This is a genomic window from Maribacter halichondriae, from assembly GCF_027474825.1.
GTDB classification, from domain to species: Bacteria; Bacteroidota; Bacteroidia; order Flavobacteriales; family Flavobacteriaceae; genus Meishania; species Meishania halichondriae.
On the sequence record NZ_CP107030.1, the window covers coordinates 3,231,140 to 3,288,810 of the forward strand.

Genomic DNA, 57,671 nt, shown 5'->3' on the forward strand with positions numbered 1-57,671 from the left:
GGAGAGGCAGGAGCCCACATCAATGTTGAAGATGCTTATTTTTCGAATGCCGAACTCAAGTATAGAAGATTTTGGGATGGTGTAAAATCGGGTGAGAACCGGGCCATTTTCGGAACGGGTTTCGAATTTCCGGTAAACGAGGAGACTTTTGGAATAAAATTTAAAGTGGATTATGTAAACGGGAATTTTAAGAATGCCAGTATCAACGATACCGAAAATTTGGAAGGAATAAAATATAGCCACCTGCAGGTTGGAATCAATCCCAGCTTGACTTTATTGCGGGATGACCTTTCCTTGAATTTGGGAGTAAATCTGGTCTATGGGCTGGATACCGAGTTGAGCGACAGTAATTTTTATATCTATCCAGCTGTGACGGCTTCGTATCGTTTGCTGGAGGAGTTTGCCATTGCCTATGGCGGAATCGAAGGTGAGTTGAGACAGAATTCCTATTATGGTTTTATAGAGGAAAATCCCTTTGTGTCTCCTACACTTTCGGTAGTTCCGACAGATCGGCAATATGATGCATATGTGGGTCTTAGGGGTCAACTTTTGCCCAATCTAAGCTATAATATCAAAGGATCCTACACAGCTGAAAACAGAAGACCGGTTTTCAAATTGAATCCGAATAATTCATTTAGAAATGATGAAAATGGATATTATTTCGGTAACTCTTTCGAGGTATTTTACGATGATATCAAGACGTTGGGAGTTTTTGGCGAGTTGAATATCGATGTGAACCGAAATTTCACCTTGGGTATCAATGCCGAATATTTCAATTATCATACGGAAACCGATAATCCCGCATGGAACCTTCCGGAACTCACCGGCTCATTGTTCATGGATTATCAGATCGGTGAAAAATGGTTTATGGGCGCCAATCTGTTTTATGTTGGCGAACGTGAGGATTTTTCATCCGAGGCGGTCCAAAATGTTCAACCTTCTGAGTTTCCTGCGACATTGATTCAACTTGACGCCTATTTTGACGCCAATGCGCATATCGGTCATCGGCTTAGTGACCAGTTGTCGATTTTTGTAAAGGCAGCTAACATCGCGAACAACAATTATGCACGTTGGGCCAACTATCCGGTTCAGGGCATTCAAATATTGGGCGGGGCTACCTATAAGTTTGATTTTTGATCAATAATTTATTTTTCGTTCCCGCGTAGGCGGGAATCTTTCCCTCGCATCGGACGGTGGTGGGAAATTGTACCAGAGCATATGCTTTACCGGTTAACCACCAGTAATGCTCTTTTAACGATTGAAGCTCCAATTCTGAAGCGTAAACCCTACAATTTCCTATTTTAGAGGCAGTTAACCATTTAGAATGGATTTCTATTCAAAATCTAAATTTTGCACTATAGTTTTGGTGATGGGTTGCCTTCTTGTGCTCCAAAGTCAAAACCTGGTCAAGAATCCAAGTTTCGAAACCTTTTTGAGTTGCCCAAAAGCCTTGGGCAACTTTGATGCCGACGTAATTTTTTGGTCGACGCCTACTGAAGGTTCTACCGATTATTTCAATGCCTGTAGCGAGGCCATGGGTACTCCCAAGAACTTTAACGGAACCCAACCAGCGGACTTTGGTAAAGGCTATGCCGGACTATATCTCTATGCCCCCGATGATTATCGCGAATACCTACAGGCCGAACTTTCTGAACCTTTGATTCCAGGAAAGAACTATGCCGTATCATTCTACGTGAGCTTAGCGGAGCGGTCCGATTTCGCGATTAAAGAATTCGGAGTGCTATTTTCCAGTAACGAATTGAGCCTAGCCACTAAAAAGGAGTTGTCTAAGAAGATGCGCTATGAAGCGAAAGAGAACGACTATCAGTATATGGAAATCGGGTACACCAATTTTTATTCAGACACTAAAGATTGGATTTTGGTACACACCCAATTCATCGCCAAAGGCACGGAACGTTATTTGATTCTAGGCAATTTCAAGACCAACGCCCGAACCCGAATGTTTAGAACCAAAAAAAACGCAAAACAGGGAGCTTACTATTATGTCGACATGGTCTCCGTGGTTTTGGACGATCCGCCGAGAGAAACAAGCGAACTGGTCGCTATTGCCGACGGCAAAGAAACCAAGAACATTGAACTTGATAAAAGCTATATCTTCAAAGATGTACTTTTTGAGTTCGACCGATCTTCGCTCTTGGAACCCTCAAAAGAAGAACTTCAAAATGTATATGACCATCTAAAGGCCAATGCGATGTTGCATATCTTGATCAATGGTCATACCGATGATAAAGGCTCCGAAGACTATAACCAATACCTTTCTAGCAATAGGGCGAAGACGGTCGCCGATTATCTTATACGGTTGGGCCTACCTGAACAAAGGATCAACTGGTCGGGCCATGGGAGTACAAAACCGATTGCAGATAATTCAAGCGAAAAAGGTCGCCAAAAGAATAGGCGGGTCGAGTTTGTGATTACGAAAAGGCTGTAGAATTTTTAAACAGCTTAACTATCAAACAAATACCAACAAATTCAGCGTTTTTAAAAATAAAACGCTTTAATTACCTCAAAATGGGTTAATTACGTTTATTGGCACTATCTTTGAACCTTTGATAGTAATTAATTTAAATTTTAAGTAATGAACAAAGGAACAGTAAAGTTCTTCAATAATGCCAAAGGTTTTGGTTTTATAACTGAAGAAGGCGTTGACAAAGATCATTTTGTACACGTATCAGGATTGGTCGACGAAATTCGCGAAGGCGATGAGGTCGAATTTGATCTACAAGAAGGTAATAAAGGATTAAATGCAGTAAACGTTAAAGTAATTTAATATATACGACTTAGTTTTTTAAGACAGGGCCCCGACAGAAGTTGGGGCTTTTTTTTGCTACTTAGTTTTTATTTTGTCGATCAAATTTTGAGCTTCTATATTTTCGTCATCCATTTTCAAGGCCTTTTCAAGATGTTCCATTGCCTTATCTTGATTCTTTTCATAAAAGTAACTTCTGCCCAGTAAGAAATTCAAATACGAGGATTCTATGTTTTTATCTATGAGCCCTTGTGCCAATTCAATAACTTCCAACTCACGGCCTAGATTACTTAGCATTCCCAATGCACTTTCCCAATCTTTTATATCAAATGAATCGGGTCGAATAATTGATTTCATTGCGGTATTTTCGCGTAAACAATAGAAAGCCGGAATATTGACCGACCAATTTGGATTTTCCGTAAGCCCTTTTTTAATCCGCTCGACTGCTACATCTTCATTTCCCATGGCGATGTTGGCCCTTGCAATTCTCGAATACATTCCTGTCCAACCTTCTAGCATAGATTCTGCCTCAATCAACTTTTGTTTCGCCCTTTGCGAATTACCTTCTCGATGTGCGTAAAGTGCTTGATTTAATCGTATTCTTCCATAATGATAGTTCATTAGCGTCTGTAGCTCTTCGATCGGATTTTTAGAATTGTCAACACGAAGGTCGATTTGGTTGTACCATTCGTTGTTGGCACCTTTTACCACGACAGCGGCGGATTGCTTTCCTGAAATCTGTCCGCCTGCATTTTGTCCTGCAACCAGACTTTTTAAAAGTCGTTCGGCCAATGTTCCTTCGGAGCTTTCAAAGGATTTTGACATTTCGGAAAGTACTTCGTCAGCAAGTTGATTACCCATCACCACATAATTTTCTCCTAGAATCTCCGATGCCTTTCCGTTCCAATATTTCAATGATTTGCCGGTAAAGGCAAAAACGTTTCCTTCCCCATCTATTCCCGATATCTGGCGATAATTTGCTTGATTATCATTGTCCCTTACTTCTATGATAGCGTGTTCAATGGATTTACCTTCTTTGAGTTTTTCAAAGCCCTCAATGGCATATCTTGGTTCGGTTTCCGCTATCACCGAGAATGCACCAAGTTCGGGTTGAATGTAAATCGTAGAATTTCCAACATAAATGTTATCTGTGACAACTGCAATTCCCCATTCCTTGGCATTTTCATCGTAAGCAAGGATAGAAAAAGTAGAATTGATGTTTTTTTCTGTCAAAAGACTTGGTAAGTTCTGTCCGTAACCTAGTAATGTTGATATTAGAAGTGCAACGAGTAAAACAATTTTTTTAGTTTTCATTGGGCTGATTGTTTTTGATTGATAAATATGATTTCCGCCAGCACAGAGCTCAGCAGTCAAGATATGCTACTCTTCTGCCCTGAATTCCAAAATATCCCCAGGCTGACATTCCAAAACTTCGCAGATGGCTTCCAGCGTTGAAAAACGAACGGCTTTTGCTTTTCCTTTTTTAAGATAGAAAGGTTCGAAATGGTAATACCCACTTTTTCAGAAAGCTCGGTCAAGGACATTTTCCTGCGGGCAAGCATTACGTCAAGATTTACAATAATGGCCATGTATCTCTTTTAAATGGTTAAATCGTTTTCTTCTTTTAATTGGGCGCCAAGTCTGAATGCTTCGGCAATGATAAGAAGAAAGAGATATAGGAAAATATGTTTCCAATTGTCAAAAGTATAAGAGGTAAAATCATAAAATTCAAGACCAGAAAGTTCTATTTTCTCTCGGAGATAGATGGAAGAGGCAATAATCGTTACTTTATCACGTAGAAGTGTAACAATAAGTAATAATGCAATATACCGCAATCGAATCGCATTTTTTTGAACCAAAAATGTACCATCCTGTGCATTCTTAAGCATTTTGATGATTAAATAAATAATTAGAAGAATACAGGCATAATACAACAAGATTCCAATTGATTGAATATAGAATATTTTTAAGGGGAGCCCGAAAGCTTGGAAGGTGCCAGTAGCCTCAGGAATATTGAACATATATTCGTAATCGGTATGGGGCAATCTGAGAATGCCGCTATTACTAGGCTTAAAAACTACAGGTAAAGCGACACCCTTTCTTTGACCAAAAAGGAGCGACGGTCCCAACTGGTATATCAAAAACAGTAGTAAATGAAACACATTCCATAAAAACAGACCAATAAGTGAGTAGCGCAGGAATATGATTAAAGCTTTGGCTGAAATTGAAGTTCGATTTTTCATGTAATTAAACTTAGAATATTATTGTAAATAAACAATAAATTATTGATAAACAATAAATAATATCTTAAAAACAATAAAATAAGTTTAAATAGTTTTTATTGGTTTTAGCACAAAAAGACAAAATCTCTGTAACTTGTTACACTTAAAAACACGGAAACGGCTATAGGAATGGCGAAGTGGTAGCTCCTTCTACAAATTTTTATATATGAAATCAAAGTACTTAGTGCTACTTTCGATAGTTCTCTTTTCCTGCGCAAACGAAAAGAGAAACCAACCTGTTGCCAAATCGATTCCTCAGAAGCAAGTCAAATCTTCTGAATTTCAATCGATACTGGACCAAGCCGATGTAGTAGGAACGTTGCTTATTTATGACCTGGAAAATAAAACCTTTTATTCCAACGATTTTAAATGGGCCGATACAGGAAAGCTGCCCGCTTCAACTTTTAAGATCATAAACTCCATCATCGCTTTGGAAACCGGTGTGGTCGAAAGTGATAGTACGATGTTCACGTGGGACGGACAACAAAGAGGGTTGAAAATTTGGGAGCAGGACTTGATTTTCAGGGATGCATTCCATTTCTCTTGTGTGCCCTGTTATCAAGATGTCGCACGTAGCATAGGTTCAGAAAGAATGAATTCATGGTTACGGAAATTGGACTATGGCACTATGAAAGTCGACGCTGACAATATCGATATGTTCTGGTTGGAAGGAGCATCAAGAATAAGTCCATTCCAACAAATCGATTTTTTAAATCGTTTTTATAAAAATGAACTTCCGATAGCTCCAAAAACACATGCTATCATGAAAAAAATGATGGTCATCGAAAAAAGTCAAGCATATACGTTGCGTGGCAAAACGGGTTGGTCGATTTACAAAGGCAACAATAACGGTTGGTTTATAGGTTATGTGGAAACTGAAAAAGGCACTTATTTCTTCGCCGCCAATGTGGAACCTAAAGGAAAGTTTCAACAAGCTACTTTTGTTTCCGCCAGAAAAGATGTGGTCTATAACGCCTTAAAACAGTTAAAAATAATTGACTAAAGATATTCCGCATCGGCTTCAAGCCATGCAATATTCTCGTAACTTGCAACCATCCAAAATTCAATAACCTAATAACCATTAACCCAATAACTTAATTCATGGATCTAAACATAGCAGTACTCATCGATGGCGATAATATTCCCTCGGCCTACGTCAAAGAAATGATGGAGGAAATCGCCAAATATGGCAACCCGACCATCAAACGTATTTATGGGGATTGGACGAACCCCAGGCTCGGAAAATGGAAACATGTTTTGCTAGAAAATGCAATTACCCCTATTCAGCAGTACGGCTATACCCAAGGAAAAAATGCCACTGACTCCGCTATGATTATCGATGCCATGGATATCTTGTATTCCGGAAAGGTGAACGGTTTTTGTATCGTCAGCAGTGACAGCGACTTTACGCGTTTGGCCACACGCCTTCGCGAGGCCGGAATGCAGGTTTTTGGAATCGGTGAGAAGAAGACCCCGAATCCGTTTATTGTGGCCTGTGACAAGTTCATCTATATCGAAATTTTAAAGGATCAATCCTTAGACGATAGTTCGGACACCTCAAAATCAGATTCAAAAGCGAAAAGCAGCATAGATAAGATTACCCAAAAAGAAATCCGGTGGATATCGCATACCATCGATGATGTCGCCGACGACGATGGATGGGCTTTTTTTGGGGGATGTGGGCAGTCTTTTGCAAAAGAAACAGCCCAATTTCGATTCCCGTAACTACGGATTTCAGAAGCTGACCCCGTTGATAAGCTCGATCACGAATTTCGAAGTGGAACGTCGGGAAGATTCCAAAGGCCGTAAAAAGCTGATCTATGTCAAGATCAAGGAGAAACAAAAATCCCGTTCGAGGGCCAATAAATAGGAACCAAAATAGGGTTTTAAAATGCGGTGTTCTTTGCTGCGGTTTAGAGTTCGCTTTAAGCTACATTTGCCGAAAAATAGCTATGTCCATAGAAAGAAAGGTGAGGTCGGTCGAACAGCTGTTTTTCGGTCTTGACCAAGAGATCTCAAAATTTCAAAATGAATCAAGTCTTCGATGTAAGGCGGGTTGCGGCAAATGCTGTACGCATCCTGATGTCGATGCCTCGCCCCTGGAGTTTTTACCATGGGCCTTCCATTTATTCCTGAACGGTGCTGCTGAAAAAACCTTGGCAGAACTAAAAATAAAGTCAACTACCATCTGTCATGTTTATAGACCCTTATCATTATTGGAAAACGCCAAAGGCAGTTGTGACGACTATATGTACCGTGGACTTATCTGTAGATTATTTGGGTTTGGTGCGAATAGAGACAAGTACGGGGCTTTACGGTTGGCGACCTGTAAGGTGATCAAAGAATCGCAGGCCACGGCTTACGGCAATGCTCAAGAGGCGATTCTTAAAGAAATGCAGGTTCCGATTTTTACCGATTATTATATGCGACTCTCACAAATCGACTATCACTTGGGTTCAATTATACTACCCATAAACAAGGCACTAAAAATGGCTATTGAAGAGGTATTGCAGTACTATGCCTATCGACCTTTTCCAAAAGGACATAAGAACATTGCATAAATACTTAGGTAGATTTTAATCTCTATTTTTGGAACAAAATCGCACGCTATGTTAAAAACTTGTATTCCGGCCCTAGTATTATTCTTTCTTTTTTCTCTTGCAAAGAAAGTCCATCCGAAGAAACACAATTACAACTTGACCCAATCGATAGTGTATTTGTAGATTTCTATGAGTTCAAAAAAAATATCAATCCTATTGAGGCTACAAAAGCGGGTTTTGAAAAGTACAATGATACCATCGCCAACTATATTTCCGACTCATATCAGGCCCATCTGACCGAGAAATATTCTGAATTCTTAAGCCTTCTCAAGAATTATGATGAAACCATGATGACCCAAGAAAAGTGGTTAAGTCTTAGGGTCATGATTTGGGATTGTTCTATAAAATTAGAAGGTCTTGAAAATGACTTGGTCACCCTTGATTCTCCGATTTATAACTTGCCCAGCTTTGAACTGATACCGCTCTTTCAGATTCAATCGTTGCATCTGTATGTGGCGCAATTGGCCGGAGGGTATAGTGTACAACCTTTTAAAACTGTGAAGGATTATGACAATTGGTTGAGTAGGCTAGAGGATTACATGCTATTCTTGGATACTTGCATCCTCAAAATGAACGAAGGTATTGCCCAGGGTATCGTTCCCCCAAAGGTCTTGATCGAAAAAATGATTCCCCAATTGCCGGAATTTATCGATGCCCCGCTCGAAAAGCACCTTTTTTATTCCCCGATTACGGCCTTCCCTGAAAATTTCACCGAAGATGACAAAAAAAGGTTGGCTAAGGAATATGGGGATTTTATTAGTAGCAAACTGGTCAAGAAGTACCGAGAACTAAGCGATTTTATAAGCACTACCTATCTACCAGTTGGAAGGGAAACTTCTGGGTTGGGCGCATTGCCGCATGGTAAGGAAACCTATGATTACTTGATAAAACTACATACGACTACCAATATGACCGCCGATGAAATCCATGAAATTGGCAAAAATGAGGTGGTACGTATTAAAGGCGAAATGGAAAAGGCAAAAAAAGAAATCGGATTCGATGGCGATATTACATCGTTTTTCGATTTCGTACGTGCTAACAAAAGTCAAATGCCTTTCAAAGACCCTGAAGAGGTCATCGCCAATTTCAATTCCATTCAAGAACGGGTGGAAGCACATTTGAACGAAGTATTCGACCTAAAACCCAAGGCCGGTTTTGAAGTCCGGCGCACCGAAGCATTTCGGGAAGCTTCAGCCAGTGCCGAATATGTGCCTGGTTCCAAAGATGCCAGCCGATCCGGAATATTTTACGTACCGATTCCCGATGTTACGACCTATAATAAATATGCCGATGAAGCCCTTTTTCTGCATGAAGCGATTCCCGGGCATCACTACCAATTGTCCCTTCAACAAGAAAATAAAGATTTACCCGAGTTTTTACATCCCGAAAGTATGGGAGTATTCGTTGAAGGATGGGCCTTGTACGCCGAATCTTTGGGTAAAGAATTGGGCCTTTATGAAGATCCGTACCAGTATTTTGGCATGTTAAGTATGGAAATGCATCGGGCCATCCGCTTGGTCGTCGATACGGGAATACATGCCAAAGGATGGACCCGTGAACAGGCCATTCAATATTCTTTGGAAAATGAGGCGGAATCGGAAGCTAGTATCATTGCTGAAGTAGAAAGGTATATGGCCACGCCCGGGCAAGCGTTGTCTTATAAAATAGGGCAACTAAAAATTAGGGAGCTAAGGAATAAAGCCGAAAATGAACTAGGAAAGAGCTTCGACGTCAAAGAATTTCACAATCAAGTATTGAATTCCGGTAGTTTACCGCTTATACTTTTGGAGGAAAAAATCGATGGTTGGATAACAAGCCAAAAAAGCCTTTAGGGCAAAACGAATAATTATGTATTTTTACGGCATACTTAATCAATAACAATTAAATTATGAAGCGACAAAATAAGCTTGCCATGCTTATGATGGTTTTGGCCATTATTACATGCTATTCTCCCAGTATGGCAAATACTGAAAATTCAACTGACAACATTTTTATCTCTGTAGACGATATTGAAGGTAGTTGGGCATACGATGTGCAAAATGTCGATCCCCAATATCAGAAAGGTCTTTTTCATATTACCAAAGAAAACGGTGAGTATGCCTTGAACATTCAAGGAGAAGGCGACAGTATGATTCCCACCGAAGAATTGGAGGTGAATGGTGATGAAGTGAAGTTTGTGGTATATGTTGAAGGCGATCGTGTAGCGATTACCTTGAATTTTGATGGGGATACCTTTACCGGAAGCGGGTCATCATCATCGGGGCCTTTTACGATGTCGGGCAAACGCATGCGAATACCTGAATAATATCCGGAAAACAGTGTTTTAATTTTGAAAAGCCCCGTCTCAATGACGGGGTTTTTTTGTTGGTAAGTTCGTTTACCGAATATTTACTTATTTTTAGACGATTTAATTCATAAGGGGCAATGAAGAAAATTCTTTTTTTACTGATCATACTATTGAGCGGTTGCGAACTGTTCAAAGAAAAGGTCGATTTGGTCATCATCAATGCGAACATATATACCGTGGATGAGGCATTCTCGAAGGCAGAAGCGTTTGCCATACATAAGGGTAAATTTATTGCCGTCGGAACCTCCGATGAAATTAGGAATACCTATACTTCAGATCAAATAATCGATGCCGACGGCCGTACTATAACTCCGGGTCTTATCGATGCGCATTGTCATTTTTTTGGCTGGGCATGAACCAACAGGTCGCAGATCTTACCGGAACCAAAAGTTTAGAAGAGGTACTTGATAGGGTAAAGACTTTTCAGCAACAAAATCCCAAAGACTTCATTTTAGGGAGTGGTTGGGATCAAAACGATTGGGAGGTCAAAGAGTTTCCGACAAAAAAGGAGTTGGACGAGCTTTATCCCGATACTCCCGTTGCATTGGAACGAATCGACGGACATGCGTTGTTGGTCAATCAAAAAGCACTGGACATGGCAGGTATCAAATGGGATACGAGGGTCGAAGGCGGTGAAATCGTAAAAAAATGGAGTGATGGGTATTCAGGAATTACCGGGGTGCTTATCGACAATCCGATGCAGCTGATAGAAAATATAATTCCGGCGCCAAGTTTGGTTACAAAGATTCGGGCTTTAAAAGATGCGGAACGTATTTGCTTGAACAATGGGTTGACCACGGTCAACGATGCCGGCCTTGATCGTTCCACCATTGAATTGATCGATAGCCTTCAACAAGCAGGTGAATTGTCGATCCGCGTCTACGCTATGTTAAGCAATACCCCTGAAAACCTCAAGCATTATATTTATCAAGGGCCCTATAAGACAGAAAGATTGAACGTACGCTCTGTAAAAGTATATGGCGATGGGGCCTTAGGATCAAGAGGCGCTGTTTTAAAAGAACCCTATGCCGATAAATGGGGTCACTATGGGGCCATGGTAACCCCGGTCGACGAAATTGAGGATTTGGCCAGACGCTTGGCTATTTCCGAGTATCAGATGAATACCCATGCCATCGGTGATTCTGCCAATATAGCTGTTTTACGGGCTTATAAGCAAGCTTTGAAAGGACAAAAAGATAGGCGTTGGAAAGTGGAACATGCTCAGGTAATTGCCCCAGAAGATTTCGATTATTTCAAGGATGGAATTATTCCATCCATTCAACCGACACATGCCACGAGCGATATGTATTGGGTAGAAGAACGATTGGGCGAAGAACGTACCGAAGGTGCCTACGCCTTCAAAACGCTTTTAGACAAGGCAGGCTTAGTAGCATTGGGAACCGATTTTCCAGTAGAACAAGTAAGTCCGTTCCTTACTTTTTATGCCGCTGTGGGGCGCAAAGATGTGGACGGTTATCCCGAAGGCGGTTTTCAAATGAAAGACGTGCTTTCTCGAGAGGAAGCCCTTCGTGGCATGACCATTTGGGCAGCCTACAGTAACTTTGAGGACAATGAAAAGGGCAGTATCGAGGTCGGTAAATTTGCCGATTTCACGATATATAGTGATGACCTTATGGAAGTGCCACTCAAGCAGATTCCGAGCATACGTGCACAGCAGACTTTTGTCGGGGGTGAAGTCCGATAATAAAAAAGCCGGGAACTTAGTCCCAGCTTTTCCATTCTTAACTTAATTTCAATTTACATGGTAATCGGCACGGCAACTCGCGTCTTGTCCCATCCCATGACCATGTGCGCTCCGTTATCGACTTCTTTGAAAGCAATCGAGAATTCTTCCAAAGATGTGGCGTCAGAGCCATTTGGTACGGATACCCTTGCGACATCTGCAGATTCGTCATAGGTATAAGAACCCCACTGGTTCAGGTTTTTGTTTAAAATGACCGTCCATTCCTTTTCTCCAGGAATTGTAAAAAGGGAGTAGGTGCCCGCTTTGATATCCTTTCCTCCAAAATTGACATCCTTATAGAATGTAATTTCAGGAGCTTCGTTTGCTCCCGTTCTCCAGACTTCGCCCGGTTTGGCCAATTCTGCCATAGAACGACCTTTCAATTGTGGGCGGCTATAGATAATACGAACGGCCTTGTCCGATACTTTGTAAGTTGAAGGAAAGGCAGCTGCATCCATCGGGCTTTTGTCCAATCCTGAAAATTCTTGGGCCATGCTTTGCGTAGTGAAAACCAAAGCCAAAACTAAAATTGTAATCGTAAGTAATTTTTTCATAATAGTGTTTGTTTTTTGTAGCGTTAAAACTAAGTAGTATTCGAGTAAATCTCTGCTAAAAAGTCGTTAAATTTCCCGCTGCTTACAGATTTATGAGAGAAATGCAATTTTACTACCTTTCGTATTACATATTTGAAATAAAACAGTATTAATTAGAAAAATTAAGAATCAATACACTATAATTTATTTTATATTAAAACCATTAATACCATCTTTGACTATAATTTGATATTAAATTAATTGATATGTGTGGAATTGTGTGTGCATTTGATATGAAGGAGTCTGCCGAGGTCTTACGGCCCCAATTGCTCGAAATGTCGAAAAAAGTAAGACATAGGGGACCGGATTGGAGCGGAATCTATGCAGATGACAAAGCTATTTTAGCGCACGAGCGCCTTGCCATTGTTGATCCAGCATCCGGCAAGCAGCCTTTGTTCAGTGAAGATAAAAAATTGATTCTTGCCGCGAATGGCGAAATATACAACCATCGTGAGCTTCGAAAGCGATTTGAGGGCAAGTACAACTTTCAGACCCAATCGGATTGTGAGGTGATTTTAGCCCTATATCAAGAAAAGGGTGCCGATTTTATAGATGAGATGAACGGTATCTTCGGTTTTGCCATCTACGATGTTGAAAAGGATGAATATTTCATCGCCAGAGACCATATGGGAATAATCCCCCTATATATTGGGTGGGACAAACATGGCACGTTCTACGTCGCTTCGGAATTAAAGGCGCTCGAGGGAACATGCACTAAAATTGAACTGTTCCCACCGGGGCATTACTTTCACAGTTCCGATGGGGAATTCAAAAAATGGTATTCACGTGATTGGATGGAATATGATGCCGTTAAAGAAAACGAGACGAGCATACAGGCCATCAAAAAAGCTTTGGAAGCTGCCGTACACAGACAGTTGATGTCCGATGTGCCTTATGGAGTTTTACTTTCGGGGGGCTTGGATTCTTCTGTCACTTCATCCATTGCCAAAAAGTATGCGCAAAAGCGAATTGAGTCCGATGATACTGCCGACGCTTGGTGGCCGCAGTTACATTCCTTCTCGGTCGGGTTGGATGGTTCTCCTGATTTGGCCGCTGCCCAAAAAGTGGCCGATCATATCGGAACCGTACATCATGAAATAAAATTTACTATACAAGAGGGTCTCGATGCAATTAAAGATGTCATCTATAACCTAGAGACTTACGATATTACGACCATTCGTGCTTCCACGCCCATGTATCTGATGGCAAGGGTCATCAAGTCGATGGGAATCAAAATGGTGCTTTCCGGTGAAGGAGCCGATGAGCTCTTCGGAGGGTATCTCTATTTCCATAAGGCGCCCAATGCGCAAGAATTTCATGAAGAAACGGTTCGCAAGTTGAGCAAATTGCACATGTACGACTGTTTACGTGCCAATAAATCATTGGCCGCTTGGGGCATTGAAGGCCGTGTTCCGTTTTTGGACAAAGAATTTATGGATGTCGCCATGCGAATCAATCCCCAAGACAAAATGATCAATGGCGAACGCATGGAAAAATGGGTAGTTCGCAAGGCATTTGAAGATATGCTTCCCGAAAGTGTGGCCTGGAGACAGAAAGAACAGTTTTCCGATGGAGTGGGGTACAGTTGGATTGATACCCTGAAGATCATGGTAAACGAAGAGGTTTCCGATGAGCAATTGGAAAATGCGAAGTTCAGATTCCCCTTGCAGACACCGACCACTAAAGAAGAGTTTTATTATCGCTCGATATTCGAAGCGCATTTTCCAAGTGATGCAGCGGCCCTTTGTGTTCCACAAGAACCTTCTGTCGCTTGTAGCACCAAAATTGCCCTGGAATGGGACGAGGCCTTTAAGAATATGAACGACCCATCGGGTAGGGCAGTAGCGAACGTACACGATGATGCGTACGTAAAATAAAATATGGATGAAAATTCTGTTTTCCTGTCGACTATGGCAGACTCAGTTTTTATTTTAATTAGTCAATTGGCCCTGCTATGAGTGGGGCCTTTTTAATATTTCAAACTAAGATTTCACAATAAAATTTTATATGAAATTACCTATCGTCCGACATCTGAATTTTCCACAAAAAATGTTAATAACTTCGAGGTTAAAAAAATCCCAAAACCCTATATTCCATAGGGTTTTGCGTATATTTGTAAGATTGCAAATTTTGAAGTAAAAACAACCAATATATCTTATGAGCGAAGAAGCGAATAAAGACGAAGAATCGAAGAAAAAAGACGAATCCAAAAAGCCAATAGAACACCTTACTGGCGAAAACAAAAAAGCATATTCCGCAGATAGTATCCAAGCCCTTGAGGGTATGGAGCACGTGCGTATGCGTCCCTCTATGTATATAGGGGATGTCGGTGTGCGTGGATTGCACCACCTCGTCTATGAGGTAGTCGACAATTCCATCGATGAGGCCATGGGTGGTCATTGTGACACCATCAGCGTTGTCATTAATGAGGACAATTCCATAACCACTCGGGATAATGGTAGGGGTATTCCTGTTGATATGCATAAAAAAGAGGGCATTTCGGCACTTGAAGTGGTAATGACCAAAATCGGGGCCGGTGGAAAGTTCGATAAGGATTCCTATAAAGTTTCCGGTGGACTACATGGCGTTGGGGTATCCGTAGTGAACGCACTTTCTGACAATTTGAAAGCCACCGTATATCGGGATGGGAAAATCTGGGAGCAAGAATACGAGCGAGGCAAGGCGATGTATCCTGTAAAAAGTGTCGGGGAAACTGACGATAGGGGCACTATGGTTACTTTTCATCCCGATGAACAAATTTTTACCCAAACTATCGAGTACAGTTATGAGACCCTGTCTAATAGAATGCGTGAACTTTCATTTTTAAACAAAGGAGTGACCATTTCATTGACCGATAGACGCCAGAAAGACGAAAACGGTGAGTTTGTTTCGGAAACGTTCTATTCCGATGAAGGATTAAAGGAATTCGTACGGTTTTTGGATGGCAACCGCGAGTCCTTGATTCAGAATGTTATCGCTATGGAAGGCGAGAAAAATGACATTCCGGTAGAGGTCGCGATGATTTACAACACGAGTTATACCGAGAACCTACATTCATATGTCAATAATATCAATACCCATGAGGGAGGTACCCATTTATCGGGTTTTAGAAGAGGATTGACAACCACCTTGAAGAAATATGCCGATGCGTCGGGAATGCTCGACAAATTAAAGTTCGAAGTGCAGGGTGACGATTTCCGTGAGGGATTGACAGCCATTGTTTCGGTGAAAGTGCAAGAACCGCAGTTCGAAGGGCAGACTAAGACGAAATTGGGGAACCGCGAGGTTTCTTCGGCGGTATCTCAGGCTGTTTCCGAAATGTTGACCAATTACCTTGAAGAACATCCAGATGATGCGAAGATTATTGTTCAAAAAGTAATTTTAGCAGCCCAAGCAAGGCATGCGGCTACCAAGGCCCGCGAGATGGTACAGCGCAAGACCGTAATGAGCATCGGCGGACTTCCCGGAAAACTATCCGATTGTTCTGACCAAGATCCTGTCAATTGCGAAGTATTTTTGGTTGAGGGAGATTCAGCTGGCGGAACGGCCAAACAAGGGCGTGACCGTAATTTTCAGGCCATCCTTCCATTGAGAGGTAAAATCTTGAATGTCGAAAAAGCCATGACACATAGAGTGTTCGAGAACGAGGAAATCAAGAATATTTATACTGCACTGGGCGTGACCATTGGTACCGAAGATGATAGTAAGGCCCTAAACCTTGAAAAATTGAGATATCACAAGGTCGTTATCATGTGTGATGCCGATGTTGATGGTAGCCATATCGAGACATTGATTCTGACATTCTTTTTCCGATATATGCGCGAATTGATAGAAGGCGGGCATGTCTATATTGCAACACCTCCTTTATATCTTGTTAAAAAGGGAAGCAAAAAACGATATGCATGGGATGATAAAGAACGCGATGAAATCGCCGATAGCTATAGCGGAGGAGTGAGTATTCAGCGTTACAAAGGTCTTGGTGAGATGAATGCGGAGCAGTTATGGGATACCACTATGAACCCGAATTTCAGGACTTTACGTCAGGTAACTATCGATAACGCTACCGAAGCGGACCGTGTTTTTTCTATGTTAATGGGTGATGAGGTGCCGCCAAGGAGGGCATTTATAGAGAAAAATGCCGTTTATGCGAACATTGATGCATAAGAAATGGCACTTACACAACAAAAACCTGCACAGCCCGTGCAGGTTTTTTAGTTTTGGGAAAAACTTACATCATGAAAAGAGTATTTTTCCTACTTGTTGTGTTATTTGGCATTCAAGCAAATGCGCAATCGAATATCAATGAAATACTGGCGGCCGGTCTTAACGATGCAGAGCGATTTACAAATGACTATTTGGCTCCTGTTTCAGAGGGTGCTATGCATAGCATCTCCAATGGTTGGTATAATCACGGTAAGGCGAAACCCTTAGGTGGTTTTGAAATCTCCATTATCGGTAATATGGCCAACTTTAAGAATAAAAACGATAAAAAAGCCTTTACCTTAAATACGGCCGATTATGAAAATTTGCAATTTGAAGATGGAAGCACTTCTAAAATGATTTCATCGGCATTAGGAGATATTGATGGCGTTATTGTATTCGTAGAAGGAGAAATTGCGCCTGGTGTACCCGCGAGAGAAGAGTTCGAATTGCCTACCGGATTGGCTTCCGAAAATATTAATTTTATTCCTTCCGCCTTTGTTCAGGCCAGTGTGGGACTTATAAAAGGCACAGAGCTCAAAGTGCGGTTTTTGCCAAAAATCAACGCTGAAGAATCTTCAATTGGACTATACGGTGTTGGGATACAGCACGAATTCACACAGCATCTTCCAGCAGAGAAAATTTTTCCTGTGGCCATTTCAGGGGTCATTGGATATTCCCATCTTGATGGAACGTACGATTTCACCAATACCAATATCATAGCAGGTAGTGATCAACGAATCGATATGAAATTGAATACATGGGTTTTTCAGGCCGTTGTTTCCACAAAACTTCCGATTATAAACTTTTATGGAGGATTGGGATATCTGAAAGGAAAGTCCACTACTGATATATTGGGAACGTATACGGTACAATCAGGCCCTTTTCAACAGACTTACGAGAATCCATTTTCGGTTAGCAAGGATGCCAGTGGGGTTCGCGCTAATATCGGTACCAAACTGAAACTAGGTTTTTTTAGGCTACATGCCGATTACACGGTGGCGGAATTCAATAGTCTATCTGTTGGTGTGAACTTTGGGTTTAGATAAACTTGACTGAACGAACTCTTTGAAGTCCCGAATCCTATCTCTTTGAGGATTCGGGATTTTTTGTTTCCTTCAACGCCATGTTCCGGTAATGTACAATTCGAGTTTGCTATTGGCTACGATTCAATATGCTAGTGAGATACATCAAATATTTTATCTTACAGGATGATACACTTTATCCCAAAAAATTGCATTTAATCGATATCTTTTTAAACAAAAAACGCATTTTGTCGATAAAAATTAACCATTCATCGAAAATTTCCAATATTAAGTAAGAATATTCCTTCTTAATACAAGAGCCCAATGAAATGATTTATAAGAAATAAGTTTAATACGCAAAACAGCGTAATCCCAAATCCAAACATTATGAAAAACGTACTATTGATTAGAGAAATTTATCTAGAGGCCTTCAAAGACTTGGGAACTAAATTCGTTAAATCTTATTTTAAGGCATTTACGTGGTTTTGCTTTGCGAGTTATCTTGTTTTGATTTACGCGTTCGTGTTTAGAGTTTCTACCGGTTTCGCTTTTGAGTAGGTGGCAAGGGCAGGAATCTTTTTTTAAGTGCCTCTCGGGGGATGAGGCACTTGATGAGGCACTTAAAAAAGATTTAAACGGCCCCATTCAACTATTATGAAAAATATATTTTTAGTCAAAGAAATTTATAGAGAAGCGTTCATGGATTAAAGCACGAAGTTCGCCGTATCATATTTAAAAGCTTTTTTTGGTTTTGTATTTTGAGTTAATTTTTGGTGCTATATGCTTTTACATTTAGCGTTTCTACTGGTTTCGTTTTTGAGTAGGTTACAAAACGGAACACCAAACAAAAAAGCGCCTATCGGGGGATGAGGCGCTTTTTTAATTGGTGCTCAATTAAAAAACGAATAATTACTACTGATTATATTTTTAAAGTTGCTATACTATTATTCTCTGCTCGCAAGCATGAAACCATCTACTCGTTCCAACAGCAATTTTTCATCGGAGTTTTTAAAGCTTACGATATCATCCGCTCTGTCAAGTCCGGGATATGAGATGGTATAGGTATCATCACTATTTAATGACCACTTGAAATCGGATTTGATTTTTATGGAACCATTTTCAATTCTGTGGAACCTTCCGAGATAGGCATCGTTAAAAATCCATTCGTGACGAACAGTTAGTTTAGCGGCATTGGTGGCCTCGACTTCGACACGAGACCATATACCGATTACGGGGTCGTTATTTTCCGGTATTCGCGAGCAATTGCTTGCGAAAATGATGGCGATAATCGCCAAAAATGAAAAGAGCTTTTTCATTATGTAGGTATTTTCTGATTCAAGATTTGGTACTTTAAGAACGTCCGATTTCGAGTTGGTATTGTCAAAATTCGATGTACGGTATCTTATTCCCGTTTTCTTCGTTAAAAACCCTCTTTTTTTAACAAGGGTGCATTTTAACGATCGTTGAAATACACCGTTCAGAACATAATTATAAGACGGGGCGGTCACTTTTATCTGTTAAAATCCCTATTTTTGAATTCAAGAATTCAAATATTTAAAAAAGACATATATGAAAGTAACCGTAGTTGGAGCAGGTGCCGTTGGGGCTAGTTGTGCAGAATATATTGCCATAAAGAATTTTGCATCTGAATTAGTTTTATTGGATATTAAGGAAGGTTTTGCCGAAGGAAAGGCAATGGATTTGATGCAATGTGCCTCGTTGAACGCATTTGACACAAAAATTACCGGGGTCACCAACGATTATTCAAAAACCGCTAATAGCGATATCGCCGTCATCACCTCCGGTATTCCCCGTAAACCTGGCATGACACGAGAAGAACTTATCGGTATCAATGCAGGCATTGTAAAAACGGTCTCTTCGAACCTAATCCAATATTCACCCAATGTAACGCTTATAGTTGTGAGTAACCCAATGGATACAATGACCTATTTGGTACACAAAACGACGAATCTGCCCAAAAATAAAATCATTGGTATGGGTGGTGCCTTGGATAGTGCCCGTTTCAAATACCGTTTGGCAGAGGCCATGGAGGCTCCAATTTCCGATATTGACGGAATGGTTATCGGTGGGCATAGTGATACAGGCATGGTGCCCCTTATCTCCCACGCTACTCGAAATAGCATCAAGGTTTCTGAATTTCTTTCCTCGGAACGCTTGTCACAAGTTGCCGAAGATACCAAGGTTGGCGGTGCCACATTGACCAAATTGTTGGGTACCAGTGCATGGTACGCCCCGGGAGCAGCAGTTTCGGGCCTAGTTCAGGCCATTGCCTGTGACCAGAAGAAAATGTTTCCGTGCTCTACCTTTTTAGAAGGTGAATACGGCTTAAATGACATCTGCATCGGTGTACCGGTAATCTTGGGTAAAAACGGTATCGAGAAGATTGTCGATGTGCCGTTGAGTGATGCCGAGAAGGCAAAAATGCAAGAAAGTGCGGCCGGTGTCACAAAAACCAACGGTCTGTTAGAACTCTAACAGCTTCTTGTGAAATTAATTTCGAACGTTCCTTCTCCATGGTTATGGTGAGGGGACGTTTTGATTTTCATGTTTACCTATAAATATATTGCCAATTCATAGGGTAAATCATATATTTGCACGCTGTTAATAAAAGCATCTCAAACATAAACGTAACCCATGCAGAATAAAGGACTTATAAAGCTTTTTGCACTCCTCTTCGGTCTAGTGAGTATCTATCAATTATCCTACACTTTTATAACCAGTAAGGTCGAAAACGAAGCGGAAGTCTTTGCCGCAAGTAGAATTTCAGATTCGGAAGAGGATTATGTTTCAAAGCGCGAAGCTTTAGAGGCCAGTTATTTAGATTCCATAGGAGGTAACCCGATATTAGGCTATACCGACTACAACGAGGCCAAGAAAAAAGAATTGAACAAAGGGCTTGACCTTAAAGGGGGAATCAATGTTACCCTTCAGATTTCTATAAAAGACATCTTGAAAGGTCTTGCCAACAATACTAAAAACCCGGTTTTCAACAAGGCCCTGGCTGATGCCGATGCAGCTTCAATGAGCAGTGATGATACCTATATCGATTTGTTTTTCCAAGCTTTCGATAACATAAAGGGAGATGCCAAATTGGCTTCCCCGGATATTTTTGCGAATAAGACATTAAGCGACGAAGTCAATTTTCAAATGGACGATGATGAAGTAAAACCTATCATCCGTAGAAAAATAGATGAATCCATTGTTTCTGCATTTGAAGTACTGCGTGAGCGTATCGATGGTTTCGGGGTAACACAACCGAACATTCAAAGAGAGGGTAACTCAGGACGTATTTTGGTGGAACTTCCAGGAGCTAGAGATATTGCCCGTGCCCAAGACCTACTTTCGAGTACGGCCCAATTGGAGTTTTGGGAAACCTATCCGCAAAGCAATCCGAGTTTTAGTCAGTTTATTGTTGCGGCCAATGACAAGTTGAAGACCATGGTCGATACGACACAGATCGAAGAGCCTATAAAGGAGGAATCTGAAATTGATTCATTACTTTCTGATGTCGCTTCCGATTCTTTGGATCTTGCCAGCCAAGTGAACCCATTGTTCGATTTATTGATTCCTGCAAATCCAGGTAGTAATGCTATGTTCAGGGCGGCTATAAAGGATACTGCCAAAGTAGGGGCATACCTGCGAATGCCCGAGATTCGACGCTTGCTTCCCGCAGATATCCAGTTTACCAAATTTGTGTGGGAACGTCCGCCAACGCCTGAAACCGAAGTTGTAGATCTTTTTGCCTTGAAATCGAACAGGGATGCTATCCCAAGAATAAGTGGCGATGTGGTCAGTGATGCGAGGGACGAATTCGTGAACGGTAAACCAGCCGTTACCATGGCCATGAACACGAAAGGTGCCAAGGAGTGGGAAAAATTGACGGGCGATGCCTATACCAATCAAACAGGTATTGCCATTGTGCTGGACAATAAAGTATATACCGCCCCTGGAGTTTCCTCAGGGCCGATTTCAGGAGGAAGGTCTGAAATCACGGGTGTATTTACAGTGAATGAGACTAAAGATATTGCGAATGTTCTACGAGCAGGTAAATTGCCGGCATCGGCGGAAATTATCCAATCTACCATTGTTGGACCTTCATTGGGTCAAGAGGCGATAGATAGTGGTTTTATGTCGTTTATGCTCGCCATGGCCATCGTTCTGGTCTGGATGATTTTCTATTATGGTAAGGCAGGTGTTTTTGCCGATATCGCTTTGTTGCTGAATATTCTATTGATCTTCGGGGTGTTGACAAGTTTGAACGCAGTATTGACATTACCAGGTATTGCGGGTATCGTTTTGACCATCGGTATGTCGGTCGATGCCAACGTACTGATTTTTGAAAGGATAAAAGAAGAACTTGCAAAAGGAAAAGGCAAGGCACAAGCCGTTGCCGATGGTTTCGACAATGCGCTATCCTCGATTTTGGATGCCAATATTACGACGGGGCTAACCGCCTTGATATTGTTCGTGTTTGGTTCGGGGCCTATCAAAGGTTTCGCCACGACCTTATTAATCGGTATCGTTACCTCGTTGTTTACAGCAATCTTTATTACCAGATTGTTAGTCGATTGGTATATCGGTGGCAAAGGAAGAACCTTGGATTTTTCGACGGCCTTGACCAAGAACCTCTTCAAAAACATCAATATCGATTTCTTGGGCAAACGTAAGATAGCTTACATTTTTTCTGCTATCCTGTTGGGTATCGGTATCTTTTCGTTGATGACCAATAGTCTGCAGCAAGGTGTAGATTTTGTAGGTGGCCGTTCATACCAGATTCGTTTTCAGAACGAGGTAAACCCTTCTGAAATTGCATCCGAGCTTAATACGGTCTTCGGTAGTGGTACAAACGTAAAAGAATTTGGTGACGCCAATCAGATAAAGCTCACGACCCCATACAAAGTCGATGTTGAAGGCGTCGAAGTGGATAATGAGATTCAAGATAAGTTATTTACCGCATTACAAAAATATTTGCCTGATGGAATAACCAAATCCGATTTCATTACAGGTAGTGGTGAAAAATCTATTGGTATCATGCAATCTGTGAAAGTAGGGCCGACCATTGCCGATGACATTAAGAAAAATGCATTTTTGGCGATTATAGGTTCGTTGGCCGTAGTGTTCTTATACATTCTCTTGCGATTTAGAAAATGGCAGTTTTCGTTAGGAGCGGTAGCAGCTGTTTTTCATGATGTTTTGATCGTGTTGGGCGTTTTCTCCCTCTTTGGAAAGATTATGCCATTCAATATGGAAATCGACCAAGCCTTTATCGCAGCTATTTTGACGGTCATAGGATATTCGTTGAACGATACCGTGGTCGTATTCGACCGTATTAGAGAGATTATCAATGAAAAAGGTTGGAAGGCAGGCCACAACACCAATTTGGCCTTGAACAGTACCTTAAGCCGAACTTTGAATACCTCGCTAACCACCTTGGTGGTGCTTTTGGCCATCTTTATTTTTGGAGGTGAGTCACTCCGAGGATTTATGTTCGCAATGATAGTTGGTATTGTAGTAGGTACCTATTCATCGCTTTTTATTGCAACCCCTGTAATGTTTGACTTCTTGAAGAAGAGTGTAAAATCGGGCGAAGCGAAGTAGGTTATAAAAATTGTTAAACAAAAGAACCGTTTTGCCCAGTGACTTCTCAACGGGGGAAACGGTTCTCTTTATTTCAACCTTCCTGTAGAACCATTTTCCTCCATAGTAAGCTCATAAATGTAATCTGGATTAAGACTTGGTTCCCTTCTATGGGAAACGAAGACAATGGTCGTATCACTTTCTTTAGCAAATTTGTTGACTAAGGCCACAAAGAGTAGTGCACTAGCATCATCGAGTCCGGCGGTAGGTTCATCCAAAATCAATAACAATGGATGCTTTACCATGGCCCTAGCGCACATGACCAATCGTTTTTGACCCATGGTAAGGTCATGGAAGAGGCTATCTTTTTTATTCCACATGCCTATAAGTGCTAGCCATTCTTTTGCCAATCGGGTTTGAGCCTCGGTAGGTCTGACATAAAGACCGATAGAATCGGTAAGGCCGGAAATCAACATATTTTGGACGGTATGGTAGCCCATAAATTTATCTGTCATTGCCGGGGTAAAATAACCAATACGTTTTTTAATGTCCCAAACACTTTCGCCACTTCCTTTCTTTTGCCCAAAAATGAAAAGATTTTCTCCATAGCCTTTTGGATTTTCTCCGGTAATCATCGATAGTATTGTCGTTTTACCGCTTCCGTTTTTTCCTCGAAGCTCCCAGAAACTTCCTTTCTGAATCTTCCAACTGATGTTGTTAAGAATAGGTTTTCCTGAGTATGAAACATTTACATGGTTAAGTTCAATGAGTATATCGCCTTCGAAGTCCATTTTCTCAATCGGTGACGGAATGGTACCATCAAAGTTTTCCGAAGAATTACTAATTCTTGCCTGCTTGACATTAGGGTAGAATGTTAAGTCGGTATTTTTAAGTCTGGCAAAGGTATTGACAAAGGGCAGAAGATCCGATGCCCTACTAATGAGCTGCACGATAGAGGTATGCCGGGTAATTTTCTGTAGTTGATGTTTAAAATCTTCTTGGGAAACGGTATCTAGATTATCAAAGGGATTGTCTAAAATAATGAACTGTGGATTGCTTTTGAGAACATGTTTCAAAAGTGCCTTTTTCTGTTCTCCACTAGAACGGGTGGTAAGACTTTGAAGCGTATCGGACGTGATTGTTTTGATTCCATGCCGTTCTTCCTCATCCATAAATTGTTCCAGTGCCAATTTAGAAAATAGGATACCTCGTTGGCCATTAAGTTCTTTAAATCCAATATTGGCAGGATGATTCAGAAGTTCATCAATTAGGTGACTTTTATCCGAGGAATTATCTATGAAAATTGCCCAATGTTTTTTTTTCATTGACGAACTCTAAAAATATAAGTGGGGTTACCTTTATACTCGGTGGTTTTATCGAGCTGCATACCAATGGCAAAGGCTACTTTTTGGGAGGGGATATTTTTGATATGAATAATGGAAATCAAAGATTCACTCAAATTGTTGTCAAAGGCGAATTCTTTACATTTTTGCGCGGCCTCCGTAGCAAAACCTTGTCGCCAGTATTTTGGTAACATGGAATATCCGATTTCTAGCTCTTTTTTACCGTCAACTTCCTGAACTAATAGTCCACATTGTCCGATGAAGTCTCCCGTTTTTTTGGAAATTAAAGCATTCAAACCTCCTGTTCCGTTTTCATAGCGATGGAAAACCCTATTGAACCAATCTTGGCAGGCGATATTGGGATCCGGATTTTCTCCGAACCAATGTACGGTGCTCAACGGATTCTGATGAAAGGGTAACCAGGTTTCAAAGTCATTTGTCGTAAGCTTCCTGAATTTCAAGCGTTCCGTTTCCTGATCTTCAAGCAGCAAATTCATGGCTTTAATCTGTTAAATTCAATGGTGTCACCCACATCCAACGACCATTTTTCAACTAGCCCTGCATTGACTTCCAGTACGTATTGAACGGGTACTTTTGATGAAAGTCCACTTTCGGTCAAGGGTTGGGCATTTTCTTGATAGCTGGCGACTTTAAAATCTGCGTCTATAAAGATAATGTCCAAAGAAAATTCGGTATTCTTCATGTAGAAAGAATGCAAAGCTTCCTTAGGAAAAATAAAGAGCATTCCCTGATCATCTTCCATTGATGTTCGGTACATGAGTCCTGTCTGGGTTTCGTATTCAGTTTCCGCGAATTCAATATTCAGTTTGGCAATTAAAGAATCACTATCCTTATTGAAGATGGAGAGTTCACCTTCTTTGGTAAAGACAACCGGTTCGGTGGTAACGACCTTTTTCGGTTCGTTTTTGCAAGAACTGCCCAATAATACTATCGAAACGATAAAATATAAAATGAATCTAAGCTTCATGAAAATTATAAGGTTTTCCTAACTCTTAATCCTTCGTTGGTCTAAACATAAAATAAAGCCCAATGATTACAAAAGGAATGCTCAACCATTGTCCGGTAGAAAGCAACCCTAAGGACTCTTCAAAACCTCCTTGACTCTTTTTTACATATTCCACGAAAAAACGAATGGTCCAAAGCAGGACTAAAAACAGACCGAAAAGATATCCCGATTTGTTCTTTTTGTCGGTTTTCCAATACAAAAAGTACAATATTAGAAACACAAAAATATAGGCAACCCCTTCATATAATTGGGCAGGATGTCGATATGGAATCTGTTCCAAAACCTCAGAAAACTGAGGATTATTGACAATCGCATCATAGGCTGCATTGACCGTCTTTTTACCAGTTATTCGCATGGCCTCAGCGGGATGCATATCATCGGAATCTCGAATAAACTTGGTGGCAAAAACAAAATTTTCATCGGTCACCTTGCCATTTATTTCAGAATTGAAAAAATTACCCAAACGTACACAGAAAGCACCGATGGCAAACGGAATGACAATTCTATCTAATATCCATAAGATATTGAATTCAGGGTGTTTTCGGGTATAAAGATACATGCCGGTGATGACTCCGATTGCGGCACCATGACTGGCAAGGCCTGTAAAACCGGTAAACTCATAACCACTAGAGGTTTCTCGAATGGGCAACAGAATTTCGAGCAAATGTTGAGAATAATAGGCCCAATCGTAAAAAAAGACATGACCGAGACGGGCACCCAACATCGTAGCGATAAGGCTATACATAAAAAGCGAATCTAGCTGCTCGGCAGTCTTTTTCTCTTTGAGGAAGATTTTCTTCATAAGATACCACCCAAGGGCAAATGAAGTGACCCAAAGAAGATTATAATACTTTATCTGTAAAGGGCCGAGACTGAAAATCGTTTCATCGGGATTCCAGATGATACCTAAGAAGTGCATGTATTTGGATTTTGGTGGCTAAGATAGTTAAAATAGAAAATAGAGAAGAGAACATAGATGAGATGATGTGGTAAATAAATTTTCAGATCCCAATAGAAATCATTTTTGGGATTTGGGATTCGGAATTTGATTTTTTGAGCCATTTATGGTACTGGGTCGTACCCTTTACCACCCCATGGATGACAACTAAAAATACGTTTTATTGAAAGCCATCCTCCTTTAAAAAGCCCATGTTTTTTTAAGGCCTCCAAAGTATATTGTGAACAGGTGGGCGAGTATCGACAGGTTGCAGGAGTATAAGGTGAAATAGCTGTTTGATAGAACCTCACTAGAAATATGAAAGGGGCTATCAATATTTTTTTCACGCTCGTTTTCTTAGTTGCTGTTTTTTAATTGTTGTTGGCAGGTATCAAGAAACACTAAAAGTGGTGCCCTCTTTTCCGTCTTTCAGTTGAATGCCCAAACTGGAGAGTTCATCCCTAATCTTATCGGAGGTAGCAAAATCTTTATTCGCTCGTGCTTCCATTCGAAGTTGGATCAACAATTCGACAACGCCCACCAATTTTTGACCATCTGCCCCTGATTCACTTTTTCGCTCCAATCCGAGTACATCGAATATAAAGGCGTTCAAAGTCTCGCGAAGGATTGTTTTGTTATCCGCCGAAATACCGGCATGGCCTTCTTTGATTTGGTTGATATACTTTACGGCGTCGAACAATGTGGCAATAAGGATCGGGGTGTTGAAATCATCGTTCATGGCTTCGTAGCACTTCTTTTTCCATGCTTCCACGTCAAAGCCTGAAGTTTTGCCCGTCTCTAGCGTAGATAGCGTGTCCAAAGCTTCCATCAATCGATTGTATCCTTTTTCAGAGGCTAACAAAGCATCATTACTGAGGTCCAAGATACTGGTATAATGGGCCTGCATCATAAAAAAGCGAACCACTGAAGGCGAAAAAGGCTTACTAAGAATGTCGTTTTCACCCGAGAATATCTTACCCGGTAAAATATTGTTTCCGGTAGACTTTGCCATTTTTTTACCGTTCATCGTCAGCATATTGGCATGTAACCAATAGTTTACCGGTGGATGGCCATTACTGGCCTCGGCTTGTGCGATTTCACATTCATGGTGTGGAAATTTCAAGTCCATACCGCCACCATGTATGTCGAACGTCTCCCCGAGATATTTTGTGCTCATTGCGGTACATTCCAAATGCCAACCAGGAAAACCATCTCCCCAAGGCGAAGGCCATCGCATGATGTGTTGCGGCTCTGCTTTTTTCCAGAGGGCAAAATCCTGAGGACTTTTTTTGTCGTCTTGAGCGGTAAGTTCACGGGTATTGGCGATCATATCCTCCAATTTTCTGCCACTCAACTTCCCGTATTCGTATGTTTCGTTGAATTTTTTTACATCGAAATAGACCGAGCCGTTGACCTCGTAAGCATATCCTTTTTCAAGAATATCTTTGATAATCTCGATTTGTTCGATAATATGTCCGGTTGCCGTAGGTTCTATACTAGGGGTAGAAAATTGAACTTCTCCAAGATATTGTGAAAATCGACGGTATAGCGCTGTACCACTTCCATCGGCTCCAATTGTTCCAACCTGGCCTTTTTTGCGATTTTGTCCTCTCCATCTTCCGCATCGTCGACTAAGTGGCCGGCATCGGTAATGTTGCGTACATAGCGCACCTTATAGCCCATATGTTTCAAATAGCGAAAAATCATATCGAACGACATGAACGTTCTACAGTTGCCCAAGTGGACATTGCTATACACCGTAGGGCCACAAACATACATGCCTACATGCCCCTCGTTCAAAGGTTTGAAGACATCTTTTTTACCGGTAAGGGAATTTGATACTCTTAGATTTTGGCTTTCGTAAAGCTGCATTTCGTAGTAAAACGATTAAAAGTTGGTATCAAGGTTTATATAGTCCAAAAATTCGCGGCGTACGGCCTCATCCTTGAATTTGCCTCCATATTCAGCGGTTACGGTGCTACTTTCGATATCACGTATACCCCTCGAATTGACACATAAATGCTTGGCGTCGATGACACAGGCAACGTCATCGGTACCCAAAACACGTTGCAGTTCACGTACAATCTGAATGTTCAAACGTTCTTGTACCTGAGGCCGCTTGGCATAATAATCTACGATACGGTTCATTTTTGAAAGTCCGACAACGGTTCCGTTCGAGATATAGGCTACATGGGCCTTTCCAACAATGGGGAGCAAATGATGCTCACAGGTAGAATACAGCGTGATGTTCTTTTCGACCAACATCTCGCCATATTTGTATTTATTCTCAAAAGTTGACGATTTGGGCTTTCTCTCGGGATGAAGTCCTCCGAACAATTCTTTCACGAACATTTTGGCGACCCTATCAGGAGTACCCTTTAAGCTGTCGTCATCTAAGTCAAGGCCTAAGGTCAGCATGACTTCCCGGATGTTTTCACGTATCCTTTCGATTTTTTCGTCATCGTTCAAAACAAAAGCATCTTCCCGTAAGGGTGTATCCTCTGATGACGAAATATGTTCTTTCCCCATCTCCTCAAAATGTTCTTCCAAACTCCTATCAATTTTCATCTAAAAATTGCTTTAAAGAACGGCAAAGATATACATAAAATGGCACTTTATACCTTCTACGGGGCGTTACACAACATAAATTAGTGTTAAGACAAGAGAGCCACTATTTTTGACATCAACATCCGAAACCTACTTATGAAGCGCTATGCTCTTCTGTTCTTATCTCTTTTATTCGGGATGGCCTATGCGAACGCACAGGTTGCTCCCGATTGTTCCAATGCCATACCTATCTGTAACAATACTCCGGTAAATGGGGGTACGAATAGTTTTGGCATCGATGATTTCAATGGCAGTACTAGGTCTGGATGTCTTGAAGAGGCTCTTTCAGGCATCATCGAGTCCAATTCGGCCTGGTATCGTTTCCGGACCGCGGAAAGTGGGCAACTTGGTTTCAATATCGGCATCGATAAGAAGGAGGATTGGGATTTTGCTCTTTACAAATCCGACGATTGCAATAACCTTGGAGAACCCGTTAGATGTAATTTTTTTCGATAATCAATATGAGAAATCCTTCACCGGGGTAGGGGAAGACCCTACTGGGGATAGGGAGAACGCTCAATACGAAGCCTGGTTGGATGTATCACCTGGAGAGGATTATTATCTGTTGATCAATAATTTCAGCAATGACAATTCCGGATTTTCGATACAATTTTCCGGAAGTATTTTTATCGCCTACCCTGATACCGCTTTGGATTGTTCCATTATCAGTAATCTTTTGGGCCCGCCTATTTCGGCCTGTGAAGGTGAGACGGTCACCCTGGATGCGATGACATCCGGTGCTACATATGATTGGCAAATGGACTCAGGTAGTGGTTTTCAACCCATTACTGGAGAGCATGCCTCGACACTTGATGTATCGCAGGCGGCGATGTACTGGGTAAGGGTAACAACACTCGCCGAGACAATCGATAGTTATGTACAAGTTGCTTTTTCGGCGGTGCCAGTGGCCAATCCGGTTTCTGATGATGCCTCATGTTCCGGCAATAGCACGTATGATTTGTCGGTAAAAGATGCAGAAGCGTTGAAAAGTCAATCTCCCAGTGAATATTTGGTAAGCTATCACGAGTCTCAAAGCGATGCCATTAACGGAATAAATATTCTTCAGAAACAATATACGATGGACTTTGGTTCTAGACCCATATTCGTGCGGGTAACCTCATTGAATAATCCTAAATGCTTCGATGCCACCCAGCAGTTTCAGTTAACTGCGCTGGAAACTCCTTCGATTGATTTTCCTTTGGAAGGATACCTGTGTGCAACAAATGGCAGTGTGACCATTGGAGAAACACAGGCCGATTCTAATTACACTTATCAATGGGATACTGGCGAAACCACACCTAGTATTTCGGTTACGGCGGAGGGCGACTATACCCTGATCATAACGAATGCTCAAAATCGACTTAGTTGTTCCGAAACGGCCATCATCAATGTAACGGAATCCATACCGCCCCAAATTACAGAAGTCATTATTGAAGACCTTCGAAACAATAACAAGGTAACTTTAGTCGTGGAGAATGAAGACAGTTTCGAGTATCGCTTGAATGACGAACCCTATCAGGCCGCACATGTCTGGTATAATGTATTGCCCGGTGCGCATACCATTACTGTGAACGACCCTAAAGGTTGTGGTGCCATCACCGAGGATATCGTTGTAGTGGGTTTCCCTAAATTCTTTACCCCGAACGGTGATAATACGAATTCGCAATGGCACATTGAAGGGTTGTCCTACCTAGAGAACCCTGTAGTATTCATCTATGACCGCTACGGGAAGTTGATGAAACAATTGACCGCTCAAGATATCGGTTGGGATGGTACTTTAAACGGTAAACCTATGCCCTCGGCGGACTATTGGTTCAAACTGACCTATACTAGGGCCAGTGATGGCGAACAGGTAACCGCAAAATACGTAAACAATCATTTTGCTTTAAAAGATGATTTGGCATTTCATCGATTAAGTGCAGAAAATCCCGATAAAACATACTAAAATACGTGTGGCAGAGTTATATTATTGATCAATTGTTCACTATTAGCCCCACTATTTATGCGAACACTCCTTTGTTTTGTTTGCTGTCTGCTCTTATTTTCAGTAGCGGCAACTGCACAAAATTCCCCAGATTGTAGAAGTGCCATACCTGTCTGCGCCGATGCGCCCATTATGGGTTTTGCCAACGGTAGCGGTGATATCGACGATTTTGATCCCGAGACGATCAATCAAACGGGTTGTTTGGAAAAAGGGAGCAATAGTTCCTCAAACATTGAACACAACACGGCTTGGTATGTTTTTCGTGCAGGTACCGGTGGTCAAGTAGGTTTTGATATTGAGGCATTGGCCGTACCTGGTTCTACTACCGTCACTGCTGAATGGGATTTTGCCGTATATGGCCCCGATGTAGATTGCGGCGATATTAGTAATGGCACTGCCCAACCCATCCGATGTAATTACGAAACCAACGACACAAATTTTACAGGTATCGGTGTTAACCCGATAAGCGGGCAGGAAGGCGCACCTTTCTTAAAGCAAAGCTTGAATACGTACGATGAATGGCTTGATGTACAACCGGGAGAGATTTACTATATATTGATTAATAACTACAACACGAATTTTGACGGTGACGAGGAACAATTTATCTTGACCTTTACCGGAAGTTCGGTTCAAGACGATCAAAACACCGCTTTGGACTGTACCTTGAGGGATGAATTTTTAGGATTGGATATCGTTGCCTGCGAAGGTGATCCCGATATTACTTTAAGTGCTTTGAACTCCCCGGTGGGCCCTGATATTCTCAATGTCAGATGGACCGTCGATTATGAGGATGACGGAACCCCTGATGCAACCTTGACGGGGACCGGTCCTTTCGGAGCCGAGTATGTAGTGACAAGTCCGAATTCTGGACGTTACTTTGCGGAGATTACCACAATTTCAGGAACGCCACCGACTGTTGCCGATGTTGGAGGCATTCTGATTACATTTCATGGAATTCCTGTTTTAGACCGTGTAGAAACCTTGGATACCAATCTAAACAAAGATCCTGATCAAAACAATATCGAGTTTTTTGTAGTAGGGAATAGTGATTACGAATTTGCGATAAATGGGGGCGAGTTTCAAGACGACCCGGTTTTCACCGACGTACCACCTGGAATCAATACGGTAATCATCAATGATAAAAATGGCTGCGGCATTACCGAACCCATTGAATTTTTAGTTGTGGGATATCCTAAATTTTTCACGCCCAACAATGACGGAATCAATGACTTTTGGCATGTTCTTGGTATTGAAACCCTCGATTCGCCATTGCTTTTTATTTTCGACCGATATGGTAAGTTATTAAGCCAGTTGGATTCCAATTCTGTAGGTTGGGACGGCACACTTAATGGCAGGCCTTTGCCTTCTAGTGATTATTGGTTTAGACTGGAATACTCCATGTTAGAGGATGGAGTTCAAATCGCAAAAACAAGACAATCGCATTTTACGTTAAAAAGATAAAAGGCGGTTTACAGGAAAATGTAAAAAGACCGGCCCCGAAAATTTTCGGGGCCGGTCTTTTTATATTAACTATATATCGACATTAGAAATTAACGGTGTATGCCAAAGTTACATTAGTATTGATATTATTGATGAAGGCAGGGGTCGTAAATCCAGTATCGAACAACTGTCTGTTGAAATCTTGTTCGGTGCGATTAAAAGCCAAATCCAATCGGCTTCCCCCAAAATTATATCCTAGTCCAGCCGAAAAGCCATTAAGATCTCCAATAGTTACACCATTGGCATAAGGGCTTTGTTCAAAACGATATCCTCCTCGAAGACTGACTTGGGCGATTCGATATTCTCCTCCGATTCGTATCGAAGAAACTGAAGCCAGTTCACTGACGATTTGATCGTTGACAGTGGCGAAACTAGTGTCGGAAACGGGTTTTAATTCAGCCCTTGACATATCTTGAAACCCATAATCAAGGCTTAGAAGTCCATTTTTTCCAAAGATTATTGCCAAACTTCCTGTCCATTTTTCAGGGGTCTTAATCGTGTAGGTATCGAATAGGTTGACCACATCAAAATTGATGAAATTGATATCTTCATCCGCTAAATCAGAATTTATGCGTTGTGAAGTATCATCGGTAAGACGGTACCATGTGGGCGATTGATAACTCGTTCCAAGGCGAACGAATTCATTCAATTTTGCAATGGCCCCTAGACTAAAAGAAAACCCAGAACCCTGGGTTCTCAAATAATTATCGAATGTCGTGAACTGTATCTCTGAACCGGCATCATATCCATCCTCAAAAAACCGGTCGAGTTGCGTGTATTGCACATTATGGAAGTTCAACGATGCACCCAACTGAAGACGGTTTTCATATTGGGTAGCGGCATTTATGGTGAATTTACTGTTATAGCCCGTCGTGGATCTTGAAAATTCTTGGTTAACTGTGCTATAATCGGCATTACTGACATAATCCAAATTGTCGTCATCTGAACTCTGTGGGTCTATTATTCCTCCGAAATATCCTAAAAAGGCCTGTTGGTCGGTAAACCCTTGTTGCGAACCGATGTCTAAATAGGCATTTTCCAAGAGCTCGCCATCCTGCAATAGAATCGCACCGAAAGGAACCCCATTTGCAAAATTCAAAAAATAATTGTCAATGCCCTGATTGCTATTTCCTGAAACAAAGAATTCATCATCGAGGTCTTGAACGACATCATAGTTGATGGCCAAGGACAGTTTTTTCCATTTGGAATCGGGATTTGTAGTTTTGAAAACCATCACTCCTCCAACTTGATTAATATCCAAGTTGTTGGTTACACGGCCATTATTGCCATTAAAATAACTTGAAGCGTTATCACGGTTATAACTCGTACCTGAAATGGTAAATAGGCTATTTGCGAATACCGCGGATCCCGCAGGATTGATATTAAGTGCCGAGAGGTCGCCGCCAAGGGCACCAAACGCACCACTTAGACCTTGAAAACGTGCGGTACCTTGAAGATTGTCAGTGCTGTAGCGCAGTACATCGTCAATATTTTGTGCGCCTACGAACGTGCATGCCAATAGCACCATGAAAGTTATATATCGTTTCATCTGTTATAAATTAAGAATGAATTGTGATTATTTCGGGCTTATTGTCTTCCTCCGCTTCGTCCTCCACCACCGCTTCTTCCGCCACCACCGGAAGAACGCGAACCACCACCTCCAGAGCTCCGAACACTACCGCCGGAGCTTCGTGAACTTCCGCCGGAACTTCTATAACTTCCGCCCGAGCTTCGCGAACTACTGCCCGAACTTCTATAGCTACCGCTACTTCGGGTTCCTGAACTACTTCCAGAACGATAGCTGCTGCTGCGGGGGTGAAGAACTTCGATACGATTGGTTCGTTCTTGAGCTACTGCCTGAACTTCTATACGATCCTGCCCGCGAACCCGAAGTACTTCTATTATATGCTGAAGTTCGTGGTGCTGTTCTTGTACGTGAAGCACTACCGCTTCTATAGCTACCGCTTCTTGGAGATGTACTTCTATAACTTTGGTTACTTCTAGAAGAACTATTATATCGAGGTACCGCCCTGGTGCTCCTACTTGTTCTGTACGATCTATTTTGATCTACTCCGACCGTACGCCGAGAAGCAATACCATTTCTACCACTTCTCGAACTGCGGACATTAGCACTTCTGCTACTGGCCGATCGTGCCGAAGTTGACCGATATCTGGTCGAATTGCTCCTTGTGTTCAGATTGGATCTTCCGCGTAAAGCGTTTCTGGAACTGTTGCCGGCAATTGCATTTCTACCGTAATAACCACGTCGAGAATTGTTATAGGCATAATTTCTTCCGCCCCAGCCCCAGTTGTTCCAGCCCCATCTATTGCCGATCCAAGGGTTGTTCCAGCCCCAGCCGTAGCCTCCGCCCCAGCCCCAGTTGTTCCAGCCCCAGCCGTAGCCTCCGCCCCAGCCCCAACGGTTCCAGCGCCATGGGTTGTTCCAGCCCCAGCCAAAGCCTCCGCCATAGCTCCAGTTGTTCCATAACCATGGGTCATTCCATCCCCAACCGAAGCCTCCGCCCCAGCCCCAGTTGTTCCATCCGTTGTCATAAATATTGATATTTACTGCAGTGGCATTGTCTCCCCATCCCGCATAACCTTGATAATCGTTGTCAGGGTTATAGTAATCTGTCAATCGGGTTGAACTTAGACTATCATTTTCCACACCACTTGAATAGGAATCAACATCGGTGAAAATCTCACCCTCCAAGATTTCTTCGTATTGATCCGCTCGTTGCCCAAAATATTCTGAATAGGTATTCTTCTCCTGCTTTTGTTGGGGAGTAAGTTTTTCCTGTGGCGTTCTTTCGACGATTCTATCGTTCGGGTCGGCATAAATTCCGTCATTGTCATAATACGAGGCCTGTTGGTACGAACCACATGAAACGACGAAAAGCCCAACGAGCATCAAGATGGCCGAAGCGCTAAATTTTGGGAGGGGTAGAGAATTATTCATCATTCTAAATTTAATTGTTGAACATAGTAAAAATAACTAGTTTTACCGAATTATTTCGACAACATAGACACAAGTTCTATGCCAAACTATAGATAATGGGTAAAAATTTGACGAAGCGCAGCGAGGACTATTCCAAATGGTACAATGAGCTGGTAGTAAAGGCTGATCTTGCAGAAAACTCTGCAGTTCGGGGCTGTATGGTCATCAAACCTTACGGATTCGCCATTTGGGAAAAAATGCAGGCTGGCTTGGATAAAATGTTCAAGGATACAGGTCATGAAAATGCCTATTTTCCACTTTTCATTCCCAAGTCCTTTTTGAGCAAGGAGGCGAGCCATGTCGAGGGTTTTGCCAAGGAATGTGCCGTGGTGACACACTATCGGCTAAAAAATGCGGAGGACGGAAGTGGGATTATCGTAGATCCCGATGCCAAATTAGAAGAGGAACTTATCGTGAGGCCGACATCAGAAACTATTATTTGGGATACGTATCGCCGTTGGATTCAATCGTATCGTGATCTTCCCCTACTAATCAATCAATGGGCCAATGTTGTGAGATGGGAAATGAGGACCCGGCTATTTCTTCGTACCACAGAATTTTTATGGCAAGAAGGGCACACTGCTCATGCCACAGAGCAGGAAGCCATCGATGAGGCGGAATTGATTATGAACGTCTATGCCGATTTCGCCGAAAGCCATATGGCGGTTCCGGTTATTAAAGGTGTTAAAACAGAAAGCGAGCGGTTTGCCGGCGCGATCGAGACCTATTGCATAGAAGCCTTAATGCAAGACGGAAAGGCACTTCAAGCGGGTACTTCCCATTTTTTGGGACAAAATTTCGCAAAGGCGTTTGACGTGAAATTTGCGAACAAAGAAGGAAAACAAGAACATGTTTGGGCAACTTCTTGGGGTGTTTCAACACGTTTGGTCGGTGCATTGATCATGACGCACAGTGATGATAACGGACTCGTGCTTCCGCCAAAACTTGCGCCGATTCAGGTTGTAATCGTTCCTATTTATAAAGGTTTGGAACAGTTGGATGCCATTTCGGAAAAAGTAAATCCGTTAGTTAAAGAACTGCGTGCCAAAGGAATTTCGGTGAAATTCGATAATAGGGATACACATAAACCCGGCTTCAAATTCAATGAATATGAACTGAAAGGGGTGCCGGTACGACTTGCGATTGGGCAGCGTGATATGGCCAACGGAACGTTTGAAGTCGCCCGAAGGGATACTTTTGAAAAGGAGACCGTTCCCATGGGCGAGGTGGTTGCGAAAATCGAGTTTTTGATGGAAGATATTCAGCGAAATATCTTTGAAAGGGCCCATAATTATAGGGAAGAACATATAACCCCTGTTGAAACCTATGAGGAATTCAAGGAGGTTCTCGAATCGAAAGGTGGATTTATTTCTGCGCATTGGGACGGCACCGTCGAAACGGAAAATCGAATAAAAGAGGAAACCAAGGCCACAATTCGCTGTATTCCGATAGATGTGAAAGAGGAGTCTGGAAGCTGTATATTGACCGGTAAAGCATCTCCGTATAGGGTACTATTTGCCAAGGCCTACTAAAAGCTTCCAAAATTTGTCGGTAAGGGTTGTGATAGTTAAAAATAATTGTATTTTTGCAACCGCAATAAACGAAGTTAAACGCGCGAGGGTAGAGGTACGAAGGTTTGCAGTGTTGCAATTTTTTTGATTCGTACTTCGTAAATCGCACTCCTTGACTTTAAAAATTGGCCCGTTCGTCTAGGGGTTAGGACGCCAGGTTTTCATCCTGGTAACAGGGGTTCGATTCCCCTACGGGCTACGAAAGTGCGAACTTAGAATTACAAAGTACAAACAAAAGATTTCGTACTTTGTAATTCTTACTTCGTACCTCAAAAATGGCCCGTTCGTCTAGGGGTTAGGACGCCAGGTTTTCATCCTGGTAACAGGGGTTCGATTCCCCTACGGGCTACAAAAGTTCGAAGAGGATCGGTGAAGAAGGATTTAAAAAAATATAACAAAGAAATAGGATGGCAAATCACAAGTCAGCGTTAAAAAGAATCAGAAGAAACGAGGCAGTACGCCTGCGCAACCGTTATCAGCATAAAACGACCCGTAACGCAATTAAAAAATTGCGTTCCGAAGAGAAAAAGAAAGATGCGGAGAAATTGTTGCCCGAGGTAATCAGTATGATCGATAGGTTGGCAAAACGTAATATTATCCACGATAATAAAGCGGCCAATTTAAAGAGCAAACTGACAAAGCACGTTGCGGCGTTATAAATAAAACAAATTCCAATCCCGATAGCTATCGGGAAAAATTCCAAATTTCAAGAGTTCATCTCTGGAGTTTGGAATTTTTTTTAACATTTTTCTGGAATCATCTTTCCATCAAACCTTTCCTAAATAAGAATTCCAAACTCCTAGGCATATCCGCTTTGGAATTTGGAATTTTTTTATTGGAATTAATTAAGCCGAAGGCGTAATTACTGGTTCATCGTCATCAAGAACTCTTCGTTGTTCTTGGTCTGCTTGAAGCGTTGTTCTATGAATTCCATCGCCTCTACCGGGTTCATATCCGCCAAATACTTTCGCATGATCCACATACGTTGAATGGTGTTTTCATCCAATAAGAGATCATCTCGACGTGTACTTGAAGAAGTAAGGTCGATAGCAGGGAATATTCTTCGGTTACTGATCTTACGATCGAGTTGAAGCTCCATGTTACCGGTTCCTTTGAATTCCTCAAAGATTACCTCGTCCATTTTAGATCCCGTTTCCGTTAAAGCAGTTGCAATGATGGATAAAGACCCTCCATTTTCAATTTTACGTGCCGCACCGAAAAAACGTTTCGGCTTGTGCAGGGCATTTGCATCGACACCACCACTCAAAACTTTTCCAGAGGCTGGTTGAACGGTGTTGTAAGCCCTTGCCAATCGTGTAATCGAATCCAAGAGAATGACGACATCATGACCACATTCGACCAAACGTTTCGCTTTTTCGAGTACGATATTCGCCACGCGAACATGTTCCGTGGCCTCTTTGTCAAAAGTAGAGGCAACCACTTCGCCACGAACATTACGCTGCATGTCGGTAACTTCTTCAGGGCGTTCATCAATTAATAGGATAATTTGATATACTTCCGGGTGATTTGCCGCGATACCGTTGGCGATGTCTTTCAATAACATCGTCTTACCCGTTTTTGGCTGTGCTACGATCATACCACGTTGTCCTTTTCCGATAGGGGAGAACAGGTCGATGATCCGTGTCGATATGGTTGCCTGACGTTCGGCCAGATTGAATTTTTCTTGGGGAAACAATGGAGTCAAATGCTCAAAAGAAACCCGATCACGAACAATTTGCGGATCGATTCCATTGATTTTGTTCACCTTGATCAGCGGAAAATATTTTTCACCCTCTTTTGGTGGGCGTACATTGCCTAATACGGTATCTCCGGTCTTAAGTCCGAATAAACGGATCTGCGATTGTGATACATAAATATCATCGGGCGATGATAAATAGTTATAATCCGAAGAACGTAAGAAACCATAACCGTCTTGCATGATATCAAGAACGCCTTCACTTTCGATGATGCTGTCGAATTCGAATTCCGGTTCCTTATATCGGTTCTTTAGGTCTTTGTCAAAGTTGCTCTTGTCATGCGTGCTACGTTGGGTATGCTGTTTTTTGTTCTGATCGCTCCGCTGTGGCGAATTTTTTGGAACTCTTTTTTCTGCGGACGCGGATTTGGTCGAGAGGGTTTATTTTGCTCTCGGGCCTCCTGAGATTGTTCTTTTGACTCTTCTTTATTGGAATTGTCTTTCTTTTCCTCGGGTTTTTTATGCTCCACTTTGGCGCGTGGTCGCGGTTTTGGTCGATCTTCCTTCATCTCAGGTACTACTTCGGCGACCGCTTTGGGGTTCGCAGCCTGTAGGTCAAGAATTTGATAGACAAGGTCCAGTTTTTTTGGGTTTTGTACTTGGGCACGTTAAGGCCTTTAGCAATTTCCTGAAGCTCAGGCAGCTTTTTTGATTTTAAATCTGAAATCTCAAACATTAAGTAAGGTATAAATTATAGGTCTTTAGAAAATACAAGGAGTGTATAATTGAATTAAGGTAAACTATTAAGTGGATATTACTCGGGAAAGATTTCCCTTTCGGTAAGTGTTACAACTGATAACGCAACAATATTACAAATTATTTTCAAGAATAGGTGTATATTTTTTAAAAAGACATGTATTTTTGCCCTTCCGAATGCAATAAAGGCAATGATTCAACGAATTCAGACCATTTATCTCTTCATCGTGGCCATTTTAGGTGGTGTTCTACCCTTTTGGTTAAACCTATGGTCCGATGCTGATGGAATGGAATTTTTTGCCAAGAACGACCTCTTGATTTCAGGTGCGTTATACGTATCGGCTGCTTTGGCGCTTGTTGGCATTATGCTTTTTAAGAATAGAAAAAATCAATTTGTGGTGAACAGATTGAACATGATATTGAATCTTTTTTTACTGGGATTTTTCGTTTACCGATCGCTAAATTTATCCGGAGAGATTTCGGTCTCTGAGAAGGGTATTGGGATGCTGATTCCTGTATTTTCTATCGTTTTTTTGGTCCTTGCCAATAGGGCCATAAAGAAGGATGAAGATCTTGTAAAATCTGTGGATCGTTTACGTTGAACCAAACATCTTAGTAGTATTAGTGCGTAGAAAACCCCGGCAGAAGTGCCGGGGTTTTTGTTTGTATCGCTTTTTGTTGCTACTAGTCAGAGTTTATCTGAAGCGGATTGTTCTGCTCATGCAGATGGCCACTCGTTGCAAACGAACGGTAGCGGGGGATGCGATGCCCCACCCACTAATTTCTGTTCTTTTGACTTCTCATTGTTTCATTGTACCTCCAGTAAAACGGCTCCGGGTTCATTGAATAGATGACTCACGGAAATCTTTTCACCCTTGGTATACAGAACTCCTTTTTTGAGAACGGTAAGTCCGCCTTTCTTTACGGCATAGTGAACTGAATCAACCTTAGTTTCCGAATCGAAATCGACCGTCCAAAGTGCTGTTTCGCCTACTTTGTAAATTCCATTTGGCCGCTCTGGAGTAATGGTAACTTGGGCCGATATAAAACAAATACCTATAAAAAAAGATAGGAAGGAGTTTTTTAAACAGTTTTGCATGTTTTATACTTTAGGGTTGGTTTTGCGGTATAGACTATAAAGAACTGGACTAGGGCTTTTCATAGGAGGTTTTGTTAGGCAACGTACTTTAATCCGTTCCTCTATATTTTTTGTATCTAGCTTTTATTTCCTGTTCAACTCCAGTACTATCTCCAAATCCACTGATACTTTTAAAAGTTTCTTCATAATTTGAGTGTAATGAACCTTCGCAAGCAAGGTTGTGTATATTATCCTTAAAAATGAGGGTACCCATTTGATAAATATGAATCATAAGAACTGCAACTGGATAAGGCTCAATACTATTTTTTCGACGAACATAGTGGTATCCCATTTTTTGTTCATTGGGAAATCCATATTTTTCGTTGAAATCCTTAAAGTCCGTTAATATCCTTGTCGCTCCATCGATTAATTCCTTTAATGTCAATTCTATTTTGCGTTCCCTCCACTGGTGATATTTATCAATAAATTCATAATCTTCTTGTGAAATTACTAAGAAGCGATTCCGCATTTCTATATCAAAATGTTTTTTGCAATGTTCAGAGTAGTTTTGAAAGTCCGATTCAAATTTCTTATACCATTTCTTTTTTTGAATTTTGAAAAGTACCTCAATGGAATTCCACCTTTAGCTAGCTTTGCAGCTATATGTCCAGCCCATTGGTCGTCTTCTAGTTCGTTTGCGGTAAACAAAGCATAACTTAAATCGTGTCCTAGGGGAAATACTATTTTCTCAAATGCGAGTTTGAAATTCCTCCTCGCTTCCTTGAAATTCTCTTTTTTACAGTCATTTTTGGCTAAATCGGTCAAGCGAAAATATTCTAAATACTCACAATTTTGTCCTGACGAATTAAGTGTCAAAAACAGAAAGGTTAATATTGGTAGAACTTTTAGCATATGTTGTCTAACTTGTTTATATGTCAAATGTCTTCTCCACTTTATATTCTAAAATAGGTGGCTAAAAGCATGTTTTCTGATAGCATTTCAAATATAACGATTACCCACGCTTCCCCAACTCCACCACCTCCAAGTCCTTAATGTCCTCCCTATCGATAACAAAACGCAGCATGGTCCGAACCTGATGAAACCCATGTTTGCCACAGGCGCCAGGGTTCATGTGCAACACCCCTAGTTTTTTATCCCACATCACTTTTAAAATATGCGAGTGGCCACAGACAAACAATTTAGGCGGATTTTCTTGAATGGTCTTTCGCGTTCTGGGATTATATTTTGGCGGGTAACCCCCGATATGGGTCATATAGACATCGACTTTTTCGCAGGTAAAACGATTATCCAACGGAAACTCTTTTTGGATCACATGGTCATCGATATTGCCATAAACCGCCCGAACCGGTTTAATGGCGGATAGTACATCCGTAACCTCCAAGGAACCGATATCGCCGGCATGCCAGATTTCGTCTGCTTGACGGGCATATTTTAGAATGGCGTCGTCGATATGGGAGTGGGTATCCGATAGTAATAAAATCTTCTTCATTTACTCTTTTCAAGGTTTTGGGTAAGCCCTATGTACGGTCTAAATCAGCCATCCAAAATTCCAAAATCAAATTCCAAATTCCAAAAATGATCAAATTGGAATTTGGTGCTTGGTATTTGGAATTTCATTCCTTTAGCTCCAAAAGGATCAAGTATCTTTATCGCCGTAAAACTAAAGAATCCTCGTGAGATATTTCATCCAATTCTCCTACTTCGGAAAGCACTACCATGGTTGGCAAAACCAACCCAATGCCATTTCCGTGCAAGAGGTTTTGGAAGATGTAATGTCTAAACTTTTGGGCAACGCGGTTTCTTTAACCGGTGCCGGAAGAACCGATGCGGGAGTACATGCAAAACAAATGTTCGCCCATTTCGATACGGAAAAAATAGCAGACCTTACGGATTTGACCTACCGTCTGAATGCTTTTCTGCCCGATGATATTTCCGTACAGAAAATTTTTGAGGTAACCGATGAGGCCCATGCCCGTTTCGATGCCACGGAGCGCACGTATGAATATTGGATAACGCAAGTGAAGAATCCCTTTTTAAATGAAGCGGCCTACTTTGTAAAGCAACCCCTTGATTTTACAAAAATGAACGTCGCCGCCCAATTGCTTTTGCAACATCATGATTTTGAATGCTTTTCGAAATCGAATACCGATGTCAAGACGTATCGGTGCGAGCTGAAGAAAGCGGTTTGGGAAGAAAAAGACGGACTCTGGATCTTTACCGTTTCGGCTGATCGGTTTCTGAGAAACATGGTCCGGGCGATGGTAGGTACCTTGCTCGAAGTAGGGCAGGGGAAGTTGGAAGTTGTCGATGTTAAGACTATCCTAAAAAGTAAGGATAGGGCCCAAGCGGGTCCGTCAGTGCCTGCAAAAGGATTATATTTGACCCAGGTAAACTACCCTGAAAGTATTCGTAAAACACATGGATAAACAATCCGGTAACGCATTCGATACCAAGCTCTTCAATAGGTTGATGGCGCATACCAAGCCCTATCGACTTACTTTCTTTGGGGTCGCGTTGGCGGCGATACTATTGTCCGGTTTTGCGGTATTGACCCCCTTGATTCTTCGAGAAATTATCGATGATGCCATTAAAAGCAGTAATTCAGAGCGCTTGTTGTTTTTGACATGGGCCATGTTGGGGGTACTTATCGGCCAGGTCGTCAGTCAGTTGGGTTTCAATTATTACGCGAATTGGTTGGGAGAGTCGGTAATCAAGGATGTGCGTGTTAATTTATTCAAACACATGCTGGGCTTTCGCATGAAATATTTCGATAATTCTTCTTTGGGTGTTTTGGTCACACGCGCTGTTGCCGATATGCAGCGTATCGGAGAAATTTTCAGTCAAGGATTTTTTGTCATTGTAGCCGATTTATTAAAGATGGTAGTGGCGGCGGTGGTCATGCTGGTCATCAATTGGAAATTGGCCCTTTTGGTCTTTGCGGTACTTCCGGTTATCCTATATGCAACGCGGTTATTTCAGAAAGCGATGAAGGTGGCCTTTATTGAAGTGAGGGCACAGGTGGCCTTTTTGAATTCCTTTGTTCAGGAGCGTATCGTCGGCATGAAGATCGTTCAATTGTTTACCCGTGAGAAAATAGAAAGTGAAAAATTTAGGCAAATCAACGAAAAACATCAGAACGCTTGGTTGAAAACGGTCTGGTACAACTCGATTTTCTTTCCAATCGCGGAAATCGTTACCTCTATTGCCGTAGGATTGATCGTTTGGTACGGAGGTTTACAGAATGTGGCCAACCTGGAACGAGAAGATTTCGGGACCATCTTCGCCTTTATATTGCTTATCGATTTATTGTTTCGTCCCTTACGGCAGATTGCCGATAAGTTCAATACGTTGCAGATGGGCATGGTAGCGGCCAATCGCGTATTTAATATCCTCGATACGAACAGTAACATTCAAGATGTAGGTACAGTCGTAAAAGATGATGTTAGCGGAAATATCAAATTCTCTGAGGTGCGTTTCAGTTATGTGGAAGATGAGGAAGTATTACATGGAATTTCCTTTGATGTAAAGGCTGGGGAGACCATCGCCATTGTAGGGGCTACGGGAGCCGGAAAATCGACCATTATCAATTTGTTGAACCGCTTCTATGAAATAGATTCGGGAGTTATTTTAGTGGATGGAATCGATATCAAAGACTTTAAATTAACCTCGTTGCGTGCCCAAATAGCTGTCGTTTTACAGGATGTCTTTCTCTTCGCGGATACCGTTGCGAACAACATTTCATTGAAAGACCCTTCCATCACTTTGCAAACCATAAAACAAGCAGCCAAGCAAATCGGGGTCGATGAATTTATATCAAGCCTTCCAGAAGGCTATGAATACAATGTAAAGGAACGGGGCACTATGTTGTCAAGTGGGCAACGTCAGCTCATCGCTTTTCTAAGGGCCTATGTGAGCAACCCCAGTATTTTGGTGCTCGATGAGGCAACTTCATCCGTAGATACGTATTCAGAACGATTGATCCAACGCGCTACGGATAAAATTACCGAGGGACGTACTTCAATTATTATTGCGCACCGATTGCACACGGTCAAAAAAGCGGACAAAATTTTGGTCATGGATGCCGGAAAAATCGTGGAAACGGGCACCCATAAAGAATTACTCGAAAAGGGTGGATACTACAGCAATTTGTACGAGGCACAATTTTTGGCGGAAGAGGTTGCTTGATGCTTTTTTGTTACTACGATGGGGGTTTTGCCATTTCTTTTATTCCTTCTATTCCTCCTGTCAAATATGCAAATGCTAATAGTGCCAAAACAGCTAGAACATAGACTACAAAAAGGAAGATTAAAAACAAGAACGTTCTAAATAGAATAGATCCTATCGATAAATCGAATATTCGTTTTAAGCACCATGCCGTATATAGGATTACCAAGATTATAAAAACGTATGAAATAATGAAATAATTCACTCCCACGATTAGAAAAAGAACCATAAACGGAAATGAAGCGACAGTGGTTGCACCCATTAAATAGAAATAGATGATGGCATGCTCGGTCAAATTCAGTTTCTTGATCCCTATGAAGGTGATTTTAGATATAGCCGTGTAAATGGGTATAGAAAGAAGGGCAATTAGGGTCTGATTCTCTACTGTCGATTTAAAGCTCTGTTGGCCGAATTCCCCCATATCTCCATACAGCCAAGTCATACTGAGCTGGTCCAAAAAGAATTTTCCGATTAAAAAAATAGGATACCGGTAAAGGTCAGGGCGATGGCATAAAGACTTATTGGGTTTAGATATCGCTTTCTTTGCCCGTTGATATATCCTAAAATGACCTCCTTGGGCTTCGTAAAAAGATGCTTTATCGTTCTAAGGAATGTATTGTCAAGATTTAGATACTGCTCGGTAAATTCTGTCCACAGATTTCTTAAGTTTAGCCGATTTCGAATAATCTTGGCGCCACAAAAAGAACAGTAATCAGCTCTTTCAGCGAGGGTCGATTGACAATTTTTGCATTCCATGACTAAATCAGATCTTCTTTTATAATGGAAGTCAATTCCGCCAAATCCTCAAACAACATGAATTCCCCATTTTTAATATAAGAGATGTCGCCTGTCTCTTCGCTGACGACCAAGGCCAATGCATCGGTCTTTTCGGTAATGCCTACGGCGGCCCGATGGCGCAGCCCAAAACGCAACGGAATCTTACGTTCGTTGGTAATGGGAAGAATCACCCGTGTGGCAACGATTTGATTGTCCTTTATTACGGCCGCACCATCGTGCAATGGACTGTTCTTATAAAAGATACTTTCTAAAATGGGCAAGTTCACTTCAGCGTTCATAGTATCGCCCGATGATTTTACAAAATCGAGCGAATTGTTCCGCTCGATGACGATGATGGCACCGGTTCGTGTCGAGGCCATTTTTTCGCAGGCCCGAACAATGGCATCGACATTGTTATCCGTGGAGAGGCCTTCCTGCTTCAAGAATTTGAAATGTTTGATGAAATTACGCTTATTGGCGAAATTGGTCGAGCCGATCATCAAAAGAAACTTTCTTATTTCTTGTTGAAAAACGATAATTAAAGCAATAAGTCCGACTTGCATGAATCCACCGACCATGCTGCTGATCATCTTCATGTCGAGCAGTTCAGTAAGCTTCCAAAATCCCCAGACAATAACAATGCCTATAAAAATATTGATGGCGACCGAGCCTCGAACAAGTTTGTAGATGTAATAGAGTAGAACGGCGACCAAGATGATATCAATGATATCGGTAATCTTGAAATCAATAAAATTAAGAAAATCCAATCTGTGCCGTTTTTGTAAAATTAGAAAAAATAAGGCTATAAAAAATAGAACGTTGCATTATGGCAATTGATTGTATAGTTGAACACATTCCATTGCGGGGGCGACATCATGCACTCGAAGGATATTGGCACTTTTGCTCAATGCCAACATGTTCAAAGCGGTCGTGCCGTTCAGGGCCTGCTCGGGGGTCGAATCCAAGATTTTGTAAATCATTGATTTTCGGCTGAGTCCGGCCAGTATCGGCACCTTGAGTGTTTGAAACCAATCCATTCTTTGTAAAAGCTCATAATTCTGGGCTATGTTCTTTGCAAAACCGAAGCCCGGATCAACAATAATATCGTTGATTTTGTGGGCCCTTGCCTTGACCATTTGCTCGGAAAAGTAAAATAGAATGTCCTCCAACAAGCTATTGTACTCCGTTTGCTGCTGCATGTTTTGGGGAGTTCCCTTCATATGCATCATGATATAGGGCACCTTGAATTTTGAAACCGTTGTGAACATATTCTCGTCCAGTCTTCCAGCAGAAATGTCATTGACCATTGCGGCACCGATGTGCAAACATGCTTCGGCAACCCCGCTTCTAAAGGTGTCGATGGAAAGCAGTATTTCAGGAAACTCCTTCAATAGTATTTGAACAATGGGAAGCATACGTCTCAGTTCTTCCTCCTCAGAAATAGGTGCCGCTCCAGGTCTTGAGCTATAGGCCCCGACATCGACGAAAGTGGCTCCTTCCCGCAACATTTTTTCAACTTGGTCAAGTATACTTTTTTCATCCGAATATTTCCCTCCATCGTAGAAAGAATCGGGGGTTATGTTCAAAATGCCCATCACTTTTGGGGTGGTCAGGTCGATAAGGGTTCCTTTGCAGTTTAGGGTCATGCGATTTTTCGTGCCGTTACGATTGTATTTTGCTGGTCAAGTTTAAAGTCCGAACTTTGACCTTTCCAACTTTTTAGGCGAAATTTACGCAAATTAGGCTTTATTCATGAACGATACCTCAGGGCAATACGATACCATTATTCAAGAGTGCAGAAATCTTTTCGGGAAAAAGATGAAAGACTATGGTAGCGCATGGCGAATTCTTCGTCTTCCTTCATTGACCGATCAGATTTTTATCAAGGCACAGCGTATCAGGGGACTACAGGAAAATGAAGTCCAAAAAATCGATGAGGACGAACGTTCGGAATTTATCGGCATAATCAATTACTCGATTATGGCACTGATACAGTTGGAGAAAGGGGTCGTGGAACAACCCGATCTTTCTACCAAAAAGGCTTTGGAACTTTTTGATAAGCATAGTGCCCAGACCAAACGGCTTATGGAAGATAAGAACCATGATTACGGTGAGGCTTGGCGCGATATGCGGGTAAGCTCATTGACCGATCTTATTCTTCAAAAGTTGTTGCGTGTCAAGCAAATCGAGGATAATCAGGGAAAAACACTGGTCAGTGAGGGTATCGATGCCAATTATCAAGATATGGTGAATTACGCGGTGTTTGCATTGATTCATCTCAATGCAAATTCCAAGTACCAAGCACCAAATTCCAAATAGTTGGTTATGGAAAAACCGTATGATTTGGAAGAGAGAACATTCGAGTTTGCCAAAAATTGTAGGGTACTGGTAAAATCTTTAAAATCGACAATCGCCAATATTGAGGATGGAAGACAATTGGTACGCGCTTCCGGATCAATAGGAGCTAATTATATAGAAGCTAACGAGAAACTTGGGGACAAAGATTTGATTTTCCGACTCAAAATTTCTCGAAAAGAGGCAAAAGAATCAAGGCATTGGCTACGTTTGCTCAAAGCAAATAATCCGCCGAAGGAAGAAATAAACAATTTGATTCAAGAATCTGAAGAACTAAGAAAAATACTGTCTGCGATTATAAGTAAAGTCTAGTAGAAGCTTTTTTCTTTGGAATTTGGAATTTGGAATTTAGAATTTAATTGAGTTATGAAATATCTAGTAGGAATCAGCAGAATATTCGTAGGTATTCTATTTATCATAAGCGGATTGATAAAGTTGAACGACCCCATGGGCTTCTCCTTTAAATTAGAGGAGTATTTCAGCGCAGGTGTTTTGGACTTACCTTTTTTGGAGCCTTACGCGCTGGCGATTTCCATCTTTGTCGTCATTTTTGAAGTCCTTTTAGGAGTTATGTTATTAATAGGTTTCAAGGTGAAGTTCACGGTATGGAGCCTATTACTTATGATTGTCTTTTTCACCTTTCTTACCTTTTATTCCGCGTACTTTAATAAGGTGACCGATTGTGGTTGTTTTGGCGATGCCATAAAGCTCACACCTTGGGAATCATTTACCAAAGATGTAATACTACTTGTGCTCATTCTAATTTTGTTTGTGGGCCGAAAACATATTACCTCGATTTTAGGTCCTCGTATAAAACTACTTCTTTTTACGGTGGCCCTACTACTTAGCGGCGCCTATGCCTATTATGTGCTCAATCATCTTCCTGTAATCGATTTTAGGCCCTATAAAATGGGGGCAAATATAGAAGAGGGTATGAGCATCCCCGAAGGAGCGCCACAAGCGGTCTATGATTATGCGTGGCGTTTTAAAACAAATGATGGGGATAAAATTGTTGTTACACAAGGCGAGTACCCTGAAGTCGATGGAGAATTTATCGATGTCGAGACGACCGAGGTACAAGCAGGATATGAACCCCCGATACATGATTTTACCATCGAACAGAACGGTGAGGATTTTTCGGCTTCCCTTTTGCAAGAATCTAAACTGGTTATGGTTATTGCCTACGACCTACGAAAAAGCGACCCCATGTTTTCCGAGATAAAAAAAGTAACGGATTTTGCCATACAAAATCATTACAAGGTAATCGGAATGTCGGCTTCAGGGCCCGAAATAAGTGAAAAAATCGTTGCGCAATATAACCTGAACTTCGAATTCTATTTTACCGACGAAACGGCTTTGAAAACGATTATTCGTTCAAATCCGGGTGTGATGGTGCTGCATAGAGGTACGATCGAACAGAAAGTACATCACAACGACTTGGGCAAACTTGAATTTACCAATGACTATCCGCAGGCCTTGGATTTACAATTGAAGAAAAAACTGGACAGCATTATGGTGCTCGATCAGAAGTATAGGGCCAATCCATCGGCCGAAACCTGGCCCAAGCAAATTGAGATCGATAGTTCCAATCTAGAATTCGTTGAAAAGGCCATAGAAATGTATGGTTATCCGGGGAAAAGCTTGGTGGGGGAAAGTACACAAGAAGTAGCTTGGTATGTGATACAACATTCCGACAAGATAGACCAATATATTGATTTGATTGATAATGCCGCCAAAGAAAAAGAGCTTCCCTTTAAACGATATGCCATGATGCTCGATAGACATTTGGTGCGGCAGAACAAACCCCAGATTTATGGTACACAGGGCATGTCATATTTTATTGGTACTCCCGACGAAATATCCATAATATGGCCGCTTAAAAGTGTCGATTCTGTTGACGTCTTTAGGAAAGAAGCTGGTTTTGAAGATACCATGATGGAAAATGCCCAGCGGATGTTCGGTCCCGATTTTGAATTTAAAGAGATGAACGTTTCAGATGTGGAAGCACTTTTGAACAAAATGAATCAAAGTACAGAATAATATGAGAAGTAAAATAGTAGCCGGAAATTGGAAAATGAATAAAACGCTTTCAGAAACGGAAGTGTTGGTAACCGAACTTGCAGCAAAATTGCCAGATACCGATGCCGAGGTCATGGTGGCACCTACCTATGTGAATTTGGTAGGAGCCGTACGGTACCTTGAAGGTTCTGCCATTGAAGTAATCGCCCAGAATATGCACTTTGCCGAGAGCGGTGCGTATACTGGCGAAATATCGGCCGATATGTTATTGGGCATCGGTATCGAGACGGTAATTATAGGTCATTCTGAACGAAGGTCCATTTTTGGTGAGACCGATGAGATCTTGGCTAAAAAGGTTATAGCGGCATTAGAGAAAAACCTGAGGGTTATATTCTGTTTTGGGGAAGAATTGGAAGATCGTAAATCCGGCAATCATTTCAATATTGTCTCAGATCAATTAAAAGATGGTCTATTTAATCTAAAGCCAGAGGTTTGGTCTAAGGTCGTATTGGCTTATGAACCAGTTTGGGCCATCGGAACAGGAGAAACCGCGTCTCCTGAACAGGCACAAGAAATGCACACCTTTATCAGAAGAACGATTTCGAATGAGTATGATGATAGCATTGCCGAGAATGTTTCCATTTTATATGGTGGAAGTGTAAAGCCGAATAATGCCCAAGAGATTTTCTCCAAACCCGATGTTGATGGCGGACTCATTGGTGGTGCTTCTTTGAATGCAGATGATTTTATTGCGATTATTAAGGCCATTTGATTGTCCTTCCCGCGAAGGCGAGAATATTTCAATTGGAGTGGCAATTTTTTTTGAGTCTCTCAGAGAAGATTATTCTTATGTAAAAGGTCTTTTTTTTGTCGTCCTGACTTAGGGAATAGCTCTACACAATCGGTCTTAAATCGTAAAAAATGCCTAACACCACCTACATAGAATACAGTTTCAAAGTATACCCGCTCCAACCGGCATCCGATATTTTAATTGCCGAGCTGGGCGAATTCGGTTTTGAAAGTTTTGTAGAAAACGAAGAAGGCGTTCTGGCCTACATCCAGAAGAAAGATTGGAATGAGGGAATATTGGAAAACCTTCAAATTTTGGACAATTCGCGATTTCAGATCGAACACATCATTACAGAAATCGAGCAGGAAAATTGGAATGCCACTTGGGAAAGTAATTTTAATCCCATTCATGTGGGAGAACAATGCACCGTGCGGGCTCCGTTTCATAAAAATTCTAAAACAAAATACGATATTGTCATTGAGCCGAAAATGAGTTTCGGTACCGGACATCATGAAACGACCCACATGATGTTGGAACATATTTTGGAGCATGAGTTTGAAGGTAAATCGGTATTGGATATGGGAAGCGGTACGGGAGTATTGGCTATTTTAGCAGCGATGCGGGGTGCCAAGCCGGTTGACGCCATAGACATAGACCATTGGTGCTACCTTAATGCAAAAGAGAATGTGGGGCGCAACCATTATGCCCATATTAATGTTCTAGAAGGCGATTCCACCATGTTGGAGGGTAGAAAATATGATATTATTTTGGCAAACATCAATCGTAATATCTTACTTCACGACATTCCGACTTATGCAAATTGTCTTACAAAAAATGGCGTTCTTTTTCTAAGCGGATTCTATGAAAAAGATATTGAATTGATTTCCCAAAAGTGTCTCGAAGTAGGACTTAGGTTCGAAAAAAAACTTGAAAAGAATAATTGGGTTGCCGTAAAATATGTAATTTAGAGAGCGTAATGTTAGCTATTAATCCGAGAATGATGAGTACTAAAGAACAAATATCGGAAGAAGTACTGCTCGATGAAGAGACAGTCAAACAGAACGAAATCGTACTTTTTAACGATGAGGTCAATACCTTCGACCATGTTATCGAAACGTTGATGGCCGTTTGCGAACACACGCCCGAACAAGCGGAGCAATGTTCGCTAATTGTCCATTATAATGGGAAATGCACGGTCAAGACCGGCGAATACAAAGACTTGGAACCACGATGCACAGGACTTCTGCAGGCGGGTCTAAGCGCAGAGATTGTTTGACGCTAATGTGGCAGTTTGCTTTTGATAACTCCGTAGGTAAAGGTTCCCAAAATTGCCGCGGTGATAACGATCAACATGCTAAAGACTCCTGTGCCCAGTAATATGTACATCGGTCCCGGACACGCGCCGGCCAATGCCCATCCTAATCCAAAAATAGTTCCGCCCAGCATATAACGAACGAAACCTCTGTCTTTCGGCGGCAAGAAAATCTCTTTTCCCTCTACACTCTTTACCTTTAATTTTTTGAACAACCATAAGAACAAAATGCCCAGTCCGACTGCAGAGCCAATTATACCGTACATGTGAAAGGATTGGAATTTGAACATTTCGAAAATGCGGTACCAGGATACGGCTTCCGACTTTACTAAAACGATTCCGAAAAATATTCCGACGAGCAAGAATTTTAGAAACTTCATATTAAAAAATTAGGGGAGCAAAAAATGGGTCATAATCAATCCTCCGATAAAAAATCCGATCACAGCGATCAATGAAGGCAGTTGTAGATTACTAAGTCCAGTGATGGCATGGCCCGACGTACAGCCACCCGCATATCGCGTACCGAACCCAACAAGAAATCCGGCTATGACTAATATTGAAATTCCTTTGAAACTTAGAACGTTGTCCCAACTGTATATTTCCTGAGGTAACAAAGTGGCACCTACATTATCAAATCCGAGTGCAGTTAGGTCGGAAATTGTATCTGGACTCAACGCAATATTGGAACCATCGGACAGAAAGGTTACGGCAATGAACCCCCCTATAATTGCACCCAAAACCACTACCAGATTCCAACGATATGCCTTCCAATCGAAATTAAAAAAATCGGCATATTTTCCGCCACCGCCGATGGCACATAATGTTCTAAGGTTCGACGACATGCCAAAAGTCTTTCCGAAATAGACCAGAAGCAACATGACCAAGGCGATAAGTGGACCAGAAGTATACCAGGGCCAAGGTTGTAAAAGAAATTCCATAGGTATTAATTTGGCGCAAAGATAATTGGAATATTATTGAGTTGTCCAAATCATTGTTATCGTTAAAATAGAGTTAATTCATTTTGTATTGTTGATATATCAACTATATTTGTATCAATGAAAGAAGTTCAACCCATATCTCGATTAGAAAATGTACTTTTCTATATTTTAGAGAAGTCCATTAAGTCATACAGGCAATTTGCCCAACGTAACCTTAGCGATGTCAACGATGAGATTACCATTGACCAATGGCTAGTTCTTAAGACCATTCATGATTGCCCCAATATAACCCAAAGAGAAATCGCGGAAAAGATATTTAAGGACCATGCTTCAATTACAAGGATGATAGATTTACTTGTAAAAAAGGGATTTTTGGAAAGATCTGTCAATTCAGAAGATCGCCGGAGATTTGGTCTGGAGCTGACTCCAATAGGAAAAATCATTCAACAAGAATCGATTCCCGTGATTATGCAAAACAGGAAAAAAGCTTTGGAAGGGTTAAGTCAGGAAGAAATAGAGACACTTAAAAACTTACTACAAAAAATCACAATCAACTGCACGAATAATTTACATCAAAAAACGAAATAATCATGAAAACGTTACAAGTACTGTTGTTTATTCTATTGTCGTGTGGGATGGTCATACCATCCCACGCACAATACAATCCAGACGAAATCGAAGCTAATGAAAAAAGTCAACTGATCGATTCGATTACGAGCATTCTTGATGTGAGCTATGTTTTTCCCGAGGTTGCATTAAAAATGAACAAATTACTACGAAACAATTTAGCATCTGGGGCCTATAACAAAATTAAGGATCCTCAAAAATTTGCGGAGGTGCTCACAAAGGAGGTGCAATCCGTAAGTAATGATTTGCATTTACGGATTCAGTTCGATCCAGAAAGTATCGCTCGAAGGCGAAATGCTGCCCTATCTTCAGAGGATAGCATAGCTTTTGCCAAAAGTAGGCTACAAAGAAACAAGGCTAGGAATTATGGTTTTCAAGAGGTGCGCATACTCGACGGGAATATTGGCTACCTCAATTTGATCGGTTTTTCCAATGTGGATGAAGAGGCAGGAGCCACTGCCCAATCGGCAATGAACTTTCTTGGCAATGCCGACGCATTGATTATCGACCTTCGACAGAATGGGGGTGGTAGTCCGTCCATGATACAATTGATTACCAGTTATTTATATGGTCCTGAGCCGGTACATTTAAACAACTTTTATAATAGGCCACGAGACGAGCATACACAAACCTGGACCTTGCCTTATGTACCTGGTAAACGCAGGCCAGATATTGATGTCTATGTACTTACCAGTCAAAGTACTTTTTCTGCTGCGGAGGAGTTTAGTTACAATCTTCGAAATCTAGAGCGAGCTAACCTAATTGGTGAAACGACAGGAGGAGGAGCACACCCAGGGGGTACGCAGATTGTCACTAACAGATTTACCATATGGGTTCCAGAAGGTAGGGCAATCAACCCCATAACCAAAACTAACTGGGAAGGAGTTGGTGTGGAGCCACACATGAAAGTTTCGGCCAATGAGGCACTCGAAGTTGCCCAAATTACCGCTCTCGAAACTATTTTAAAGCGAAACAAAGACAAAGGAGAGGATACTTTTGGTATAGAATGGGCATTGGAAGGCTTAAAAGCGGCGAAAAACCAGGTGGCAATTGAGGAAGCAAAATTGAAATCCTATGCGGGAAATTATGGTCCACGTAAACTGACCTTTAAAAACGGTAAGCTCCATTATCAAAGAGAAGGCGACAACGAATACGTGTTAATCCCCATGACCGAGAAGAGATTCCTAATCGAGGAAATTCCATATTTCAGGATAGAGATGTTACAGGAAGATGGAAAGGTAGTGGCGATTCAGGGTAATTACAGCAATGGTAGAAGTGATAAAAGTTTAAGGAACGGACAATGAGATTTACTAACATTTCCTGACAAAGCTACACCCGATAGCTGGCGGGATTGAAAATCAAAAAACTGCACTTACAAATTAAAATAAACATGGTTTGATGTGCAGTTTTTCAATTTATTCGTGATTCTGACAAGATTACCTTCGGTTTTCTTTTAGTCTCCCAACCTTGCAATAAAAAGTCCGATGCTTGGGTAATCGTTTTTTCATTTTAGCCGACTCACAAAAGACTCGGGTCTTTTGACGTTCCCTAAAACGAAAAAAATCCATCCCAAAAAAGGGACGGACTTTTTGCTCTAAGTGATCCTGACAAGATTGCATATCTTGAATAGGCCCGCTACTGCAAATAAGAAACCACGCAGCCTAGGGGCTGCTAGTTCTTTGTTTTATTCCAAAGCTTCGAACGTTGTTCGGTTTTTCCATAAAACAAAGAACCACGTCCGAAAAGGGACGTGGTTTCTTGAGTGATGTGATCCTGACAAGATTCGAACTTGTAACCTTCTGATTCGTAGTCAGATGCGCTATCCAGTTGCGCCACAGGACCAATTTTAAATTCTTTAATTCCAGTCAATAAAATAGCTTCACCATAGAAAGCTGAACTGTTTATTTTTTGAAATTTTGACCATGTTCTAGGCCATTATTCTTTTCCTGAAACAGGGTTGCAAATATATTTCTTTTTAAATTTAACGACAAACTAACCACGTTCAAAATAATGGATTTAAAGAACTATATCCGCGACATTAGCGATTTTCCAAAAAAAGGTGTCGTTTTCAAAGATATAACCCCGCTGTTAAAAGACCCCATCGCTCTTAAATTTGCCACGGAGGCACTATTGCATTCCCTTGAAAACCGGCGTATAGACAAAGTAGTGGGTATCGAGAGCCGTGGGTTTTTCTTTGCTCCTATGCTGGCATCAGGTTTAAAAGCGGGTTTTGTGCCTGTTCGAAAGGCGGGTAAGTTGCCTTCCAAAACATTGGAAGAAGTTTATTCTTTGGAGTACGGTACCGATACGGTCGAAATACATTCCGATAGTATTGTCAAAGGGGAAAACGTCTTGATCCATGATGATGTGCTAGCGACCGGCGGTACGGCGAAAGCGGTGTGCAATCTGGTGGAAAAAATGGGCGGGAAAATAATTCAGTGTAATTTTTTAATCGAGCTCGACTTTTTGAAGGGAAGAGAAAAATTGAAGAAGTATGCCGTTAAATCGCTGATGCATTATTGACCCAAGGCATTTGTGGTCACGTAATATCGCCAACCAATAATGGCCATTTGAAGTTTTGATGCCTTTGATAGGTCCAATTGTTTTTTGCTATAGGAAGGGAGAATAGCCTTATTGACTTTTGCCAGGAATTTAAAAAAAGATTTTTTCATTCCATTTGATTTTACAAAGATGAAGATACTAAAAATAAAGGGCATCCAGACGGATGCCCTTTTCGAGTATATAGGCCTATATATGATTCAACTTATGCTAATATCATGATCAACGATAGTAACAGATAGAGTAACAACTTAGCAAGTGCAATCATAATACGGGGTTTTTAGGGTTAATAGTGCATTTTAATAATCGATTATCCAAATAAGATATATAAAATAAATAGTCACCTCAAAGCAATTTTAGTTAAATCAATGCAAGTGAATACAGTATTGTAAGTTAAAAAACCAGATATATTATAATTATTTTAATTTTTTCTACGTTATAGTTATAAAATGTAATATTATTTTAATAATACAATTACGATTTAAAATAATTGTAAGGCCGTTTTAGAGCTTTTTATATTTCTCAAGGGCCTTTTCATATCAAAAAATGGCTTTTTGGTGTTTTGGATCTTTTTTCAATAAAAAACCGGCTTTTTCAGGAGCCGGTTTTTGTGAAGGATTGGTATTCTAATTACTCTTTAATTATTCTTTTTTCTTCGTGGTAATTTCGACTACCCCGTTTTTTCCTTTCTTCCCATACTTTTCTTTTGCCTTTTCTCCTTTAAGTATATGTATCGATTCCATATCGGAGGGGTTTAAATATTTTACATCTTCTTTGTTTGATTCCTTTCCGTCAACAATATATAAGGGTTTACCACCATCGGTGTCGATGAAGAAAAATCCACTTCCTTTTTCTACCGCAATGATATCTTCATCGTCGTGGTCGGAATCCTTCAAAATGAACACATTGCTCTCACCATCACTTTTTAATTTTCTAATTCTCACATGCTTTTTGAGCATATCGGGCCCATCTTTCATTGCTTCATATTCTTTACGGGTTACTTCCTTGCCGTTGACCTTAATGATCTCTTTTCCGCTCTTCTCAATAATTTCTACGGTTCTATGGTCATCGTCATCATCTGAACTCACCCACACCGTATGGTCGCTGTCCTGATGAACATCTATATGCGTATTTTTTTCCATTTCCCATTGAAATCGAATTGGTATCGGGGTTATAGACGATATGAATCGGATCGATAGGTTGGTCGTCATTATTAAAACTAGAAGAACTTTTTGTTTGTGAACCGTTGTTTTCGGCTGCGAAATCTATGGAAATCGAGGTGATTTCATTTTTAGAATTATGGACTACGGTATACGAAAAATCAATTCCTTTATCAGCAAGGTCTTTTTTCAACTCTTTTAGTTCTTTGTCCGTCATGTTCTTATCGATGACGATT

At 41.3% G+C, this 57,671-nt stretch carries 55 protein-coding genes, 3 tRNA genes and 5 pseudogenes (2 of these 63 running past the window's edge); 34 read left to right on the forward strand and 29 right to left on the reverse strand.

Annotated features, from left to right (window positions below):
- From N8A86_RS14965 to N8A86_RS14975, 3 genes are all read left to right on the forward strand, one after another.
- A protein-coding gene (locus N8A86_RS14965) for a TonB-dependent receptor (protein WP_273566131.1) crosses the window boundary here: on the forward strand, positions 1-1,137 show its 3' portion. 615 nt of this gene lie to the left of the window's left edge; the window shows 1,137 of its 1,752 coding nt (coding positions 616-1,752); its start codon lies beyond the left edge, outside the window; its stop codon occupies positions 1,135-1,137.
- Positions 1,138-1,324: 187 nt separating this feature from the next.
- Positions 1,325-2,449, forward strand: a complete 1,125-nt coding sequence (locus tag N8A86_RS14970) for an OmpA family protein (protein WP_273566132.1) — start codon at positions 1,325-1,327, stop codon at positions 2,447-2,449.
- Between the two features lie 147 nt (positions 2,450-2,596).
- A complete protein-coding gene (locus tag N8A86_RS14975; RefSeq protein ID WP_013305062.1) occupies positions 2,597-2,788 on the forward strand; it encodes a cold-shock protein in 192 nt (63 codons plus the stop codon).
- A gap of 57 nt (positions 2,789-2,845) precedes the next feature.
- Here the strand turns inward: N8A86_RS14975 and N8A86_RS14980 are convergent, their stop codons facing one another.
- From N8A86_RS14980 to N8A86_RS14990, 3 genes and pseudogenes are all read right to left on the reverse strand, one after another.
- Positions 2,846-4,081, reverse strand: coding sequence for a DUF1028 domain-containing protein (locus tag N8A86_RS14980; protein ID WP_273566133.1), 1,236 nt, complete (start codon positions 4,079-4,081; stop codon positions 2,846-2,848).
- 66 nt (positions 4,082-4,147) lie between these two features.
- Positions 4,148-4,356: pseudogene (locus N8A86_RS14985) on the reverse strand (helix-turn-helix domain-containing protein).
- A 9-nt stretch (positions 4,357-4,365) separates the two neighbouring features.
- Positions 4,366-5,010 (reverse strand): DUF2975 domain-containing protein, encoded by a 645-nt coding sequence (locus N8A86_RS14990; RefSeq protein WP_273566134.1) that lies wholly within the window; start codon positions 5,008-5,010, stop codon positions 4,366-4,368.
- 205 nt (positions 5,011-5,215) lie between these two features.
- Between N8A86_RS14990 and blaOXA the strand changes: the two genes are divergently transcribed.
- From blaOXA to N8A86_RS15020, 6 genes and pseudogenes are all read left to right on the forward strand, one after another.
- A complete protein-coding gene (gene blaOXA / locus N8A86_RS14995; protein ID WP_273566135.1) occupies positions 5,216-6,052 on the forward strand; it encodes a class D beta-lactamase in 837 nt (278 codons plus the stop codon).
- Between the two features lie 98 nt (positions 6,053-6,150).
- Positions 6,151-6,919: pseudogene (locus tag N8A86_RS15000) on the forward strand (NYN domain-containing protein).
- 82 nt (positions 6,920-7,001) lie between these two features.
- Positions 7,002-7,610, forward strand: coding sequence for a YkgJ family cysteine cluster protein (locus N8A86_RS15005; protein ID WP_273566136.1), 609 nt, complete (start codon positions 7,002-7,004; stop codon positions 7,608-7,610).
- 59 nt (positions 7,611-7,669) lie between these two features.
- Positions 7,670-9,481, forward strand: a complete 1,812-nt coding sequence (locus tag N8A86_RS15010; protein ID WP_273566137.1) for a DUF885 domain-containing protein — start codon at positions 7,670-7,672, stop codon at positions 9,479-9,481.
- Between the two features lie 56 nt (positions 9,482-9,537).
- A complete protein-coding gene (locus N8A86_RS15015; RefSeq protein WP_273566138.1) occupies positions 9,538-9,954 on the forward strand; it encodes a hypothetical protein in 417 nt (138 codons plus the stop codon).
- 119 nt (positions 9,955-10,073) lie between these two features.
- A pseudogene (locus N8A86_RS15020) lies at positions 10,074-11,701 on the forward strand (amidohydrolase).
- Between the two features lie 53 nt (positions 11,702-11,754).
- On the opposite strand, the gene N8A86_RS15025 reads toward N8A86_RS15020, so the two are convergent.
- Positions 11,755-12,294 (reverse strand): DUF2911 domain-containing protein, encoded by a 540-nt coding sequence (locus N8A86_RS15025; protein WP_273566139.1) that lies wholly within the window; start codon positions 12,292-12,294, stop codon positions 11,755-11,757.
- 245 nt (positions 12,295-12,539) lie between these two features.
- Between N8A86_RS15025 and asnB the strand changes: the two genes are divergently transcribed.
- The 4 genes from asnB (at position 12,540) to N8A86_RS21670 (ending at position 18,116) form a co-directional block, all read left to right on the forward strand.
- Entirely contained in the window at positions 12,540-14,210 is a 1,671-nt protein-coding gene (gene asnB / locus N8A86_RS15030) for an asparagine synthase B (RefSeq protein WP_273566140.1), read from the forward strand.
- Between the two features lie 280 nt (positions 14,211-14,490).
- Complete coding sequence (gyrB, locus tag N8A86_RS15035) at positions 14,491-16,497, forward strand: DNA topoisomerase (ATP-hydrolyzing) subunit B (protein ID WP_273566141.1); 2,007 nt, start codon at positions 14,491-14,493, stop codon at positions 16,495-16,497.
- 71 nt (positions 16,498-16,568) lie between these two features.
- On the forward strand, positions 16,569-17,582 hold the full coding sequence (locus N8A86_RS15040; protein ID WP_273566142.1) for a DUF6588 family protein: 1,014 nt from the start codon (positions 16,569-16,571) through the stop codon (positions 17,580-17,582).
- A gap of 363 nt (positions 17,583-17,945) precedes the next feature.
- Positions 17,946-18,116 carry a DUF6747 family protein gene (locus tag N8A86_RS21670; RefSeq protein ID WP_337251630.1) on the forward strand — a complete coding sequence of 57 codons (171 nt, stop codon included), beginning with the start codon at positions 17,946-17,948 and terminating at the stop codon, positions 18,114-18,116.
- 386 nt (positions 18,117-18,502) lie between these two features.
- Here N8A86_RS21670 and N8A86_RS15045 read toward each other — a convergent pair whose 3' ends face one another.
- On the reverse strand, positions 18,503-18,874 hold the full coding sequence (locus N8A86_RS15045; RefSeq protein ID WP_273566143.1) for a hypothetical protein: 372 nt from the start codon (positions 18,872-18,874) through the stop codon (positions 18,503-18,505).
- 253 nt (positions 18,875-19,127) lie between these two features.
- Here N8A86_RS15045 and N8A86_RS15050 point away from each other — a divergent pair, with 253 nt between their 5' ends.
- Positions 19,128-20,054 carry a malate dehydrogenase gene (locus N8A86_RS15050; RefSeq protein ID WP_273566144.1) on the forward strand — a complete coding sequence of 309 codons (927 nt, stop codon included), beginning with the start codon at positions 19,128-19,130 and terminating at the stop codon, positions 20,052-20,054.
- A gap of 159 nt (positions 20,055-20,213) precedes the next feature.
- Entirely contained in the window at positions 20,214-23,177 is a 2,964-nt protein-coding gene (gene secDF, locus N8A86_RS15055; RefSeq protein ID WP_273566145.1) for a protein translocase subunit SecDF, read from the forward strand.
- 68 nt (positions 23,178-23,245) lie between these two features.
- Here secDF and N8A86_RS15060 read toward each other — a convergent pair whose 3' ends face one another.
- The 7 genes and pseudogenes from N8A86_RS15060 to folE all read right to left on the reverse strand — a co-directional run bounded on the left by N8A86_RS15060 (position 23,246) and on the right by folE (position 29,031).
- A complete protein-coding gene (locus N8A86_RS15060) occupies positions 23,246-24,481 on the reverse strand; it encodes an ATP-binding cassette domain-containing protein (protein ID WP_273566146.1) in 1,236 nt (411 codons plus the stop codon).
- Complete coding sequence (locus tag N8A86_RS15065; protein WP_273566147.1) at positions 24,478-24,996, reverse strand: GNAT family N-acetyltransferase; 519 nt, start codon at positions 24,994-24,996, stop codon at positions 24,478-24,480. Before N8A86_RS15065 ends, N8A86_RS15060 begins: the two co-directional genes overlap by 4 nt.
- Complete coding sequence (locus N8A86_RS15070; protein WP_273566148.1) at positions 24,993-25,487, reverse strand: DUF192 domain-containing protein; 495 nt, start codon at positions 25,485-25,487, stop codon at positions 24,993-24,995. Before N8A86_RS15070 ends, N8A86_RS15065 begins: the two co-directional genes overlap by 4 nt.
- Before the next feature lie 25 nt (positions 25,488-25,512).
- Positions 25,513-26,445: a prolipoprotein diacylglyceryl transferase gene (gene lgt, locus N8A86_RS15075; RefSeq protein ID WP_273566149.1), complete on the reverse strand. Its 933-nt coding sequence runs from the start codon at positions 26,443-26,445 to the stop codon at positions 25,513-25,515.
- A 143-nt stretch (positions 26,446-26,588) separates the two neighbouring features.
- Positions 26,589-26,810 carry a membrane protein insertion efficiency factor YidD gene (yidD, locus tag N8A86_RS15080; RefSeq protein ID WP_273566150.1) on the reverse strand — a complete coding sequence of 74 codons (222 nt, stop codon included), beginning with the start codon at positions 26,808-26,810 and terminating at the stop codon, positions 26,589-26,591.
- Positions 26,811-26,854: 44 nt separating this feature from the next.
- A pseudogene (gene cysS / locus N8A86_RS15085) lies at positions 26,855-28,335 on the reverse strand (cysteine--tRNA ligase).
- A 15-nt stretch (positions 28,336-28,350) separates the two neighbouring features.
- On the reverse strand, positions 28,351-29,031 hold the full coding sequence (gene folE / locus N8A86_RS15090) for a GTP cyclohydrolase I FolE (protein WP_273566151.1): 681 nt from the start codon (positions 29,029-29,031) through the stop codon (positions 28,351-28,353).
- Positions 29,032-29,166: 135 nt separating this feature from the next.
- Between folE and N8A86_RS21675 the strand changes: the two genes are divergently transcribed.
- From N8A86_RS21675 to N8A86_RS15100, 3 genes are read left to right on the forward strand one after another with little or no spacing between them, the layout of a single operon-like run.
- Positions 29,167-29,526, forward strand: a complete 360-nt coding sequence (locus tag N8A86_RS21675) for a hypothetical protein (RefSeq protein WP_337251631.1) — start codon at positions 29,167-29,169, stop codon at positions 29,524-29,526.
- Entirely contained in the window at positions 29,492-31,015 is a 1,524-nt protein-coding gene (locus tag N8A86_RS15095) for a T9SS type B sorting domain-containing protein (protein WP_337251632.1), read from the forward strand. Before N8A86_RS21675 ends, N8A86_RS15095 begins: the two co-directional genes overlap by 35 nt.
- 57 nt (positions 31,016-31,072) lie before the next feature.
- Positions 31,073-32,515: a T9SS type B sorting domain-containing protein gene (locus tag N8A86_RS15100; RefSeq protein WP_273566152.1), complete on the forward strand. Its 1,443-nt coding sequence runs from the start codon at positions 31,073-31,075 to the stop codon at positions 32,513-32,515.
- An 82-nt stretch (positions 32,516-32,597) separates the two neighbouring features.
- Here N8A86_RS15100 and N8A86_RS15105 read toward each other — a convergent pair whose 3' ends face one another.
- On the reverse strand, positions 32,598-34,103 hold the full coding sequence (locus N8A86_RS15105; protein WP_273566153.1) for an OmpP1/FadL family transporter: 1,506 nt from the start codon (positions 34,101-34,103) through the stop codon (positions 32,598-32,600).
- Between the two features lie 234 nt (positions 34,104-34,337).
- Complete coding sequence (locus tag N8A86_RS15110; RefSeq protein WP_273566154.1) at positions 34,338-35,516, reverse strand: hypothetical protein; 1,179 nt, start codon at positions 35,514-35,516, stop codon at positions 34,338-34,340.
- Positions 35,517-35,608: 92 nt separating this feature from the next.
- Here N8A86_RS15110 and proS point away from each other — a divergent pair, with 92 nt between their 5' ends.
- From proS to rpsT, 4 genes are all read left to right on the forward strand, one after another.
- Positions 35,609-37,084 carry a proline--tRNA ligase gene (gene proS / locus N8A86_RS15115; RefSeq protein WP_273566155.1) on the forward strand — a complete coding sequence of 492 codons (1,476 nt, stop codon included), beginning with the start codon at positions 35,609-35,611 and terminating at the stop codon, positions 37,082-37,084.
- A gap of 166 nt (positions 37,085-37,250) precedes the next feature.
- Positions 37,251-37,322: transfer RNA gene (locus tag N8A86_RS15120), tRNA-Glu, on the forward strand.
- Between the two features lie 78 nt (positions 37,323-37,400).
- Positions 37,401-37,472 (forward strand) — tRNA-Glu (locus N8A86_RS15125).
- Positions 37,473-37,530: 58 nt separating this feature from the next.
- A complete protein-coding gene (gene rpsT, locus N8A86_RS15130) occupies positions 37,531-37,782 on the forward strand; it encodes a 30S ribosomal protein S20 (RefSeq protein ID WP_273566156.1) in 252 nt (83 codons plus the stop codon).
- 203 nt (positions 37,783-37,985) lie between these two features.
- Here the strand turns inward: rpsT and rho are convergent.
- Positions 37,986-39,555 (reverse strand): annotated as a pseudogene (gene rho, locus N8A86_RS15135) (transcription termination factor Rho).
- A gap of 211 nt (positions 39,556-39,766) precedes the next feature.
- On the opposite strand from rho, the gene N8A86_RS15140 reads away from it, so the two are divergent.
- On the forward strand, positions 39,767-40,177 hold the full coding sequence (locus tag N8A86_RS15140) for a DUF4293 domain-containing protein (RefSeq protein WP_273566157.1): 411 nt from the start codon (positions 39,767-39,769) through the stop codon (positions 40,175-40,177).
- Positions 40,178-40,383: 206 nt separating this feature from the next.
- Here the strand turns inward: N8A86_RS15140 and N8A86_RS15145 are convergent, their stop codons facing one another.
- From N8A86_RS15145 to N8A86_RS15160, 4 genes are all read right to left on the reverse strand, one after another.
- Complete coding sequence (locus tag N8A86_RS15145; RefSeq protein WP_273566158.1) at positions 40,384-40,674, reverse strand: hypothetical protein; 291 nt, start codon at positions 40,672-40,674, stop codon at positions 40,384-40,386.
- Between the two features lie 88 nt (positions 40,675-40,762).
- Positions 40,763-41,182 carry a hypothetical protein gene (locus N8A86_RS15150; RefSeq protein WP_273566159.1) on the reverse strand — a complete coding sequence of 140 codons (420 nt, stop codon included), beginning with the start codon at positions 41,180-41,182 and terminating at the stop codon, positions 40,763-40,765.
- Positions 41,183-41,184: 2 nt separating this feature from the next.
- Positions 41,185-41,478: a hypothetical protein gene (locus N8A86_RS15155; protein ID WP_273566160.1), complete on the reverse strand. Its 294-nt coding sequence runs from the start codon at positions 41,476-41,478 to the stop codon at positions 41,185-41,187.
- A gap of 187 nt (positions 41,479-41,665) precedes the next feature.
- Positions 41,666-42,163, reverse strand: coding sequence for a metallophosphoesterase family protein (locus N8A86_RS15160; RefSeq protein ID WP_273566161.1), 498 nt, complete (start codon positions 42,161-42,163; stop codon positions 41,666-41,668).
- Between the two features lie 184 nt (positions 42,164-42,347).
- Between N8A86_RS15160 and truA the strand changes: the two genes are divergently transcribed.
- On the forward strand, positions 42,348-43,100 hold the full coding sequence (gene truA, locus N8A86_RS15165; protein ID WP_273566162.1) for a tRNA pseudouridine(38-40) synthase TruA: 753 nt from the start codon (positions 42,348-42,350) through the stop codon (positions 43,098-43,100).
- Positions 43,093-44,859, forward strand: a complete 1,767-nt coding sequence (locus N8A86_RS15170) for an ABC transporter ATP-binding protein (RefSeq protein WP_273566163.1) — start codon at positions 43,093-43,095, stop codon at positions 44,857-44,859. Before truA ends, N8A86_RS15170 begins: the two co-directional genes overlap by 8 nt.
- A 13-nt stretch (positions 44,860-44,872) precedes the next feature.
- On the opposite strand, the gene N8A86_RS15175 is transcribed toward N8A86_RS15170, so the two are convergent.
- From N8A86_RS15175 to folP, 4 genes are read right to left on the reverse strand one after another with little or no spacing between them, the layout of a single operon-like run.
- Complete coding sequence (locus N8A86_RS15175) at positions 44,873-45,355, reverse strand: hypothetical protein (protein ID WP_273566164.1); 483 nt, start codon at positions 45,353-45,355, stop codon at positions 44,873-44,875.
- Positions 45,356-45,369: 14 nt separating this feature from the next.
- Complete coding sequence (locus tag N8A86_RS15180; protein ID WP_273566165.1) at positions 45,370-45,654, reverse strand: DUF3667 domain-containing protein; 285 nt, start codon at positions 45,652-45,654, stop codon at positions 45,370-45,372.
- 2 nt (positions 45,655-45,656) lie between these two features.
- Positions 45,657-46,442 carry a diadenylate cyclase CdaA gene (cdaA, locus tag N8A86_RS15185; RefSeq protein WP_273566166.1) on the reverse strand — a complete coding sequence of 262 codons (786 nt, stop codon included), beginning with the start codon at positions 46,440-46,442 and terminating at the stop codon, positions 45,657-45,659.
- 57 nt (positions 46,443-46,499) lie between these two features.
- Positions 46,500-47,321, reverse strand: coding sequence for a dihydropteroate synthase (gene folP, locus N8A86_RS15190; protein WP_273566167.1), 822 nt, complete (start codon positions 47,319-47,321; stop codon positions 46,500-46,502).
- Between the two features lie 106 nt (positions 47,322-47,427).
- Between folP and N8A86_RS15195 the strand changes: the two genes are divergently transcribed.
- The 6 genes from N8A86_RS15195 (at position 47,428) to N8A86_RS15220 (ending at position 52,115) form a co-directional block, all read left to right on the forward strand.
- On the forward strand, positions 47,428-47,994 hold the full coding sequence (locus N8A86_RS15195; protein ID WP_273566168.1) for a DUF1599 domain-containing protein: 567 nt from the start codon (positions 47,428-47,430) through the stop codon (positions 47,992-47,994).
- 6 nt (positions 47,995-48,000) lie between these two features.
- A complete protein-coding gene (locus tag N8A86_RS15200; RefSeq protein ID WP_273566169.1) occupies positions 48,001-48,342 on the forward strand; it encodes a four helix bundle protein in 342 nt (113 codons plus the stop codon).
- Between the two features lie 54 nt (positions 48,343-48,396).
- Positions 48,397-50,070, forward strand: a complete 1,674-nt coding sequence (locus N8A86_RS15205) for a BT_3928 family protein (protein WP_273566170.1) — start codon at positions 48,397-48,399, stop codon at positions 50,068-50,070.
- 1 nt (position 50,071) lies between these two features.
- Positions 50,072-50,821, forward strand: coding sequence for a triose-phosphate isomerase (gene tpiA, locus N8A86_RS15210; RefSeq protein ID WP_273566171.1), 750 nt, complete (start codon positions 50,072-50,074; stop codon positions 50,819-50,821).
- Positions 50,822-50,970: 149 nt separating this feature from the next.
- Positions 50,971-51,807, forward strand: a complete 837-nt coding sequence (gene prmA / locus N8A86_RS15215; RefSeq protein ID WP_273566172.1) for a 50S ribosomal protein L11 methyltransferase — start codon at positions 50,971-50,973, stop codon at positions 51,805-51,807.
- 32 nt (positions 51,808-51,839) lie between these two features.
- Positions 51,840-52,115 (forward strand): ATP-dependent Clp protease adaptor ClpS, encoded by a 276-nt coding sequence (locus tag N8A86_RS15220; RefSeq protein ID WP_273569073.1) that lies wholly within the window; start codon positions 51,840-51,842, stop codon positions 52,113-52,115.
- A gap of 2 nt (positions 52,116-52,117) precedes the next feature.
- Here the strand turns inward: N8A86_RS15220 and N8A86_RS15225 are convergent, their stop codons facing one another.
- Together N8A86_RS15225 and N8A86_RS15230 are read right to left on the reverse strand one after the other, a co-directional pair.
- Positions 52,118-52,531, reverse strand: coding sequence for a DUF6691 family protein (locus tag N8A86_RS15225; protein ID WP_273566173.1), 414 nt, complete (start codon positions 52,529-52,531; stop codon positions 52,118-52,120).
- A 9-nt stretch (positions 52,532-52,540) separates the two neighbouring features.
- Complete coding sequence (locus N8A86_RS15230) at positions 52,541-53,089, reverse strand: YeeE/YedE family protein (RefSeq protein WP_273566174.1); 549 nt, start codon at positions 53,087-53,089, stop codon at positions 52,541-52,543.
- Between the two features lie 117 nt (positions 53,090-53,206).
- Between N8A86_RS15230 and N8A86_RS15235 the strand changes: the two genes are divergently transcribed.
- Complete coding sequence (locus N8A86_RS15235; protein ID WP_273566175.1) at positions 53,207-53,677, forward strand: MarR family winged helix-turn-helix transcriptional regulator; 471 nt, start codon at positions 53,207-53,209, stop codon at positions 53,675-53,677.
- 2 nt (positions 53,678-53,679) lie between these two features.
- Positions 53,680-55,020 (forward strand): S41 family peptidase, encoded by a 1,341-nt coding sequence (locus tag N8A86_RS15240; protein WP_273566176.1) that lies wholly within the window; start codon positions 53,680-53,682, stop codon positions 55,018-55,020.
- Between the two features lie 464 nt (positions 55,021-55,484).
- Here N8A86_RS15240 and N8A86_RS15245 read toward each other — a convergent pair.
- Positions 55,485-55,558 (reverse strand) — tRNA-Arg (locus tag N8A86_RS15245).
- Positions 55,559-55,726: 168 nt separating this feature from the next.
- Between N8A86_RS15245 and N8A86_RS15250 the strand changes: the two genes are divergently transcribed.
- Complete coding sequence (locus N8A86_RS15250; protein ID WP_273566177.1) at positions 55,727-56,239, forward strand: adenine phosphoribosyltransferase; 513 nt, start codon at positions 55,727-55,729, stop codon at positions 56,237-56,239.
- Here the strand turns inward: N8A86_RS15250 and N8A86_RS15255 are convergent.
- The 3 genes from N8A86_RS15255 to N8A86_RS15265 form a co-directional block, all read right to left on the reverse strand.
- Positions 56,233-56,388: an SsrA-binding protein gene (locus N8A86_RS15255; RefSeq protein WP_273566178.1), complete on the reverse strand. Its 156-nt coding sequence runs from the start codon at positions 56,386-56,388 to the stop codon at positions 56,233-56,235. The genes N8A86_RS15250 and N8A86_RS15255 overlap by 7 nt on opposite strands.
- 528 nt (positions 56,389-56,916) lie before the next feature.
- Entirely contained in the window at positions 56,917-57,417 is a 501-nt protein-coding gene (locus tag N8A86_RS15260; RefSeq protein WP_273566179.1) for a hypothetical protein, read from the reverse strand.
- Positions 57,350-57,671 carry the end of a M56 family metallopeptidase gene (locus tag N8A86_RS15265; RefSeq protein ID WP_273566180.1) on the reverse strand. 926 nt of this gene lie beyond the right edge of the window, so only the last 322 of its 1,248 coding nucleotides appear in the window; its start codon lies beyond the right edge, outside the window; it ends in the stop codon at positions 57,350-57,352. The genes N8A86_RS15260 and N8A86_RS15265 overlap by 68 nt, the downstream gene beginning before the upstream one ends.

Bases quoted from the DNA above. Each gene is read 5' to 3' on its own strand.
- N8A86_RS14970 (WP_273566132.1), top strand. From the start codon at position 1,325: ATGGATTTCTATTCAAAATCTAAATTTTGCACTATAGTTTTGGTGATG.
- N8A86_RS14975 (WP_013305062.1), top strand. From the start codon at position 2,597: ATGAACAAAGGAACAGTAAAGTTCTTCAATAATGCCAAAGGTTTTGGT.
- N8A86_RS14980 (WP_273566133.1), bottom strand. From the start codon at position 4,081: ATGAAAACTAAAAAAATTGTTTTACTCGTTGCACTTCTAATATCAACA.
- N8A86_RS14990 (WP_273566134.1), bottom strand. From the start codon at position 5,010: ATGAAAAATCGAACTTCAATTTCAGCCAAAGCTTTAATCATATTCCTG.
- blaOXA (WP_273566135.1), top strand. From the start codon at position 5,216: ATGAAATCAAAGTACTTAGTGCTACTTTCGATAGTTCTCTTTTCCTGC.
- N8A86_RS15005 (WP_273566136.1), top strand. From the start codon at position 7,002: ATGTCCATAGAAAGAAAGGTGAGGTCGGTCGAACAGCTGTTTTTCGGT.
- N8A86_RS15015 (WP_273566138.1), top strand. From the start codon at position 9,538: ATGAAGCGACAAAATAAGCTTGCCATGCTTATGATGGTTTTGGCCATT.
- N8A86_RS15025 (WP_273566139.1), bottom strand. From the start codon at position 12,294: ATGAAAAAATTACTTACGATTACAATTTTAGTTTTGGCTTTGGTTTTC.
- asnB (WP_273566140.1), top strand. From the start codon at position 12,540: ATGTGTGGAATTGTGTGTGCATTTGATATGAAGGAGTCTGCCGAGGTC.
- gyrB (WP_273566141.1), top strand. From the start codon at position 14,491: ATGAGCGAAGAAGCGAATAAAGACGAAGAATCGAAGAAAAAAGACGAA.
- N8A86_RS15040 (WP_273566142.1), top strand. From the start codon at position 16,569: ATGAAAAGAGTATTTTTCCTACTTGTTGTGTTATTTGGCATTCAAGCA.
- N8A86_RS21670 (WP_337251630.1), top strand. From the start codon at position 17,946: ATGAAAAACGTACTATTGATTAGAGAAATTTATCTAGAGGCCTTCAAA.
- N8A86_RS15045 (WP_273566143.1), bottom strand. From the start codon at position 18,874: ATGAAAAAGCTCTTTTCATTTTTGGCGATTATCGCCATCATTTTCGCA.
- N8A86_RS15050 (WP_273566144.1), top strand. From the start codon at position 19,128: ATGAAAGTAACCGTAGTTGGAGCAGGTGCCGTTGGGGCTAGTTGTGCA.
- secDF (WP_273566145.1), top strand. From the start codon at position 20,214: ATGCAGAATAAAGGACTTATAAAGCTTTTTGCACTCCTCTTCGGTCTA.
- N8A86_RS15060 (WP_273566146.1), bottom strand. From the start codon at position 24,481: ATGAAAAAAAAACATTGGGCAATTTTCATAGATAATTCCTCGGATAAA.
- N8A86_RS15065 (WP_273566147.1), bottom strand. From the start codon at position 24,996: ATGAATTTGCTGCTTGAAGATCAGGAAACGGAACGCTTGAAATTCAGG.
- N8A86_RS15070 (WP_273566148.1), bottom strand. From the start codon at position 25,487: ATGAAGCTTAGATTCATTTTATATTTTATCGTTTCGATAGTATTATTG.
- lgt (WP_273566149.1), bottom strand. From the start codon at position 26,445: ATGCACTTCTTAGGTATCATCTGGAATCCCGATGAAACGATTTTCAGT.
- folE (WP_273566151.1), bottom strand. From the start codon at position 29,031: ATGAAAATTGATAGGAGTTTGGAAGAACATTTTGAGGAGATGGGGAAA.
- N8A86_RS21675 (WP_337251631.1), top strand. From the start codon at position 29,167: ATGAAGCGCTATGCTCTTCTGTTCTTATCTCTTTTATTCGGGATGGCC.
- N8A86_RS15100 (WP_273566152.1), top strand. From the start codon at position 31,073: ATGCGAACACTCCTTTGTTTTGTTTGCTGTCTGCTCTTATTTTCAGTA.
- N8A86_RS15105 (WP_273566153.1), bottom strand. From the start codon at position 34,103: ATGAAACGATATATAACTTTCATGGTGCTATTGGCATGCACGTTCGTA.
- N8A86_RS15110 (WP_273566154.1), bottom strand. From the start codon at position 35,516: ATGATGAATAATTCTCTACCCCTCCCAAAATTTAGCGCTTCGGCCATC.
- proS (WP_273566155.1), top strand. From the start codon at position 35,609: ATGGGTAAAAATTTGACGAAGCGCAGCGAGGACTATTCCAAATGGTAC.
- rpsT (WP_273566156.1), top strand. From the start codon at position 37,531: ATGGCAAATCACAAGTCAGCGTTAAAAAGAATCAGAAGAAACGAGGCA.
- N8A86_RS15140 (WP_273566157.1), top strand. From the start codon at position 39,767: ATGATTCAACGAATTCAGACCATTTATCTCTTCATCGTGGCCATTTTA.
- N8A86_RS15145 (WP_273566158.1), bottom strand. From the start codon at position 40,674: ATGCAAAACTGTTTAAAAAACTCCTTCCTATCTTTTTTTATAGGTATT.
- N8A86_RS15150 (WP_273566159.1), bottom strand. From the start codon at position 41,182: ATGCGGAATCGCTTCTTAGTAATTTCACAAGAAGATTATGAATTTATT.
- N8A86_RS15160 (WP_273566161.1), bottom strand. From the start codon at position 42,163: ATGAAGAAGATTTTATTACTATCGGATACCCACTCCCATATCGACGAC.
- N8A86_RS15170 (WP_273566163.1), top strand. From the start codon at position 43,093: ATGGATAAACAATCCGGTAACGCATTCGATACCAAGCTCTTCAATAGG.
- N8A86_RS15180 (WP_273566165.1), bottom strand. From the start codon at position 45,654: ATGGAATGCAAAAATTGTCAATCGACCCTCGCTGAAAGAGCTGATTAC.
- folP (WP_273566167.1), bottom strand. From the start codon at position 47,321: ATGACCCTAAACTGCAAAGGAACCCTTATCGACCTGACCACCCCAAAA.
- N8A86_RS15195 (WP_273566168.1), top strand. From the start codon at position 47,428: ATGAACGATACCTCAGGGCAATACGATACCATTATTCAAGAGTGCAGA.
- N8A86_RS15200 (WP_273566169.1), top strand. From the start codon at position 48,001: ATGGAAAAACCGTATGATTTGGAAGAGAGAACATTCGAGTTTGCCAAA.
- N8A86_RS15205 (WP_273566170.1), top strand. From the start codon at position 48,397: ATGAAATATCTAGTAGGAATCAGCAGAATATTCGTAGGTATTCTATTT.
- tpiA (WP_273566171.1), top strand. From the start codon at position 50,072: ATGAGAAGTAAAATAGTAGCCGGAAATTGGAAAATGAATAAAACGCTT.
- prmA (WP_273566172.1), top strand. From the start codon at position 50,971: ATGCCTAACACCACCTACATAGAATACAGTTTCAAAGTATACCCGCTC.
- N8A86_RS15220 (WP_273569073.1), top strand. From the start codon at position 51,840: ATGAGTACTAAAGAACAAATATCGGAAGAAGTACTGCTCGATGAAGAG.
- N8A86_RS15225 (WP_273566173.1), bottom strand. From the start codon at position 52,531: ATGAAGTTTCTAAAATTCTTGCTCGTCGGAATATTTTTCGGAATCGTT.
- N8A86_RS15230 (WP_273566174.1), bottom strand. From the start codon at position 53,089: ATGGAATTTCTTTTACAACCTTGGCCCTGGTATACTTCTGGTCCACTT.
- N8A86_RS15235 (WP_273566175.1), top strand. From the start codon at position 53,207: ATGAAAGAAGTTCAACCCATATCTCGATTAGAAAATGTACTTTTCTAT.
- N8A86_RS15240 (WP_273566176.1), top strand. From the start codon at position 53,680: ATGAAAACGTTACAAGTACTGTTGTTTATTCTATTGTCGTGTGGGATG.
- N8A86_RS15250 (WP_273566177.1), top strand. From the start codon at position 55,727: ATGGATTTAAAGAACTATATCCGCGACATTAGCGATTTTCCAAAAAAA.
- N8A86_RS15255 (WP_273566178.1), bottom strand. From the start codon at position 56,388: ATGAAAAAATCTTTTTTTAAATTCCTGGCAAAAGTCAATAAGGCTATT.
- N8A86_RS15260 (WP_273566179.1), bottom strand. From the start codon at position 57,417: ATGGAAAAAAATACGCATATAGATGTTCATCAGGACAGCGACCATACG.